Source organism: Actinopolyspora xinjiangensis, assembly GCF_900104475.1.
GTDB classification, from domain to species: Bacteria; Actinomycetota; Actinomycetes; order Mycobacteriales; family Pseudonocardiaceae; genus Actinopolyspora; species Actinopolyspora xinjiangensis.
Genome location: NZ_FNJR01000007.1, coordinates 114,947 through 172,617 on the forward strand (window position 1 = coordinate 114,947; position 57,671 = coordinate 172,617).

Here is a 57,671-nt window from a genome sequence, read left to right on the forward strand (position 1 = left end):
ACCACGTCGCCGGATTCGCAGTGTTTGCCCACGATGCGGGACAGCACACCGCTCCGCTCCCCGTTCCGGGAGACCAGTCGACAGTCGTAGGCCGCGTCGTAGAGCGAAGTGCGGATGTTGTCGCTCATGCCGCCGTCGACGCTCACGTAACGGCGGGACGCCCCGCCGTCGAGCTCGACGTCCTTGATGGTGCCCACCTCGTAGAGCGTGACCGTGCCGGGTCCCGCGATGGCGCGTCCCGGCTCGACCGCTATGCGGGGTGGGGTCAGTCCGGCGGCGGCGGACTCCTTGCGCACTGTCTCGTGGAGCCCGGCCGCCAGCGTCGCCGGTGGCAGCGGATCGTCCTCCCGAGTGTAGGCGATGCCCTGACCACCGCCGAGATCCACGGTTTCGAGCGAGGCCAGTGCCCGCTCGCCGTGCTCGGCGCGGAGCTCGGCCAGCAGCCCGATCACCCGGTGTGCCGCGAGCTCGAAACCGTCATCGTCGAAGATCTGCGAACCGATGTGGCTGTGCAGCCCCACCAGCAGCAGCGAGTCCGATTTCAGCACCCTGCGCGCCGCCTCGGCCGCGTCCCCGGCCGCCAGTGAGAAGCCGAACTTCTGGTCCTCGTGGGCCGTGGCGATGAACTCGTGGGTGTGGGCCTCCACTCCCACGGTGACCCGGATCATGACCCGCTGGCGCAGGCCGCGCTCAGCGGCGAGGTGCTCCAGCCTTGCGATCTCGTGGAAGGAGTCCAGCACGATCGAGCCGACGCCGGCGTCGAGCGAGGCCGCCAGCTCGGCGGTGGACTTGTTGTTGCCGTGCACCGTGATGCGTCCCGGCGGGAATTCCGCCCGCAGCGCCACCCCCAGTTCACCACCGCTGCAGACGTCCAGCCCGAGCCCCTCCTGGTCGATCCAGCGGGCCACCTCGGTGCACAGGAACGCCTTGGCCGCGTAGTGCACCGCGGCGGGGTCACCGAACGCCGCGGCGTAGTCCCGGCAGCGCGCGCGGAAGTCCGCCTCGTCGAGCACGAACAACGGTGTGCCGTACCGCTCGGCCAGCTCACGTACGTCGCAGCCCGCGATGCTGGTGACGCCGTCCTCACCACGTACCGCGTTGCGCGGCCAGACGTGCGGGTGCAGCAGGTTGGTCTCCTCCACCGAGGAGGGGGCCTGGCCCGAGGCGTCGGCGGCCACCGCGACGTCGGCGTGCCTCGGTCCGGCTGGATGGGCGCGCATCATGCGCCTCCTCTACATCTGTTCGGGAGCACTGACTCCGAGCAGGCTCAGACCGTTCGCCAGCACCTGCCGGGCCGCTTCGCAGAGGTGCAACCGGGCGACCGTCAGTGGTCCGGGCTGGTCGTCCCCCGGCTGGAGGACCCTGCAGGCGTCGTAGAAGCGGTGGTACGCGCTGGCGAGGTCCTCCAGGTAGCGCGCCACCCGGTGCGGTTCGCGCAGTTCGGCGGCCGAACGCACCACCCTGGGGAACTCGCCGAGCGTGCGGATCAGATCCCCCTCCCTGTCGTGCGTGAGCAGCGACAGGTCCGCGCCCGCCACGTCTCCCCTGTCGATCCCCAGCGAAAGCGCGTTGCGCTGCAACGAAGACAGCCTGGCGTGCGCGTACTGCACGTAGAAGACCGGGTTCTCGTTGGTGTGCCTGCTGATGAGGTCGAGGTCGATGTCGACGGCCGAGTCGACCGAGGAACGGATCAGGGAGTAGCGCGCCGCGTCCACGCCGACGGCCTCCACCAGGTCCTCCAGCGTGACGACGGTGCCCGCCCGCTTGCTCATCCGCACCGGTTCACCGTCGCGGACCAGGTTGACCAGCTGGCCGATGAGGACCTCCACCGACTGCGGATCCTGGCCCATCGCCGCCGCGGCCGCCTTCAACCGCGAGACGTAACCGTGGTGGTCCGCTCCGAGCATGTACAGGCACAACTGGAACCCGCGCTCGCTCTTGTCCCGCAGGTAGGCGATGTCACCGGCGATGTAGGCGGGGGCACCGTCGCTCTTGATGACGACCCTGTCCTTGTCGTCGCCGAACTCGGTGGAACGCAGCCACCAGGCACCCTCGGAGTGGTAGAGGTTTCCGGAGTCCTTGAGCCGCTGCACGCACTCGGCGACGGCGCCGGAGTTGTGCAGCGAGTCCTCGTGGAAGAAGACGTCGAAGTCGGTACCGAACTCGTGCAGGCTCCGCTTGATCTCGTCGAACATGAGTCCGACCCCCACGCGGCGGAACACCTCGTCGCGCTCCTCGGGGGGCAGCGCCAGCACGTCGTCGGACTGGCCGCGCACGACTTCCGAGGCGATCTCGGCGACGTACTCCCCGCCGTAGCCGTCCTCCGGGATCTCCTCACCCCGCGCGCTGGCGACCAGCGAGCGCACGAACCGGTCGATCTGCGCGCCCGCGTCGTTGAAGTAGTACTCCCTGGTGACCTCGGCCCCCTGCGCGGTGAGCACTCGTCCGAGCGCGTCACCGACGGCGGCCCAGCGACTCCCCCCCAGGTGGATGGGGCCGGTGGGGTTGGCCGAGACGAACTCCAGGTTCACCCGCAGCCCGCGGTAGATGTCCCCCGTGCCGAAGGTGGAGCCCTTGGTCAGCACGTCGCGCACGATGGCGGCCTGCGCGTCGGCGGCGAGCCGGAGGTTGAGGAAGCCCGGCCCGGCGACCTCGGCCGAGGTGATCTCGTCGCGTTGCGAGAGCGACTCGGCGAGCCAACCCGCCAGTTCCCGCGGGTTGAGCCCGGCCGGTTTGGCGACCTGCATGGCCAGGTTGGTCGCGTAGTCGCCGTGCTCGGGGTTGCGGGGACGTTCGACCGTGACCTTCTCCGGCAGCACCGAGGTGTCCACCCCTCGGGCGGACAGTACGTCGACAGCGGTTGTTCGGACGAGTTCGGCAAGCGCGGCTGGTGTCACCTGATGAAGTCTAAGAAAGCAATGCCGCTGGTTAACCAGCGGGTGGCGGGGAAGCCGCTCCCCGCCACGCGGACAACGGACTTCGTCTCACCATTTGAGAGAATGGCAACCGGTGGCGCGATCGCGCGGCTCGATCTGCAACGTGGCGTGCTCGATGTGGTAGCGCTCCGACAGCAGCCGCTGCGCGCTGGCCAGCACCTCGCAGTGATCGGCCTCGGAGGTGGTTGTGAGATGGGCCGAGGCCACCTCCATGCCGGAGGTCAACGTCCACACGTGCAGATCGTGCACTTCGGTGACCGGTTCGATCTCGGCGAGATCGCCGTGCATCCGCTCGACGTCCACCCCTTCGGGGGCCTGCTGCACCAGGATGCGCAACGCCTGACGCGCCAGCTTGTAGGTGCGGGGCAGCACGAACAGCCCCACGGCCACCGCCACGATCGGGTCCGCCAGTCCCCACCCGAAAGCCCAGGTGAGCACACCGCCGAGCAGCACGCCGACGGAACCGACGGTGTCGGCGAGCACCTCCAGATAGGCACCGCGCACGTTGAGGCTCTCGTCGGCGCCCCGCCGCAACAGGGCGAAGACCACGAGATTGGCCGCCAGTCCGGCCGCGGCGGTGAGCATCATCGGCACGCCCGGCACCTCAGGAGGCCGCGCGAGCCGCCCGATCGCCTCGTAGAGGATGTAGCCCGCCACGCCGAACAGCAGAACGGCGTTGGCCAGCGCGGCCAGCACCTCCACCCGGTAGAGCCCGAAGGTGCTCCTGGAGCCGGAGGCCCGTCGTGCGGCGGTGATCGCCGCCAGGGCCATCCCGATACCGAGGACGTCGGTGAGCATGTGGCCCGCATCGGAGAGCAGGGCCAGCGAGGACGTCAGGAAACCGACGACGACCTCGACGACGAGGAACGCCAGCAGGATCAGCAGGGACAGCGCGAGTCTGCGCACGTAGCGCCCCGAGGCACTGGCGGCCGCTTCACCGGCCCCGCCGTGTCCGTGACCGTGTCCCACCGATTCACCTCCCGAACGGCTTCCGTCGAACACATAGTGACATATGCATAAGTCGGCGCAACAGGAAACCCCGCCCGGAAAAGTGATGTCTCTCACGAAGACCGGCGGAGGGCACGGCGCCTCCCGGCAGGTACCCATTCCGAACGGTCGGCACTCCCGAAAGAGGAGGACGAACAGCCTGCCCTCCGGGCCGCCGCGATACAGCTCGAACCCCGACCAACAGCGCGAACCGGTTTCGCCCCCCCCCCCCATCCCGCGTCCGAGGTCACGGGGCAAGCGGAAAGCCCTACCCCGAAAGCGATCACCCCCGACGCACGTGGCGCTCACGGCATGGGTTAGGCTTTGAGAAGTTCAACAGCAAAGCCCTCGTAGCTCAGCGGATAGAGCACCGCCCTCCGGAGGCGGGTGTCGCAGGTTCGAGTCCTGCCGAGGGCACCGATACTGGGTCCTGATATATGCCCTGTGAGCCGCTCGTGCGGCCCACAGGGTTTTTTCGTGGTTACCCGACCAGTGGGCCGCGCCAGAGCTACGGCACCACCCCGGTCGACGGTTGAATCAGCGGTACAGGTCCCGCGTGAGCATCGACCAGGAGCGGTGCAGCTCCCGCTGCCAGTACGGCCAGCTGTGCGTTCCCCGATTGTAGAAGTGGGTGGTCACGGGAACCCCTTCCTCTCGCAGTGCGCGCACGAAGAACTTCGAGGTGTACAACGAGGCGGATTCGAGCACGTCGAGCTTCGGCCCGGGGTCCAGCGGACCGCTGAGACCGCTTCCGGCGGAAACGTAGAGATCCGTACCGCGCAGGGCCCCCACGTTGCTGTGGGGGTTGTGAGAGCGCCACAGCTCCCGGCTCACCCGGTCGTCCCCCCAGAGGGCCCGCCAGTCGTAGTACCCTTCGCGGATCAGGATGCCCTTGATGATCTCCGGCACGAACGGCCCCGTGGTGTGGAGCATGCCGCTGTAGGAGGCGGCCGCCCGGAACATGTCCGGGTGCCGGAACGCGTAGTGCATCGCTCCGAAACCACCGATGGAGATCCCGGCGACCGCTCTGCGGTGCCCCGCGCGGTAGTTGCGTTCCAGGATTTGGCGCACTTCGGTCAGGTGGAAGGTCTCCCAGTCCGGGACGGTGGCCAACCCGAAGTTCCGCCACTGGCTGTACATCCCGGCGGCACCGTCACTGGGCATCACCACCATGACGGGTTTGTCGGCGGTGAACCGCCGGACGTCGGTGAACTCGGTCCAGGAGCGGTAGTCGGCTGGCTCGCAGCAGCCGTGCAGCAGGTAGAGCACCGGCCAGTCCCGTGACTTCTGGGAGCGCCAGCCGCGTGGCAGCAGCACGCGCACCATCCCGATGTCGGCCAGCGACGGGGACTGGATCGCCAGATCCAGAGTTCGCTTCCCCAGCCACCTGCGCGACACGATCCGCGCGCCGTTGTCGGCGGGCTCCTCACCGCCTAAGTGACCACTCTCGCTCCAGAGCGGCGGTTCGGCGGAGAACAGCTCTGAATCGGGTCCGGTATCCCCGGAAGGCACCGCGACTCCGGTGCGGGTGGCGACGGGGACCTGCGCGAGCACGAGCACCAGCAGCACCGCGAGCAGACGCCCGCTACCGCGGACGGTTCTTCGTATCGACAAGAGCTCATCGCCTCGAATTCTTCACTCGACTCGTCGGTTCGGCCGAGGCAGCGGACCCGTCGAACGGAGCGGGCCGCAGCAACGGCCAGGCGAGCGACGCCGCGATCGCCTGCAGCAAGGCGGCGAGCAGAACAGCGTGGGTGTAACCGGAAGCCAGCGCCGAAGGCTCGGGAGAACCGGCGGCGAGCCGGTGCTGCTGGACGATGGAAACGACCAGACCGAGCACCGCCACCCCGAAAGCACTGGACAGTTCCCGCGCCGCCGTCAGCACCCCGGAAGCCGTTCCCGCGTCGTCCTCCCCGCTCTCGTCCAGCGCTCGGGAGGTGATGGGAGCCGTGAACGCCGATCCCAGCCCGACCACCAGCAGCACCGGCACCCGGGGCGCCACCGAGGCCACGGGATTGACGGCGGCCAACCCGAACAGTCCCAGCGCGACCACGCCCAGGCCGGATGCGACGACCCGGTGCGTTCCGAGCTTCCGGACGGCGGGCCCCACCAGAGGTGTCGCGATGATCACCCCCAGCGCGACCAGTACGAGCGGAAGACCCGCCGCACCGGGCCCGAGACCGAGGTAGTCCTGGTGCACCAGCGGGGTGAAGAAGACGACGCCGCTGATTCCCAGCCCCCACAGCAGCAACAGCACGTTGGCACCGAGGAACACTCGCTCGCGCAGCAGCCTCGGAGGGACCAGCGGTTCGCGAGCGCGGCGCTCACCGAACGCGAAACCGGTCAGGACCAGAGCCCCGAGCACTCCCAGCGGGACGGACCAGGACATCCCCGCCCCGGCTTCCGAGGCGGTCACCAGCGCCGCGGTCAGCAGCACCAGCCCGGTGGTCACGGCCAGCGCGGCCGGAACCCGCGGCTTCACGGCGGAAGGTCGCTCACCGCCTGAGGTGCCGACCGCGACGAGCACCACGGCCGGAACCACGAAGGGGAGGTTGCCGTAGAAGATCCAGCTCCAGTGCAGGTACTGCGAGACCACCCCGCCCAGCCACGGCCCGAGCGCCAGGGCGGCGGCCAGAGCGGCGGTCCAGGTGGCCGCGGCGGTGGCACGCCGCCCTCGTGGGAGTTCGGTACGCAGCAGCCGCAGCGTTCCCGGCACGATGAGGGCGGCCGCGACTCCCTGGGCGGCTCGCCCCAGCAACAGCGGCACGGCGCTCCCGGCCGCACCGCACACCACCGCTCCCGCCGCGAACAGGCCGAATCCCGCCAACAGCGCCCGGTCCCCGAGCCGGTCCAGCACGGTCCCCGCCACCAGCACCAGCCCGGCGTAGGGCAGCATGTAGGCGATACTCACCCACTGCAGCACCGCGAGCTCGATCCCCAGATCACGTCCCATGGACGGTGCGGCGGCCGCGACGACGGTGTTGTCCAGCGTGGTGACGAACCCGACGAACGCCACCACGGTCAGCACCACAGCGGGGGGCCGCCCCGAACGCGATCCGGCGGGAGCGATGTTCATGGCACGGGTGGAACCGATCCGGTCACGGATGTCGCCACCTCCGGTTCGTCGTCCCCTCGGGGATCGGTGTGAAACGGCCTGGAGTCTCTCCCCGGCGGGAAACCCGGTTCCTTCTCGGGAACCATCCGGCGCACGGTCCCCGCCCCACCGAGCGGCGGCGGGACCCCGGCGGAACACTTCTCGTCGGGTAGCACTCCGAGAATTCGCTCACCAGTTCCCGAGTCCCGCGAGGGGAAAAGCTACTGCGGAACAGGACCTCCGCACAAGCTGAAACCGCGCGGAACGGCCTCTTCCATAACCAGGTTGACAATTCCGTTCCACAATCGACTCACCGCGGTGCGTGAAACGGTGTTCGATTGGCAGGCGACTGCCATGGTGACACTCCGGATTTGTCCGCGTGGTGACAGAAAAACACCACGGCAACGCACGAGCACCCGCCTACACTCGTTCGGAGCATTGAATCGGATCGCTCCTGCTCGGACGCTGAATTCGCCGTTCGACGGATCAAACGACTCCACGAGACCGGCAGCCGGAAGGAATCGGGTGCCGCGTTCGGAGTCGGGATCGGAAATCGGCGACCACGAAACACCCCTGACGTCGGGCACGAAAGCGGTTCTCGTCACGCACGCGCTCGACGTCCGGGAATTCGAGAGGAGTCAGCATGAATCCATCGACGCGTTTGTTGCGCGGTCTGGTGGCGGGTGCGGGAGCCCTGGCACTGGCCACCGTCACCGGAATCGGGACGACGGGTGTGTCCCACGCGGACACCACCGCCGGTGAAACCGGCCCTCGGCAGGACGACTTCCTGACGGCGTTCGTCTACTCACAGCAGCACCCAAACACCGTACCGGCGGGAGCGAACGACTTCTCGTGCGAACCGGGCCCCGAACACCCGGACCCGGTCGTGCTGGTACACGGGACCTTCGAGAACCAGTACGACAACTGGGCGGAACTCTCCCCGGAACTCGCCGAGCGCGGCTACTGCGTGTTCTCGCTGAACTACGGCGGTGGCGAGGGAAGCGCCATCCGGGGAACCGGTGAGATCAGCCGGTCCGCGGCGGAGCTGGACGAGTTCGTCGACCGGGTGCTCACCGCCACCGGCGCGGACGAGGTGGACCTGGTCGGGCACTCGCAGGGCGGGATGATGCCCAGGTACTACATCGAGAACCTCGGCGGAGCCGCTGAGGTGGACTCGCTGGTGGCGCTGGCTCCGTCCAACCACGGCACCACGCTGTACGGGATCAACGAGCTGGCCGGCTTCCTGCCCGAGGGGAAGCCGCCGTGCGCCGCGTGCACCCAGCAGCTGGCCGGGTCGGACTTCCTCGCGGAGCTGAACTCGGACGGTGAGACGGTTCCCGGTGTGGACTACACCAACATCGCGACCAAGTTCGACGAGGTGGTTACTCCCTACACCTCGGCCTTCCTGGCCGAGGGGCCGAACGTGACCAACCTGGCGCTGCAGGACTTCTGCGCGATCAACCTCACCGAGCACATCGGCATCTCCTACGACGACACCGCGCAGCGGCTCGTGTTCAACGCCCTGAACCCGGCGGACGCGCGGCAACCCGGTTGCTGACCGGAGTCCCGCGACCGGGCCGGCGGGAGGACCAACGAGGCGGCTCCCGTCGGCCCCGACCGGTCTCGGACACGTCGGGCGAGGTCGGGGTCCGGTGCGGGCCGCTGTCACGGGTTCCCGGGTGAGAGCGGCCCCGAGGCCAACAGTTCCCGCAGTTCCGCGGCGGGCACAGCGGGTGCGAACAGCCATCCCTGGTAGGTGTGCACGCCGACACCGCGCAACGACTCGAACTGTTCCGCCGTTTCCACCCCCTCGGCGGTGCAGGTGCAGCCGATGGCCTTGGCCAGATCGACGATCGCCTTGGCCACCATGAGGTCCGCCCGGACGGTGACGACGTCGCGCACGAAACCACGATCGATCTTGATCACGTCGATGGGCAGCTCGCGCAGCCGGGCCAGGGAGGAGTAACCGGTGCCGAAGTCGTCCACGGCGAAGCGAAGACCGCGCTCGGTGAGCTCGTTCATGGTGTCCCTGCCCCGTTCGGAGAGGTTGATCAACGAGGTTTCCAGCAGTTCGACGACCACCCGGTTCTGCTGAAGGCCCGTTTCGGCCGAGGCGGCGTCGAGGGTGGCCACGAAGTCGGGATCTCCCGGGGAGAGTTCGGCCAGGTTGATCGAGACCGCAGCCTGTTTCCCGTCGGGCTTGACCGGCCAATCGGAGGTGTCGCGCATGGCGTTTCGCAACACGCAGCGGTCGAGTTCACCGAGCAGGTCGGCACGCTCGGCCACCGGCAGGAACACCTCGGGGCCGAGCAGTCCCCGCTCGGGGTGGTTCCAACGCACGAGCGCCTCGGCCGCGACGATCACCCCCGTGGCCCGCACTATCGGCTGGTAGTACAGGCTCAGCTGGTCGGACTCGATCGCGGTGCGCAGCTCGCTCTCCAACTCCACCTGGCGGTCCATCGCCGAGATGAGGGTGGGACCGGCCACCGCGATCCGTCTGCGCTCGTTCGACTTCGCCTCCATCACGGCGGCCCCGGCGGAACGCAGCAGATCGTCCGCGCCCGTGGTGTCGTCGCCCACCGCGATCCCGATGGAGGCCGAGACCTGGATAGGGGGATGCCCGCGCAGGTACACCGGGCGATGGAAGAGTTCGCCGACGATATCGGCTATCGCGTCGACACCACCGGTCTCCTCGGGGGCGGGGCAGACGATCAGGTACTCGTCGGCGGCCATCCGGGCGGCCAGCCACTCCCGGGGCAGATCACTGCGCATCCGTTTCGCCATCTCGATGAGCAGTTCGTCCCCCGCGCGCAGCCCCAGGGACTCGTTGATCCGCCGGAAGTTGGTGATGTCGCAGTACAGCATCGCCAGGCCCCGCATGTCGGCCCCGCTGAGCAGCTCGTGAACGGCTGTTCGGTTCGGCAAGCCGGTCAGGCTGTCATGCGTCGCCCAGTAGCGCCACTCCTCGGCACGCCGATGACGTTCAGTGACGTCCTGGAACACCGCCAACCAGAACGGCTCCCCGGTGTCGCGCAGCGATTTCGCGACGTGCAGCTCACAGATCACCCGCCGCCCGTCGGCACGGATCATGGACCACTCTCGGGGGGTGTCGTCCTCCGGGGGTTTCCCATCCCGGAACTCGCACAGCAGGGACTGCCTGTCCGGTTCGTCGGGATGGAGCATGTCGGCGATGTGCGCGCTCCGCATCTCGTCCTCGCCGTAACCGAACAGCTCCCGCAGCGCCGGGTTGGAGTCGAGCACACAGCCGTAGCGGTCGAACACACCGATACCGACGGGCGTGAGCCCGAACAGGTCGCGGAACCGCCGCAACGATCGTTCGAGCCGGGAGTGCGACTCGGTGTCGTCCCTGGTCACACGGGCGAATCCCTGCAGGGTTCCCGTGCTGGACCACAGCGCGATGGTGGTCACGTGCGCCCAGAACCTGGTGCCGTCCCTGCGCACCCGCCATCCCTCGTCGGTGTAGCTGCCGAGCCGAGCGGCCTGTTCGAGCAGCTGCGCCGGGTACCCGGCCGCGAGCTGCTCGGCGGTGTAGAACACCGAGATGTTGCGCCCGACGACCTCCGACGCGGCAGCACCGGTGATTCGTTCCGCTCCCGGGTTCCAGGTCGAGACGATCCCCTCGGGATCGAGGGTGTAGACCGCGTACTCCCACAGCGAGGCGCCGAACCTGCCGATCAGTTCCTCCGCGTCGGCCCGAAAACCGGGGCCGTTGTCCGCACCGCTCATCTCCAGCTCCGGTCACCGGGTCACGACGGCTTCCAGGGCCGAACCGGTTCGGAAAACCCCGGTTCCACCGCGCACGACCGCCACCCAACGGCAACCGGGGCTCGCGGAACCGCGGTTTCCGACCCACAGGCCCGTTCTCGAGTGTCCGCCCGCACCACGGACCGCGCACGGCATCCGGGAACGGAGCCCGCCTCCTCGTCGGGACGACCTGCGCGGATGTCGAACGTGAGCTGACGCCCCCTCATCCTGCTCGCTCACCGAACGAGGACGACGATGACGCTCCCCAGCGGTTCCGCCACCCGGTCACCTCGGCGCACCGGAGCGGCGAACCCCTACTCGCTGGAGATCCATTCGAAGCGCACCATGTGCGGGAAGTGGTCGGACAACGGCTCGCCCGCCTCGTCCAGGAACGCGGTGTGCTCGTTGCGGTAGTCACTCGCGGTCAGGTCGAGCCCACCACCGTCGCGGTACAGGATCTTGTCCACGACCTCGCAGGAGTCGCTCGGTGAGTCGGGGTCGCACTTCAGCGGTGCGGACCCCTCGGCGGGACGCTCCCCGTCCCGTTCGAGCCGGACCCAGGCGTCGGTGAGCCCGTTGTCCTCGACCAGCTCCCGGATGTTGTCGCCCTCCCTGGTGTAGCGGGTGTTGGTGTCTCCCATGACGACCACGGCCCTGCCCCGTGAGTTGCGCTGGATGTACTCGGAGAGCTGCGTGATGTTGGACCGGCGCGCCGCGAGGTCGCCGGGGTCGGTTCCCGCGTTGGCGTGCACGTTGTAGAGGTCGAACCCGGTTCCCCCGGCGAGCTCGATCCGGGCGTGGCTGAAGCCTTTGGGGGTCAGGCAGTCCGTGCCGTGGCAGTCGTCCCAGGTGACACGCCGAAAACCGGAGAACGGGGCCCTGGAGAGGGTGTTGAGCCCGTCGCCGAACAGGGCGGGGCCGCTCGTCTCGGTACGGTACTGGTGGTCGTCGTCGCCGTACAGCTCGTCGTGGTAGTTGAAGTCCTCCTGGACGTTGACGAGGTCGTAGTCGGGCAGTCGGCCGCTGATCAGCGGGGTGTTGGTGGCGGGGTCGCTGCCGGAGATGAAGTCGGGCAGCCCGGCCACGTTGTAGGTCAGCGCGGTGAGACTCCCGCTCGACGGGGGCTGTTCGGCCGCGTGCGCGACTCCGGATCCGGTGGCCAGCAGCACGGCCAGCGCGGCCGAGCCGAGAATGCTGCGTCGCGTCATGTCGAACACTCCAAGGGATTACTACCGTCCGTCATAAACGAAAACAATTCGCGTTGACGGTACGGCGGGTCCACTTCGGCCTCAACCGACGACAGGAGCACTCGACAGGGCCCGATGGAAGTATGCTCTGTGCCATGCCGAGCGAATCGCCCGACTTCCGCGCGTCCGACGCCGACAGGGAGAAGATCGCGACGCTGCTGCGGCAAGCGCAGCGGGAAGGCCGGCTGACGCTGGACGAGTTCGACGAACGAGTCGCCGGAGCCTACCGGGCACGTACCTACGGCGAGCTGACACCGCTGGTCGACGACCTCCCCGACGAGACCGGCGGAACCTCCGCGACGGGACCTCCCCGCTCCCCCGACTCGCGCACCGGCCGCGCGGCGCTGGGGATCATGAGCTACGCCGAACGGATCGGCCCCTGGCGAGTGCCACCCCGTTTCACCACGTTCGCCTTCTGGGGTGGCGGCAAGATAGACCTGCGGGACGCCTTCCTCGACGCCGCCGAGGTGGAGATCCACTGCTACGCCGTCATGGGCGGGATCGAGGTCGTCGTCTCCCCCGGGACCAGGGTCGAGGACCGCTGTACGGCGATCATGGGAGGCGTGGAGCGGGACGTGCGCGGTGCCGCCTCGCACGGTGAGTCCAAAGTAGTCATAACCGGCTTAGCGTTCTGGGGCGGGGTGTACATCCACAGCCAGGAACCCGACGGTAAGCACTGACGACCGTGGGCACTCGCGCTCGCCGCCCCCGCCGAGCCGACCCGGTACCCCCGGCTCACCACGGCCCGTCGGCGGGCGTGAGCTCCTCGACCGCGGGGTGCACCGCGCGGGCCTCGGCGAGCCGCCGCCGCGCGGTGACCGCGTCCGGAGCGAGCACCGTGGTCAACGAACCCCCACCCGCCAGCGGCAGCAGGGCCCAGTCCGGCTCCGAGCGCGGTAGTTCGGGGTCCCGCCCCCAGGCCACGACCTCGTTGGCCAGCACCCGGGCACCACCGAGGTGTCCGTGGCTGGCGCGCAACCGTTCCCCACCGGGTTCGAAGGTGTGGCGCAGCAAGGGTTCGCCCTCGCGCTCCAGGCTCGTACTCGTCACCAGCCCGCCCGGTGACTCCCCACTGCGCCCCAGCACCAGCGTCTCCCGGCAGCACGCCCGCGCCGACCGCGCCAACCGCACGACGAGTTCGGCGCGGTGCTCGGCCCGGGCGGTTATCACGGTCGGCTCCGGCAGATACTCGACGGTGCCGCCCTCCTCCACGTCGATGCTGATCGAGCTGCGACTTCCTCCGGGGCGATGCCCCGGCAGCGCGAGGGCGGCGGCGATACCGCGCAGCAGCAGGCGGGCCCCGGCCTCCACACGCACCCGCAGTGCGAGATCGTCACCGCCGAGCGGCGAGGTGGCCGACCCCACCAGGTGCACCACCGCCGGACCGGGAGCGCCGGTGCCACGGCGTCGCGGCACCAGCGTCAGCGGCGCCGCGGAACGCAGCCCGCGCACCACGGAACCACCGGTGCCGTCCAGCTCCACCGTCAACGAGGCGGCCGACCTCATCCGGCCGCCGGTCCGACGGCGGAGCGGTGGGCGGCCAGCTGTTGGCGCACCCAGTCGGCGGCCGCCGAGGCGGCCGGGTCGTCGGTCAGCGACTGGGCGAGCACGGGCAACTCACCACGCATTCGGTGCGCGTCGGCGAGCATGACCTCCATGTCGGCACCGACCCGTTCCGCCAGATCCACCTTGTTGATGACCAGCAGATCGGCGGTGGTCACCCCCGGGCCGCCCTTGCGGGGAACCTTGTCGCCTCCCGCCACGTCCACCACGAAGACCTGCACGTCGGCCAGTCCACGGCTGAACACGGCGGTCAGGTTGTCCCCACCGCTCTCCACCAGAACCAGATCCAGAGTGGAGTACCGCTCGCACAGCCGCTCCACCGCGTCCAGGTTCGCCGTGATGTCGTCCCTGATGGCGGTGTGCGGGCAGGCGCCGGTCTGCACCGCCTCGATGCGTTCGCGCTCCAGTACACCCGCCTGCCGCAGGAAGTCGGCGTCCTCGGTGGTGTAGATGTCGTTGGTGACCACGGCGAGTTCGAGTTCTTCCCCCAGCGTTCGGCACAGCGCCGCGGTCAGCGCGGTCTTGCCGCTGCCGACCGGTCCCCCGATACCGATCCGCAACGGCCTGCCGCCCACCCCCTCCGGCGGGAACGGATCGGGACCGGCCGCGGTGGGGTCGAAATCGACCGGATGGCGGTGACCGTCCGATCCGTGCACGTGGTCCCGGTGTTCAGCTTGCAAAGAGACGCACCTCTTCCCGGTGGTGTCGTTGGTGTTCCTGAGCGAGCAGATCGAGGGCGGGGGCGCTGGTACCGGGCAGGTCCTCCGGCGACTCACCCGCGCTGCGGGCCGCCGCCTCGGCGACGCCCTCGGCCTCGTGCTCCAGCGCGGCGACCGCCGCGTTGGCCGCGAAGGGGTCCAGCCCCAGCAACCGGACGGCGGCCGAGGCCGGACCGCTGACCGACAGGTAGGCGGTCACGAACGCGGCCTCGACCGGGGTTCCCGACGCGCCTGCCCCCAACAGCACACCCACCACGACGGGGTGATGCGGGCTGCCGGTGATTGTGAGCAGCTCGTCGAGCACCTCGGAAGGCCAGGCCGCCCGCCCCGCCCGGAACGTGCCGCGCCCCTGGGCGCGACTGGCCGCGCGCTGCGCGGGCGAGGGGGTGCGCGCGTCGAACTCGGCGTCCAACCGCGACCAGTGGTGCGGGTGGACGCGCCGGGCGGCCGCGTGGGCGGCCGCGGCCGCGAAGACCGCCGCCTGCGCACCCGCGCCGTGCAACCTGCCGTGGAGGAACTCGCGCAGCTGCCGGGGATCGGAGACCGCGCCCCGGTGCACCGCCTCCTCCAGGCCGCCGGAGTGCGCGTGACCACCGCCGGGGAACCGAGCGTCGGCGAGGGTGAGCACGGCCAGCGAGGCCGTCGTGGTCCGGAGTGCCATCAGAACAGGAAGTAGCGCTGTGCCATGGGGACTTCGGAGACCGGCTCGGGCTCGACGAGTTCACCGTCCACCCGCACCGCGAAGCTGTCCGGATCGACCCGGACGTCCGGGGTTGCCCCGTTGTGTCGCATGTTCTCCTTGGTCACCCCGCGCGTGTCGGAAACCCCGACGAGCTCACGTCGTAGCCCCAGCCGCTGATCCACCCCCGCTTCCAGGGTCTCGGGGGCCACGAAGGACACCGCTCCGGTTTCGGCCGCTCGCGGCTCGGCTCCGAACATCGAGCGGGAGAGCACCGGTTGCGGCGTCGGTATGGAGGCGTTGGCGTCCCCCATCGCCGCCCGAACCGCGAATCCGCTCTTGAGCACCATGTGCGGTCGTACTCCGAAGAACCTCGGCTCCCACAGCACGAGATCGGCGAGTTTTCCGACCTCGACGGAGCCGACGGAACCGTCGATGCCGTGGGCGATGGCCGGGTTGATGGTGTATTTGGCGACGTAGCGCCGGGCACGCAGGTTGTCCGCCGTGTCGTCGCCCGGCAGCGCTCCTCTGGCGCGCTTCATGACGTGCGCTGTCTGCCACGTACGCGTGACCACCTCACCGATCCGCCCCATGGCCTGGGCGTCCGAACCGATCATGGAGATCGCGCCGAGATCGTGCAGCACGTCCTCGGCCGCGATGGTGGTCGGGCGGATGCGGCTCTCCGCGAAGGCCAGGTCCTCCGGGACCGAGGGGTTCAGGTGATGGCAGACCATCAACATGTCCAGGTGCTCGTCGATGGTGTTGACCGTGTGCGGCCGCGTCGGGTTGGTCGAGGAGGGCAGTACGTGGGGGTGGCCGGCCACCTTGATGATGTCAGGTGCGTGCCCGCCGCCCGCGCCCTCGGCGTGGTAGGCGTTGATCGAACGCCCCGCGATGGCGTCCAGAGTGGATTCCAGGAAACCCGCCTCGTTGAGCGTGTCGGTGTGGATGGCCACCTGGACCCCGCTGCGGTCGGCGACGCGCAGCGCGGTGTCGATGGCCGCGGGTGTCGCGCCCCAGTCCTCGTGCAGCTTGAGCCCGCCCGCACCGGCGCGCAGCTGCTCGTCCAGCGCCTCCTCGCTCACCGTGTTCCCCTTGCCCAGCAGCAGGGTGTTGACCGGCGAATTCTCCAACGACAGCAGCATCCGGGCGAGGTTCCACTCACCCGGCGTGACCGTGGTGGCCTTGGAGCCCTCCGCCGGACCGGTACCGCCGCCGATGAGCGTGGTGACGCCGGAGGCCAGCGCGACGTCGATCTCCTGCGGACAGATGAAGTGCACGTGGCAGTCGATGCCGCCCGCGGTGAGAATCCTGCCGTTGCCCGCGACGATCTCGGTGGCGGGGCCTATCATCATGGCGGGATCGACCCCGGCCGCGGTGTCCGGGTTGCCGGCTTTTCCGATGCCGACGATCCGCCCGTCGCGGACCGCCACGTCGGCCTTGACCACGCCCCAGTGGTCGAGGATCACCGCTCCGGTGACGACCAGGTCGGGCGCCCCTTGCGCCCTGGTGGCCACCGACTGCCCCATGGACTCGCGCACGACCTTGCCGCCGCCGAACACGGCTTCCTCACCGGAGCCGTGCGGACCGGCGGCACGGTCCTCGGTGATCTCCACCAGCAGATCGGTGTCGGCGAGGCGGATGCGATCCCCCGTGGTGGGACCGAAGAGTTCCAGGTAGCGCTCCCGCCCGATCTCGTGAACACCGTTCGGCTCAGTCATCGCGGTCCTTTCCCGGTCTGTCCGGACCGTCGGCGTCGACCCGGTCGGCGTCGAGACTTCCGGAGTGTTCGGTGCGCAGTCCCGGTACGGTACGGGTACCGCCGATCGGGACGAGCTCGACCTCGCGTTCGATGCCCGGTTCGAAGCGAACCGCCGTGCCCGCAGCGATGTCCAGCCGGTGCCCCCAAGCGGCGTCCCGGTCGAACTCCAGGCCGGAGTTGGCCACGGCGAAGTGATAGTGCGAGCCGACCTGGACCGGGCGGTCGGCCCGGTTGAGCACGGTCAGCCGCACTCGCGGACGGCCGGGGTTGAGCGGCACGGCCTCGTGGGCGGGGATGATCTCTCCGGGATACACGCGGTCTCCTACTGGATCGGCGAGTGCACCGTGACGAGCTTGGTGCCGTCGGGGAACGTGGCCTCCACCTGGACGTCGTCGATCATCTCGGGGACGCCGTCCATGACCTGGTCCCTGGTGAGCACGTGGCGGCCGCTGGACATCAGCTCGGAAACGCTGCGGCCTTCCCGGGCCCCCTCGACCACGTGATCGGTTATCAACGCGATCGCCTCGGGGTGGTTCATCCTCAGCCCGCGCTCCAGCCTGCTGCGAGCGAGCTGGGCCGCGACGTAGACGAGCAGCTTGTCGCGTTCCTGAGGTGCCAGATGCATGCCATGTTTTTAGCATTGCGAATGATTTTTCGCATCAGCGCCACCGCGGAATTCATCATACCGAAACAGAATTACTCAAAACGTTCATATTCCGAAGAGGACGGCAAAACACCGAGACACCCCGCCTCGTCGCGTTCAACCGATCGGTTGACGAGACGGGGAACGAGGAGTTTCGTCACGAATCGGTGATTTCGAGCGTTCCGCGTGGTGCCCGGGCCTCCCCCGCGATGTCCACCGGCTCGGCGGGCACCGGACGCGCCGTGGGCAGCCAGTCGCGCGCGGTGCGCCAGGCCCAGTCGATCAGCGCCGCGGAGTACCCGAAGGAGTAGGGCGAAAGCCGGTCGACTCTCGGCGAGGGAAGGACGTAGAGCTCACACCGCGCCGCGTTGAGCTGCATGTCCAGCGTCGAGGCCGCGAACATCGCCGCGCTGAGCGCGGCACCGTTGATACCGCTGATCGATCTGGCCGGCCGTTTCGGCGGCGGCAGCACGCCGAACCGCGCCTGCTCGGCCTCCAGAGAGCGGGTCCCACTGCAGGGCAGCACGTACACGCGGTCAGCTCCCTGCTCCACCGCGCGGCTGATCGGCATGAACGCCGCCGGCCCGCCGTCCACGAGCGAGCGCCCGCCCAGCTCCACGGGTGGGAACACGCCGGGGATGGCACAGGATGCGACCAGCGCGGGCAGCGCCGGACCACTGTCCAGGAACACTGCCTCGCTGGTGTCCACATCGGTCGCGCTGACCGTGAGCGGTAACCGCGCCTGCTCCAGCCGTCGGAACGGCAGGGTGCGGTGCAGCCACGACGCCAGGCCACGGTTGCTCATCAGGTGGTTCGACAGCCCCAGCTTGCCCGCCAGGATCCGCAGCGGCTCGACGGGGAACACGTCACGGCGGCGCATGCCGCTCCACAGCTCGCGGAGCCGTTCGGCGCCGCGCGGGGTCGGATCCCCGGCCAGCCATGCCGAGTTCAGCGCGCCGGCCGAGGTCCCGACCAGCAGGTCCGGGGTGCTCCCCGCCTCGAACAACGCGCTGACCAGGCCCGCCTGCACCGCACCGAAGGTGGAACCGCCCGGCAGCACCCAGGCGGTGGTCCCGTTGGTCATACTTCCGCCACTCACGACCCCAAGATATCCGCACCCCGCCGGGGTCGCCGTGCCTCGCGGTCACGGATCACATTCTCGTGGGTGCCACGAGCGGGTGCGGCGGGAACCGACCACTCGCCAAACGCCCCTCATCCCGGTAGGTATACCCGGCCACCCGAGCACCCCCGGCACGATCCGCTCCGCCCGCCGCGCCGCGGGAGTCCGGTTCCGAGGCCGACTACTCCCCCGAACGTACCCTGTTGTACTTGGGAGCGCTCCCATAACATACTCACCGCCCTGTCGTACGGGGCGAGCACCGAACCGGGCCCGACCGCACCGGGCCCGCCAGAGCGGTCCGGGGCGGACCCCGCCGAAACCGTGGACACCGGTGTCCTCCCGAACCGCACGATCCGACGACGGAGAACGAGATGCGACGAAGAACCGGCACGGTACTCCTGTCACTCCTCCTGGGAGCGGCGACGCTGGGTTCACCGGCGGGCGCCGAACCCACCGGGAAGACCGGCTCCCCCACGGCGGGAACCGCCCGTCCCGACCTGACGGAACTGAACGTGACGGCCACCCGGGTGGACACCGACCGGCTGCGACGCCCCACCGACATCACGTCCGCCTCGGACGGCAGCGGCCGGATGCTCATAGCCGAGAAGCCCGGCACCGTACGCGCCTACGACCCCGACAGCGGCACCATGGGGCAGCCGCTGCTCGACATAACGAACCGGGTGGAAAACGCCGGTAACGAGCAGGGACTGCTCGGCATAGCCCCCTCCCCCGAGGACACCGGGGAAGACATCCTCTACGCCGCCTACACCCGGGCATCCGACGCCGCCGTGACCCTGTCACGGTTCTCGCTGGCGGCGGACGACCCGGCCGCCGGCGAGGAGGTCCTGCTCAGCCAGCCGCACTCCGAACACACCAACCACAACGGCGGCGACCTCGCCTTCGGACCCGACGGGTTCCTCTACATGGGAATCGGCGACGGCGGAGGCGCGGGAGACCCGCTGCGCAGTGGGCAGGACCTCAGCACCCTGCTGGGCAAGGTGCTGCGGATCGACGTCAGCAGGCAGTGCGGTGAGCAGCCGTACTGCGTCCCGCCGGACAACCCGTTCGCCTACACTCCCGGCGCACGCGGCGAAATCTGGAGCTACGGACTGCGCAATCCGTGGCGGTTCTCCTTCGACCCGGAGGGAAGATCGCTGTGGATCGCCGATGTGGGACAGGGGTCCCTCGAGGAGGTGAACCGAATCCCGCAAGGGGTTCGCGGTCAGAACTTCGGATGGTCCTGTATGGAGGGAACGGAGCGGTTCGCTCCGGACCGGTGTGAGCCGGCCGCCGACTACGTGGAGCCGGTGCTGACCTACCAGACCTCGGTGGAGGGCTGCGCCGTGATCGGCGGGCGCGTCTACCGGGGAGAGCGGTACTCGGACATCGCGGACGGCACCTACCTCGCGGCGGACTACTGCTCGGCCGGCGTGTGGGGCCTCCGCAGCGACGACGGTGGGCACACCTATCAGAGCGCCAAGCTCGGGGAACTACCCATCCAGGTGACCGCCTTCGGAGCGGACAGCTCCGGTGAGCTGTACGTGGTCAACGACCTGCCCGGCATGCTCTACCGGCTGTCCTTCTCCACCGACTCCTGAGACTCCGACACGGCTCGTGGACGGATAAGCACCGGCCGGGTGGAGACCTTCCACCCGGCCGGTTCATCCGCTCAGCGGAGCGAGCTCTCACCACGAGGAGCGCTGCACGGCCCTACCTCACCCGCATCGCCGCTTTCGGGGGAGTCGATTTCTCGCGGAATCGCCGCGCCGCTCCTCGGAACGGGACCACGCGGGTAAGCAGCGCATGGAACCCCGGTGCGTGAGTCGGATGCATTGCAAGGCCGGGCCGCTCGCCGCGTAGATCGCTACTCAAGAGCCGGCCCAACGCGGCAAGGCGCCGACTCACGTGACGGCTACCCGGCCACACGGGCAACTGCCACTACGGATTTTAGTTCGCGGGGTCGGCGTATATGACGCCTCGTCCGTTGGTTCCGAGGTACACCCGCCCGTACACGTCCGGGTCACCGGTGATGGCGTCACCGATGTTGCCGTACTGGTGCTGGTCGTCGTTGATGCGAGTCCAGCTCTGCCCGGCGTCGTCGGAGCGGAACACGCCGGTCACCCCGTCGATCGTGGCGATCGAGTACATGGCGGGGTAGTCACTTCCCGGCGCGGACTTGCCGAACCCGATGTTGTCGGAACCCGCCACTCCGGAGACCTCGCTGAAGGACTCCCCGGCGTCGGTCGAGTGCCACAACCCTCCCTCGCCGGTGAGCCAGATGTCACCGGAGCGCCCGGGCACGGCCTTGAAGTAACCGCTGCCCGAGGGGAGCCCGGAAGCCGGTGAGGCGGTGAAGCTGGCTCCGCCGTCGGTGCTGACGTAGAAGGTCCCCTGGTGGAAACCGTAGAACCTGTCCGGATCGACCCGGTCGGACTCCACGCGCGCGCCGCTGGGGATTCCCGTGGACGCCTGCCAACTCGCGCCCTGGTCGGTCGTGTAGTGCACGCCGGTGCCCTCGGGACTCCAGACGAATCCGCTGCCGTCCGCTGCCGCCGCGACGGTTCCGCCGCCGGTGACACCGGACGGTTCGGTGTTCTGGAACCAGCTCTTCCCGCCGTCGTAGGAGAACGCCACCCGACTGTCGTCGGGCCTGCTCGACTTGTCGAACTCGCCCACGCGCACCATCGTCCCCGGCGACATCCCGGCGTAGTCCATGCTGGTGGTGCTGGTGAAGACGGGGTTCTCGTACATCATGTCCGGCACCTCGTCCAGTCGTTCGTGCCGGAAACCGCCGATGTCACCGAGAGCGGAAAGCACCGGCGCACCGCCCGGCGGACTGATCAGGTCGAGTACGGCGGTCTCCTCCAGTCCGGCCACGCTGGGTTCGATGTCGATCTTGTTTCCCCGGTCCCACCGGGTGAGGTTGTCGGTGCCGTAGATGGTGGCCCCGGTGCCGTAGAGCATGTGGTCGGAGTCGAACGGGTCTATCGCCATCGCCTCGGTCATCCAGCCCAGCTTCGGCGAGGTCTCCGGCGGGACCGGCTGCTCGGTTCCGAAGGTCAGCCAGGGCACCGAGGAGACGTCCATCTCGTAGTTCAGTTCCCGCTCGGGGTAGGCACCCCAGTCCCAGATACGACTCCAGCTCTGGCCGCCGTCGGTGCTGCGGAAGAGGATCACGTCGGGCCACCACGAGATCTGGGTGGCGACCATGAGTGTGTCCGGGTTCTGCCGGTCGATGGTCAGCCCACTGTAGCCGTAGTCGTTGTCGGCACTGGTGGACGGCACCGGGCTGATCCGGGTCCACTCCCCGCTGTCGGTGTCGAGCTTCCACACGTCACCGGCGCTGCCGTCGTAGGGGCCGCCGGTGTCGCTGGTGGCCATGTACAGGTAGCCGTTCTCGCTGTCGACCACGGCCTGGTGCGCGAGATAACCGGTCGGCTGGTTCGGTACGCGTTCCCAGGTGGCCCCCGCGTCGGTGCTGCGGTAGATCGTGTTCTGCTTGTCCGCGACCCCGACGTAGATGTCGCTGGTGGGGCTGCCGCTGGTTCCGCTGCCACGGTCGAAGGTCACCCAGGTGACACCCTGGTTGTCCGAGTAGAAGCCGGTCGAATCAGTCGGGTCGGCGACGTAGTCGCCGGGATTGGGAAAGTTCTCCACCTCGGACCAGGTGGCCCCGTGGTCGGTGCTGCGCCACAGTCCGTTCCCACTCGGGGTCCCCAGGTAGAGCACGCTGTTGTCGTTGGGGTCGATCGCCAGCCGTTCCCCCATGCCGCGACCGGGCATGTTCCCGCCGAGCTTGAAGGGGAGCTCGCTGATCTTCCAGGTCTCGCCGCGATCCGTGGAACGCAGCACGGCCCCGTTGTTGGGGTCCCAGCTGTTGGTGTACATGCCGACGGCGGCGTAGACCCGGTCTGGGTCGACGGGGTCGGTGGCCACGCTCGCCACCCCGTTGTAGCCCCAGTTGTCCTGGCCGACCCAGTCCAACAGGGGCTTCCAGCGTCCGTCGGTGCCGGAGTCACGGCGGTAGACGCCGCCGATGTCTGTTCTGGCGTAGACCAGGCCCGGCTCGGTGCGGTTGAACACGATGCCGGGCACGAATCCGCCACCGCCGATCTCGGCGTTGCGCCAGTCGTAGTTCTCACTGTCGGCAGTGGTTCCGGTCGCGGTTCCGGCCTCCGCCGCCGAGGGGGTCGTGGTCGCCGGACTCGTCAGCGTCACGGCTGACAGCAGCGCGGCCGTGAGGAGCACGGGTAACCGTCTCCGCATGAGTCACCTCCGAGGTTTCGGGAGCGCTCCCAGAATCGAAGCGCTTCACCGCGCTGTCAACGAGGGACCTCGCGGAAACGCCGGAACGGACCAGTGTGGACTCCGGACGCGCGAGGCACCCGGCTCCCGCCTCGGAACCATCGGTGGCACGCGTTGACGTCGTCAACGGCTACGGCGTCGAACAGCACCTCCGGGGTTTCGCACTCGTTCGCGTGGACGCGGATCGCGGCGACGAGCCGCGAGTGCCGCCCGGGTGCGGCGGACGCCCGGGTAGGCGACGTATTCACGGGCGTACGCTCGGTGCCCAGGGACGGCATGTCCGTCATCGGGCCGGTCCCCGGAGACGAAGGCCCCTACGTGATCGCCCCCACAGCGCCGTGACTCTGGGCCCGGTGCTCGGCGAGATCGCGGCGCGGGAAGTGCTCGGCACCCGGCACCCGCTGGCCGAACCGTTCCGCCCGAACCGCTGCTGAACCGTCCGGCTCGGGAATCCTCGCCGAACCGGAGCCCGAATCGCGAGCCGAGACCTCCGCGAGGCCCTCGCGCGGCGAGCACCGGCCGGTGCTCCCATCACCCTGGCGGTGGGAGCACCGGGCTCGCCCACACGAGCACTCGACCGGCGGAACTCGATCACCCGGTCGGCGCGAGCTCCGATCCCGCCCGGAATTCGCCGACAGAGCTCCGTGGCAGCCGGTGAGGGCGGCATCCGATCAACCCTGCTCGGGCGACTCCATCCGCCCGTTGACGCGACGCGGGATCCCCAGCGGGTTCCCGTCGCGCAGCGCCTCGGGAAGCACCGCGCGCGGTGCGCTCTGGAACGACACCGGGCGCAGGAACCGGTCGATCGCGGCCGTTCCCACCGAGGTGTGCGTCGGGGCCGTGGTGGCCGGGTAGGGTCCGCCGTGCTGCATCCCGTGGCTGACGCTGACGCCGGTGGGCCAACCGTTCCAGACCAACCTGCCCGCGCGGGCGCGCAGCGTGCGGAACAGCGGCGCGACGACGCTCTCCTCCTCATTGCCGTGCACGGTGGCCGTCAGCTCCCCGGAGAAGACCCCCGCCGCCTCCAGCAGCTCATCGGTGTCGGAGTAACCCACCAGCAACGAGACCGGACCGAAGCACTCACCCGCCAGCTCCTGCCGGTTGTCCACGAGCTGGCGCGCCCCGGTGTAGAGCAGGCTCGGGCCCACCCCGTCCTCGGTGCGCCGCCCCGAGACCAGCGTCTCCACCGCCGGGTGGTTGCGCAGCGAACCCAGCGTGTCGTGGAAGGCGGTCTCGATCCCCTCGTTGAGCATGGGAGCCGGGGCGCGCTGCTCCACCTCCGGGATCAGCACGTCGCGGAACCGCTGCGCCGCGCTGGCCGGCACCAGCAGCAGGCCGGGCTTGGTGCAGAACTGTCCGACCCCCAGGGTGTAGGAATCCAGGTAGCCCCGGGCGATCTCCGCACCACGGCCCGCCGCCGCTTCCGGCGTCACGAAGGCGGGGTTGACGCTGCCCATCTCGGCGTAGAAGGGGATGGGGGACTCGCGGGAGGAGGCGAGGTCGAACAGCGCGCGTCCCCCGCTGTTGGAACCGGTGAAGGCACCGGCCCGGACCCGCTCGTCCAGCAGCGCGGCCCTGGCCGGTTCGTTCCCCTCCAGCAGCGCGAAGGTCCCGTCGGGCGCACCCGCCTCGGCCAGCGCGCCGGTGACGATCTCCGCCGTCCTGCGGGAGAGCTCGGGATGGCCCGGGTGTGCCTTGACCACCACCGGGCAACCGGCCGCCAGCGCCGAGGCGGTGTCGCCACCGGCCACGCTGAAGGCGAAGGGGAAGTTGCTCGCGGCGAACACCAGCACCGGACCGAGCGGCAGCAGCGTGCGACGCAGGTCGGGACGGGCGCCGGTCGGCCACTCCGGATCGGGGGAGTCGATCGTGGCCTTCAGGTGCGCGCCCTCCTCGACGGTCTCGGCGAACAACCGCAGCTGGAAGGTGGTGCGGACGAGCTCGCCGCGCAGCCTCCCCTCCGGGAGGTGGGACTCGCGCCGCGCCAGCGGCACCAGCTCCTCGGTGTGGGCGTCCAGCTCGGACGCTACGGCCCGCAGCAGGCCACCGATCTCGGCGGGGCTCGTCGCGGCGAGCCTCGTCGCGGCGGCGGTGGCGTTGTCGAGCACGGTTTCGAGCCCGTCACTCGTGGAAACGCTCTGGGACGGTGTCATGGGACTCACTTGCCTCCTCTCGTTGCGGTTCTTCCCGGGGGAGGCGGCGGAACAACGGATCCCGCGACTCCCACCGGGTTCGCTGCGGTGCCCGCCACGTCAGGCGGGCACCACCGGCACCTCGGCTCCCGGAACGTTCGATCACGGCCGCAGCAGGATCTTCACGTCCGAGCCCCGCCGCTGCCCCAGCAGCCGGAGGGCCTCGGAGGCCTCCTCCAGTTCCAGCTCGCGGGTGACGAGCAGCCCCGGATCCAGCACACCGCTGGTGAACGCCGACACGGCGTGGGCCCACGCCCGCGAGGGCGCCCCGAAAACGGTGTGCACCGTGACCTGCGAGAGCACCAGCCGAGCCGGATCGGGCGGCCGGGGATCGTCGGCGGCCACTCCGGTGAGGACCACGCGCCCGCCGGGGCGGACGAGTCTGGTGGCGAGGGCGGCTGTGCCCGGGGCACCCGCCGCCTCCAGCACCGCGTCGTAGCCACCGGCGAGGCGTTCGGCCTCCTCGGGCTCCCGGATATCGGTGGCGCCGCAGGCGGTCGCGATCTCGGCCCGTTCACCCGGCTCCACCACGGTCAGCTCGACGGGCGAGGACGCCGCGATCAGCTGGGTGGACAGCAACCCGAGACTGCCCCCGCCGACCACCGCGACGCGTTCGCCCGGGACCACCGCGAGCTTGAGGGTGGCCGCGGCCGCACACGCGGCCGGTTCCAGCACCGCCGCCCCGCGCGGATCGGCGTCGTCGGGCAGCGCGTGCAGCAACCTGGCGGGCAGGGTCAGGTAGTTCGACCAACCACCGGGACGGGTGAAGCCGGTTTCGTCGTACTGCGTGGCGCAGAGGTTGTTGTCACCCCTGCGGCAGGCGGGGCACACCCCGCAACCGCGGAACCCCTCCCCCACGACCAGCCGACCGCTGAGCTCCGCGGGCACGTCCGCGCCGACCTCGACGACCCTGCCGGACCACTCGTGCCCGGGAACCACCGGGTAGCTCACGAAGTCGGCGGGCCGGTTCCCGGTGAACACCTCCCGGTCGGACCCGCAGATCCCGCTGCGGGCGACCTCGACGAGGGCCTCCCCGGGACCGGGTTCGGTGGGTTCGGTCGGGACGGTGCGAATGCTGCCCGGCTCGTCGATGCGAACCGCCCTGGCATCGCTCACGAAGCACTCGCCCCCTTGGTGCCCCGGAACTGCCAGTCCTCCGCGTAGAGGTCGAACCTCGCGCCGCTGGCGGGGTACTCGCGCACGAAGTCGACGTCGAGCTCGACACCCAGCCCCGGAGCGGTCGGCAGCGCGAAGAAGCCGTCCTCCACCTCGGGCAGTCCGGGGGCCGCCTGCTTCACGTGGGAGTCGGCGAAGTCGTTGAAGTGCTCCTGGATCTTGAAGTTCTCGGTAACCGCGGCCAGGTGCAGGTTGGCCGCCGTGAGCACCGGGCCGCCCACGTTGTGCGGGGCCACCAGCACGTAGTGGGTCTCGGCCGTGGCGGCCACCTTGCGGGCCTCCAGCAGCCCCCCGAAGTGACCGATGTCCGGTTGGATGACGTCGGCGGCCTGCAGACCGAACAGCTCGCGGTACTCGATGCGGTCGTGGATGCGCTCACCGGTGGCCACCGGCAGCCTGGCCTCGCGCGAGACCTTGGCCAGCGCCTCGGGGTTCTCCGGCGGGACCGGTTCCTCGATCCAGCTGGGATCGAAGCGCTCCAGCTCACCGGCGATCCGGGTGGCCTCGGCCGGGGTGAACCGGCCGTGCATCTCGACCAGGATCTCCACGTCGGGTCCGACCGCGTCCCTGACCGCGGAGACGAGCTCCACCGAACGGCGCACCTCCGCCGGTTCCAGCTCCCAGCGGCCGGGGCCGAACGGGTCGAACTTGAGCGCCCGGTACCCCCGGTCGACCACCGCGCGGGCGGCCTCGTGGAACTGCTCCGGAGTGCGTTCCACCGTGTACCAGCCGTTGGCGTAGGCCTTCACGCTGTCCCGGACGTTTCCGCCCAGCAGCCGCCAGACGGGTTGGCCGAGCGCCTTGCCGACGATGTCCCAGCAGGCCATCTCCACGCAGGCGATCCCGGACATCACGACCTCACCGGCCCGGCCGTAGTCCCCGCGCTTCATGCGCCACACCAGCGCCTCGATGTTGAAGGGGTCGGCGCCGATCACGTGGTTGCGGGCGGCCTCGTTGAAGTAGCCGAGCAACGCCTCGGTGTGACCGAGCATCCGGGTCTCGCCCACTCCGACGATGCCGTCGTCGGTGTGCACCCGCAGATACGTCAGATCGCGCCAGGGGGTGCCGAGCACCAGGGGTTCGATTTTCGTGATCTTCATCGGTTTTCACCAGCCACATCGGTCGGAACGGCCAGATCGGCCACGGGCAGCTCGGAGGTCTCGGCTTCGGGCAGGTAGCGGTGCAGCATGTCCAGCCCGATGCGGGCGCGGCGGACGCGTTCCCTGCCGAGCCCCACCGCCGTGTCGGTGAGGTGGGTTCCGCTCGGATAGATGTTGGGGGCGTTGCGCAGCCCGAACTTGACGTACACCGGGGCGGCCACCCGCACGATCTCGGCGATCTCGTAGTGACGGACGAATCCGCCGAGGTCGTCGGGGGACTCGATGTAGACGTCGAGCGGAAGATCGGTGGCCGCGCGGATAGCGGCCAGCTGTGCCGGGGAGAGATCGGTGGGCACGTTGTAGGTGTCGGCGCCGAACTCCTCGGCGATGCGGATCGAGGCGGGGTTGGACAGGGCCATCTGGACGCTGATCTTGAAGCGCATGTCGGCGGGCAGCTCCCGCTGGGCGCGCATCCTGGCCGCGACGGACAACACCCCCAGGTCGGTGATCAGCACGCTGCGCACTCCGGCCGCCGCGCTTCTGCGGATGTCCTCGAGCACGTGGACCAGCTGCTCGGTGCCGCGTACCTGGGAGGCGACCGCTCCGCCGGTCGGCGACGAGCTCATCGCTCCGGTGTGCCAACCGGCTTGCGGGCGGGCGAACAGGCTCAACTCGACGTGGTTGCGGGCGGCCGTGCCCGCCATGCGCGCGAGCTCGTCGTCGGTGAGCAGCATCGCCCCGCTTCCCTGGGAGATCCGGTGCACCGGGACGTCCCGCTCGGCTGCCTCCGCGAGCACCGCGTCGAGTACCTCCGGTCCCTCGGTGCTCGGGATCTCGACCCGGTACCGCGCACCGTCCGGGAAACGCTTGGAACTCGCCGGAGGAGCCTCGGCGTCCCCGGTGGGCAGTCCTTGGGATCGCAAGAACGTTCGTGCTTCCAACGCCTACTCCGTTCGAAATATCGGACGTTGTTCGAACAACTTAGTCGCGAAGGTTCCGCGAGGTCAATAGGCGGCACCGGAGGCCGGCACCCACACCGTTCGGTACGCTGTTCGAAATACCGGTCAACACACCGATGGAGATCCGGCGCGACATCGGGGACCGGGCCGTGGCGCGTCCCGACCCGAGGACGGTAGGAGCTGATCCGGTGGCACGAGCAGTACCCGCACTGCAGCGGGCATTCGACATCCTGGAGCTCTTCCTGGACGAGCCGGAGCTCAGCGCTCCGGAGATCACCGGGAAGCTGGGACTGCCGCGCACCACGGTCCACGAACTGCTCAGCACGCTGGTCGAACGCGGCTACCTCGTCCCCTCCGGCCGGGGCAGCACGCGCTACCGGCTGGGGGTGCGGGGGTTCCAGCTCGGTTCGGCCTACGCCGACCGGCTCGACCTCGCCCGCGAGGGACAGCTCGTCGCGGAGGAAGTGGCCGCCGAGTGCAACGAGACCGTGCACATCGGCATCCGGGAAGGCACCGAGGTGCTCTACATCGCCAAGGTGGACAGCGGACACCCGGTCCGCATGGTCTCGGCCGTCGGGAGGCGGCTACCGGCCCACTGCACCGCGGTCGGCAAGGCCCTGCTCGCCTCGCTGTCCCGGCAGGAGCTCGACGAGCTCTACGGGGCGGAACCGCCGCGTCCGATGACGGACAACAGCATCACCGATCCGGCGAGGCTGCGCGAGGAACTCGACGGCGTCGCCGAGAACGGCCGGGCACGGGAGTACTGCGAGTCCAACGACGCCGTGGCCTGCGTGGCCGCTCCGGTCCGCGACCACTACGGAGAGGTGGTGGCCGCGATGAGCATCGCGGTTCCCATCCTGCGCTGGAGCGAACGGTCGGAGCGCGAACTCGCCGAGACCGTCGTCCGGGGTGCGACGAACCTCTCGGAACGTCTGGGCAACCGCGCCTGACGGCGCTTCTGCGCGCGGGCTCCGAGGACGGCGCTCATGGGCCCACCGGGCCCGCTGTGAACGGAAAACGGTGGCGGTCCCGCTCCGGGGACACCGCACGAACGGAACCTCCCGCCAGCGGCGAACCGCGTGACGGGAGGTTCCGAGGTACGAGCGTTCCCGACAGCGGGAAGCGGCGGACTCGCTCAGTCGCCCTCGTCCGTCGCCGTGGGGGTCTCCAACGGCCTCAGCCGTACCCAGAGCAGGAAGATCCCACCCACGAGCAACATCGACAGCCCCGTCCAGAGGTTGATGTTGACTCCCTGCGCCTTGTCCAGTCCCTCCTCGGTGGGAAAGAGCCCGGCCGATCCCACCAGCACGCCGTACACCAGGAACAGGCCACCTATCACCGTCCGCACGTCGAACAGCTTCGCCGATCTGTCCCGCCGCGCACTCGGCTGCTCGCTTTCCCGTTCACGCGACTCCGACATCGCTCACCTCCACCGAACCTGCTGTCCTTCTTGATGCAAAAACCTCAGTCCCCGCCCAACGGACAATGCTCACCGGCCGGCACCCGCGCCGTGGTGAACCGCGCCGGCTCGCGATCACACCCTGCGGCGTGCCCGCACGGAACTCTTACCGATCGGGCAGTTCCCGGTGCTCCGATCTTCCTAGGCGTGCGAGCACCGAGCCACCACTCACGCACCCGGCAAGGCCGCGGGTTCTCTCGTGGTGGTCTCGCGGGGAAGGCCCGACGTCGTGTAGTACCCACCCGATGTCGGGCCTCCCCGGATCGAGAGCCCACGAGAGGTTCCGCCAAGCGACCACCCCGGCGGCCCGGCCGCGAAAGTCCGTCCGAAACTATAAGGAGAAGGGGACGTAACAGAGCACGGCGAGCACGATCGCCCCCCAACCGAGCAACGCCGGTTTGCGGTACCAGGCCTCGTCACCCCGCTGCATCTCGCCCGAATCCGTGGCGTCGGCCTTCGTGTAGACCAGTCCGGCGAGTTCGGCGGCGGGTTTCGGCTTGGTGGCCAACGCGATCGGGACACTGACCACGAGGTCGGTCACGAGCGCGATGATGGCGGCGATCATGTTCACGCCCTGCGCGCTGTCCATGTCCACGATCCCGGCACGGTACATGCTGTAGAAGGCGATCGGAGCGAGCGTTCCGAGGAGCAGCCCCCAGAATCCCGCCTTGGCGGTCATGCGTTTCCAGAACAGTGCGAGAATGAACGTCGCGAACAGCGGGACGTTGAAAAAGGAGAACAACGTCTGCATGTAGTTCATGATGTTGCTGAAGGAAGCCGCGATGAACGCCGTTCCGATACCGACGAGCACACCTATGGCTGTGATGACACGACCGACCGTCAGGTAGTGCGAGTCGGGCATGTTCGGCTTTATGTAGGGGCTCCAGATGTCATTGGTGAACACGGTGTTGAAACTGGAGACGTTCGCCGCCATACCGGCCATGAACGAAGCCATCAGCCCCGTGACCGCCAAGCCCAGCACACCGTTCGGCAACAATTGCGCCATGAGCAGCGGAATGGCCGAATTGTAATCGTACTCACTGCCGGGCTGACCGATGTTGGGCTGCATGATCAGCGCGATCAGTCCGGGAAGAACCACGATCAGTGGAATGAACATCTTGGGGAACGCCGCGATCAGCGGAGTCCGCCGGGCCGCCGACAGGTTCTTGGCGGACAGCGAACGCTGCACCTCGGCGAAGTTCGTCGTCCAGTAGCCGAACGAGATGGCGAAACCGAGACCGAGCGAGATGGTGAGCCAGTTCGCTCCCAGCGGGTTGTCCTGCCCGAAGCCGGTGCCGCCCCAGGCAGTGAGGAACTGCGCCCCCTCGGCGGCGGTCACCTTGTCGATGACTCCACCGATGCCGCCGACCCGGATCAGCCCGAGCACGGTCAGTGGCACCAGCGCCGCCACGATGACGAAGAACTGCAGCACCTCGTTGTAGATGGCCGAGGTGAGTCCACCGACGGTGATGTAGATCAGCACGAACACACCGGCTATGACGATGGACAGCGGAATCGGCCACCCGAGCAGGGCCCGCAGCACGATGGCCAGCGCGTAGAGATTCACCCCGGCTATCAGTACCGAGGCGACCGCGAATATGACCGCGCTCAACAGGTGCGAGGAACTGCTGAATCGGCGCAGCAGGAATTCCGGGACGCTGCGCACCTTCGAGTTGTAGTAGAACGGCATCATGACCAGGCCGAGGAAGACCATGGCCGGAATCGCGCCGATCAGGTACCAGTGCACGGTGTAGGCGCCGTACTGCGCTCCGTTGGCGGCCATGCCGAGAATCTCGGTAGCTCCCAGATTCGCCGACACGAACGCCAACCCGGTCACCCATGCGGGTAGGGAACGCCCGGACAGGAAGAAGTCGAGCGTGGAGTGGACGCTGCGTTTCGCGGCGAACGCGATACCGAGCACGACCACGAAGTAGATGACAAGAATGAGGCTGTCCATCCAGTTCATGGACAGCCGTAGCCCATCGGCCAGAGTGTGCATTGTCGTCCGATCCTGTCGCCGTCCGCGAGTTGGCTCTCCAATCGCATGTCCGGAATACCGAACGTTGTTCGACAACGTACGACACGATCGGGTGACGGTCAACACATGAGTAGCCCGGGTTTTCCCTCGGACGGAGTACCGGCCCCACCGTCCACTCCGCTCGACAACACACGGCGAAGCCAACGACACAGTGCGTTCACACCAGACTCCCCAGTAGCTCCCACTGCCCGCTGGGAGCGCTCACAAAGCGTCGATCATCCGGAACCAACCGAACGGTCGCGGGGAATCGGAAACCAGCGCTGCTTCCGCCTCGACGACCGGGACGGATACAGGGGCGGAGCGCTCATGTGTCGGGGTTCGAGACGCGCGGTCCTACCGACCCCACGGGGACGGAAGTCAGAGATGACCCCGAACGGGGCAGCACTGTCCGCCCACCGAAGCGGCACTCGACGTGCTCCGCGTCATGTTTCCGCCTCGCCCGAGGGAAGCAACGGACATCCGGCCGGCCTGCTTCGGCGCGGCGATTCCGAAACAGCCGGTCTCGCGGATCGACCGCCGAGAGGCGTCCCGTGCGGTTTCCGCCGGGGACGACCTCGAACATTGTGGGACCGTCACCCGAGGTCGGGGCGCTCACGGCGGGAGCCGTGCGAGAGGTTCCACCGGACGAGTCACCGCGAAGGTCGGGCCCACGAACTCCTTCGAAGGCCCGACCCGGTTCTCACTCCCAAGGCAACGTCCCACCCGGCACGGGCGCGGCGGGATCGTAGGGCTTTCTGGTGAGGATGAAGGTGTTGAGGTCCAGGTACGGGGTGGTTCCGTCCTCGGCACGCAGGACCCGCAGCCGCTCACCGCGGTGGTACCCGTCCAGTCCGATCCAGTCGCCTTCCCCGTCCGGCCGGAAGCGCGACGCTCGCCCCGGCCCCTGCCAGGCCGAGAGGTCGAGCATTCCGTCGGGCAGCACCCGGAGCAGGTGCGGCACCGGCCCCCAGTACCACAGTCCGGTCAGCTCCAGCAGTTCCGCTGACACCTCTCCGTCGGGCGTCCACTCCGGAGGGATGCGGGGTTCGTGCTCGGCGAGGATGTCGAGCAGGTCGGTGGCGAGCGCGCCGCTCACCCCCGATGTGGTGTTGGCCAGGAACACCACGCCGGTGGACTCGGCGGGGTCGGCCAGCACGTTGGCCAGAAAGCCCGGCATGGAGCCACCGTGCCCGACGAGGGCGCGTCCGTCGTGCCGGGCCAGCTGCAGCCCCAGCCCCGCTCCTCTGGTCCACTGCGGACCGTCATCCACAGTGGCTGGTTGTCGCATCTCGTCGAGCGTGCCCGGGTGCAGCACCTCCCCGGTCTCGCCAGCGAGAAAACGCAGCCATCGGACCATGTCATCCACAGTGGACCACAGCTGGCCGGCCGGAGCCATCGCGGCGGCGTCGGCGAACGGCTCGGGCTGCAGCACGTCCGCCCAGGGGTGCACCGCCAGGCCTGGAGCGTACGGCGCCACGGGGCTCTCCGTGGTGCGACGCATCCCCAGCGGCTCCAGGATCTCCCCCCGGAGCACCGCCGCGAACTCCTTGCCGCGCACCCGCTCGATCAGCTGCCCCAACAACCCGAACGCGGTGTTGGAGTAGTGGAACACGTGCCGCGGTTCGGGACGCAGCTGGGCACTGTCCACCCCCGCGAGAAAGTCCTCGGCAACGTCGCCCTCGGTCCGCTCCCACCACTGCCCGGCAGGTTCGGAGCTGAGGCCGCTGCAGTGCGCGAGCAACTGCCAGACCTGCCGATCGTCGACCGCCGTTCCCGGCACGTGGTCACCGAACCGGTCGGACAACGACAGCAGCCCCTCGTCGCGCAGCCGCATCACCAGCACCGCCACGAAGGTCTTGGTGATGGAACCGATGCGGTACTGCGTGTCGGCCTCGGGGCGCCGGTCGTCCACCCGACCCCGGGAATCGACCCAGATCGTCTCACCGTCACGCACCAGCCCCGCGATGAGTGAGGGAACGCGATTCCTCGACTGTTCCAGAGCCAGCCGGCGCGACAGCGCGCGTCGAGTCGCCGGCAGAAGTTCACTCGCCATGAACCACATGCTTTCGCGGCGCCACCGGACTTGGCAAGTTCACCCCCCGCCTTGGACACGGTGTGACCGCTGATACACCGAGCGGCGAAACGGCAGCCGAGCGATGGTGTGAGCACCCCGCACGCGAGCCACGAGAGGCGGTCGGCACTTGCCAAACCGGACAGGGCGCGTGATCATACGAGCGCCGGTGGTTCAGCGGCGAGGGCGCACGACCCCGCCGGTGAGGCAAGAGGGAATCCGGTGCGAATCCGGAACTGCCCCGCAGCGGTGAGTGGGAACGAACGTCGTCACGGCCGCGGCCCCTCGAGGGTCCGCGAGCGGAGCACGGCACTGGGGTCCGACCCCCGGGAAGCCGACGACCAGTAGGAGAACCGGCGAGAGCCGGCCGGCCCACGAGTCCGAAGACCTGCCATCGGTGCGCACCGGAAGAGGTGCGCCGGTCCGGGGCCTCGAGGGAAGGTCGGCAGGACGGGCACGTCGCGAGCTCCCACGCGACCGTGGACACGTGTGCCTTCCGCTGCCTCGAGGCGCTCGGTCGACCATGTCGTCGAGCTCGCGAGGAGAGAGCTTTGACCAGCGAAATCGGATCCACCGTACTCGGCTATCCCCGTATCGGCCCCAGGAGGGAACTCAAGCGGGCCCTGGAGGCGTACTGGGCGGGCGACAGCGGTGAGGACCAGCTGCGCGAAACCGCCCGTTCGCTGCGCGTCCAGAGCTGGCGGGAACTGCACGGGGCGGGCCTGGGATCCGTTCCCAGCAACACGTTCTCCTACTACGATCAAGTCCTGGACACCGCGGTGACCTTCGGCGCCGTTCCGAAGCGCTACCGCGAGCTCGGATTGGGCCCGTTGGACACCTACTTCGCCATGGCACGCGGCGTGGAGTCCACGCCGCCGCTGGAGATGACGAAGTGGTTCGACACCAACTACCACTACCTCGTTCCCGAGATCGGCCCGGACACCGAGTTCGAACTCGCCGACCGCACCCCGGTGGAACGGTTCCTGGAGGCACGGGAACTCGGGATGACCACTCGTCCCGTACTGGTGGGACCGCTGACCTTCCTGCTGCTGTCCAAGAGCGCCGAGGGCGCGCCTTCCTCCTTCGCGCCGCTGCACCGGCTGGACGACCTGATCGAGGTCTACGCCGAGCTGCTGGCCGAACTCCACCGCGCCGGGGCGGAATGGGTGCAGCTGGACGAGCCCGCGTTCGCCGCCGACCGCGAGCCCGCGGAACTGGAGAAGCTGCGCGGGGCCTACCACCGGCTCGGTGAGCTCACCGCCCGGCCGAGGCTGTTCGTGCCCACCTACTTCGGCGATCCGGGCGAAGCGCTCGGCGTGCTGGCCGCCTCACCGGTCGAGGCGGTCGGGGTCGATCTCGTGGCGGGCTCGACCACGATGGAGGTGCTGTCCGGGCTGACCGGGCTGCGGGACAAGACATTGGTGGCCGGTCTGGTAGAAGGCCGCAACATCTGGCGGACCGACCTCGACGGCGCGCTGTCCAAAGCGGCCACACTGCTCGGTCTGGCCGGTGAGGTCTCGATCGGCACCTCGTGCTCGCTGCTGCACGTTCCCTACGACGTCGAGGCCGAGGAGGACATCGATCCGCAGGTCAAGTCCTGGCTGGCGTTCGCTCGGCAGAAGGTCGAGGAGGTCGTGCTGCTCGACCGTGCCCTGCACGAGGGACGCGAGGCGGTGCGTGACCAGCTGGACCGGGCACGCGCTCCGATCGAGGACCGACGAAACGCGGCCAGGCCGCACGACAGGGCGGTGCGTGACCGCACCTCGAAACTGCGGCCCGAGGACGCGGAACGCGGTGAGTACGGCAAGCGGCGTGCGGATCAGCAGCGAGCACTGGGACTCCCGCCACTGCCGACCACGACGATCGGCTCCTTTCCGCAGACCACGGACGTGCGCAAGGCGCGCGCCCAGCTGCGGGACGGCAGGATCGACGAGGCCACCTACAACACCAGGATGGTCGACGAGATCCGGCGCGTGATCACCATGCAGGAGGAGCTCGGCCTCGACGTGCTCGTGCACGGCGAGCCCGAGCGCAACGACATGGTGCAGTACTTCTCGGAGTACATGAACGGCTTCGTCAGCACGCTCAACGGCTGGGTGCAGTCCTACGGCTCGCGCTGCGTGCGCCCGCCGATCCTGTTCGGCGACGTCTCGCGGCCCGAACCCATCACGGTCGAGTGGACCAAGAAGGCCCAGAGCATGACCGACAAGCCGGTCAAGGGCATGCTCACCGGGCCGGTGACCATCCTGGCCTGGTCCTTCGTCCGGGACGACCAGCCGCTCGGCGAGACCGCCAACCAGGTGGCGCTGGCGATCCGCGACGAGGTGACCGACCTGGAGTCGGCCGGTATCGGCGTGGTGCAGGTCGACGAGCCCGCCCTGCGCGAGCTGCTGCCGCTGCGCTCCGAACTGCACGGGCAGTACCTGGAGTGGGCGGTGCGCTCGTTCCGGCTGGCCACCTCCGGGGTGACCGACGCCACGCAGATCCACACCCACCTGTGCTACTCCGAGTTCGGCGAGGTCATCAACGCGATCGTGGACCTCGACGCGGACGTGACGAGCCTGGAGGCCGCGCGCTCCCGGATGGAGGTGCTGGACGACCTCAACGAGGTCGGCTTCGCCAGGGGCGTCGGTCCGGGTGTCTACGACATCCACTCGCCGCGCGTGCCGGATTCCGCCGAGATCGAGAAGCTGCTCAGCGCGGCGCTGGAGGCGGTGCCCGCCGAGCGGCTGTGGGTCAACCCGGACTGCGGGCTCAAGACCCGTGGCTACGAGGAGGTGCGGACGGCCCTGGAGAACATGCGCGTGGCGACCGAGCGGGTGCGCGGCTCCTCGCGGAGCTGAGGGAACCCGTCCGGCTGTCGGCCCCACCGCCGCGGGGCGGTCACCAGCCATGAGCTCCCGCGACGAGACCGGACGCCCGGTTCGGGACGAGCGGGGCGGGCGAGCCGCCGCCCGGCAGGACGGTTCGCGTGGGAGCACCGCGCACGCGGCGGTGTGAGACGAGGGTGTCCCGGAGTTCCTCCGGAATTCCGGGACACCCCGTCGCCACCCGGACCACGCTCGGTTCGCCGTGCGCGCGGGCCCGATGGGAACACACACCCCGCCGGCGAGATCCGGGGAACACCGGAAATCACCCGCTGTGTGCGGGCGACGTCGGTTGGCAGAATATCCGGATGAACTCCGAGTACGACCGAGTGGATGTTCGCGGTGTGGTCGGCTTCGTGCTGATCGCCTACATACCGGCGTGGTTGCTGACCCTGCCGCTGTGGCTTTCCGGCAAGGGGCTGACCTCGGACTGGTATCCGGCGCTGCTGATCGCGATGATGTTCATGCCCGCCGTGGCGACGTTCGTGACCAACCGGTGGATCAGCCCGCGAGCGAGGATGCTCCGTGAGACGGGCGTCACTCACCCCAGCGGGGTGCGCGGCTGGTGGCGCCACGGCCTGCTCGCCTGGATCGGCGCCCCGGTGGCCATGCTGCTGGCGCTGGTGGTCGGCTGGGCGCTGACCGTCTACGACGCGCACTGGTTGGACTTCACCGGCCTGCCGGGACAGCTGCGGTTCTCGCTGACCGACCAGGCCCCGGACTCCGCGTTCACCGGCCTCGCGCTGGTGCTGGCGCAGGTGTTCGTGTTCGGCTGGCTCAACGTGATACCCGCCGCCGGGGAGGAATGGGGCTGGCGTGGCTACCTCACTCCCGCTCTTCTCCCGCTGGGACAACCCGCCGCGTTCCTGGTCACCGGAGTGCTGTGGGGGCTGTGGCACGCGCCGCTGCTGGTGCTCGGCTACAACTACCCCACCGTTCCGGTAGTGGCCGCCTTCATCATGATGGTCGTGTTCTGCGTGCTGGTCAGCGTGCTGCTCGGCTGGCTCAGGCTCGCCTCGCGCAGCGTGTGGCCGGCCGTGATCGCGCACGGCTTCCTCAACGCCGCGGCCGTGCTGCCCGGCGTGTTCAACGCCCCGGGGGATCCGGTTTCCAACGCCTCGGTCGGGCTGCTCGGCTGGACCGGCTGGATCGTGCTGGGGCTGCTGATCCTGCTGCTGATCGCGCTGCACCGGCTGCCGGTGAGCCTTCCCCGCGAGCAGCGGGTCGAGGAGGGCATCAGCAGCGGCGTCTCCCGGTTCCACCACCGCTGAGCCGCCGTGCTCGATCCGGCCGGGCTTCGGGGTCACCCCGGCACCACGGGGGCCGGGATGAGTGAACGAGTGGCGGCTGCGCCGACACCGGCGATGACACAACGGAAAAACCCGGCCCGGCCGGTCGCTCGGTGGTGCGACGGGCCGGGCCGTACTGCTCTTCGAGTGGCCACTGCCGGAAACTCCGGCTGCGCGGTCCCGGCCGTCCGCGAAGACTACCGACCGGCCTTCCCGCGAGGACGGTCCGACCTCGTGCGGAGTCTCATCCGACGCCGGGACCCGGTAAGAGGGCGGGAGACGCCGCCGGACGGGTTACCCGCGCGGCGGGGACCGGAACGAGCCCCGTCAGAACTCGGGGAGCTGCTTGACCGGGAGGCCCTCGTGCACCTTCTTCATGGCCGGATAGAACGTCCGCGCCGGGATGGTGCCACCGTAGAGGTTGCCGCCGGTGTCGCTGCACTGGTACGGCGGCGCGCTGCCGTTGACGCAGATGCCGTCGTAGGGCGGCCCGTCGGTGTAGGTCATCACGGCGCCCGCCATCTGCGGGGTGGCGCCGACCAGCACGGCGGACTGGTAGTACTGCGTGGTTCCCGTCTTGGCCATCAGCGGGCGGCTCCAGCCCGCCGCCTCGGCAGCGGCGTGCGAGGTGCCGCCCGCCTTGTGGTCGTCGGCCAGCCCCTGCGCGAGGCCGTGCGCGGTGCGCGGCGCGATCGCCCGCTCGCAGGGCTTCTCGTCGATCTCGACCGGCTCACCGTCGCGGTCGGTGATCGATTCGACCGGGGTGGGCGGGCACCACGTGCCGTCGCTGGCGATGGTGGCCATCACGTTGGACAGCTCCAGCACGCTCACCGGTGTGACGCCGAGCGTGAACGAGCCCTGCCTGCTCCGCTTGATGTCCTTCGCCTTGGTGATCTTCTTGTCCGTGTCGGATTCACCGTCGGCGTCCACCTTCCGACCGAGGCTGTCGCGCAGCCCCAGTTTCCGGGCCATGTCCACGGCGTTGTTCAGGCCGACCTGCTCCAGCAGCCACACGAAGCCGGTGTTGGGCGAGGTCGCCAGCGCGTCCCGCAGACTTCTGCGGCCGGAGGCGACGCCCTCGGCGTTGTGCACGGTCCACTTCTGGCCGTGGCCGAACTCGTACGTCGTGTACTCGGACGGAACCGGGATCGTGTCGTTCGGATTCCAGCCCTGCTGGATCGCGGCGGCGGCCGTGAAGATCTTGAACACCGACCCGGAACCGTAGGGAATCACCTCGGTGGTGATGTTGTAGGCCGTCTGGCCCTTGCTGGCGTCGTTGCCGTAGTCGCGGTTGGCGACCAGCGCGCGGACTTTGTGGCTGTTCTGGCCCGGCTCCACGATCGCCATCGGGTTGGCGATGTTGTCGGATTTCTTGGGCACCTGCGCCTCGGCCGCCTTCTTCGCGGCCTCGGTGGCCTCGCGATCCATCGTGGTGTGGATGGTGTAGCCGCCGCGCTCCAGCTCCTTGTCACTGAAGCCCGCCTCGTTGAGGTAGTCCCGCAGGTAGGAGCAGAAGAAGCCGTTGGTGGCGCTGCCGCCCGCGCTCACGCAGCTGCTCGGCGGACGTCCCAGCGGGGACAGCACCCCCAGAGGCTGCTTCTTGGCGCGGTCGGCGTCCTCCTCGGTAATCCGGAAGTTGTTGTTGGGCTCGGCCATCCGCTCGATGACCTCGTTGCGGCGGGCCTTGGCGGCGTCCGGGTTGGTGTTCGGGTTGAGCGCGCCGGGGGCGTTGACGATCGCCGCCAGCAGTGCCGCCTGCTGGATGTCGAGCTGGTCCGGACCGATGCCGAAGTAGGTCTGGGCGGCGGCGCCGACGCCGAAGGTCTGGTTGCCGAACGGCACCACGTTCAGGTAGGCGGTGAGGATCTCATCCTTGCTCATGGTGCGCTCCAGCTCCACGGCCAGTCGCGCCTCCCGCAGCTTGCGCGCGATGGTGGTCGCCTGCGCGTCGTGTCGCTCCATCTTGTTGTCGGCGGCCACGTGCACCAGGTAGTTCTTCACGTACTGCTGGGTGATCGTGGAGGCGCCCTCCTCCACCGAACCGCTGCTGATGTTGGTGGCCAGCGCACGCATGGTGCCCTGCCAGTCGACACCGTTGTGGTCCCAGAACCGCTTGTCCTCGATCGCGGTGATCGCCGCGCGCATCGTGTCGGCGATCCGGTCCGAGGAGGTCGGCACGCGGTAGTCCTCGTAGAAGTGGGCGATCGTATTCCCGTCGCGGTCGAGCACCTCGGTGGTCAACGGCATCCGCGCCTTCTCCAGCGAGTCCGACATCCTCGACATCGCCGAGGTCGTCTCGTTGACCATCGCACCGGCACCGATGGCTGCGGGCAGCATCAGGCTCGCCACCAGCACACCGGAGAGCACACAAAGACCGAAGAGTTTCAACAGCACGCCGCCGCGCCGCACGCCAGCCCCAATCACACTCGTGTCCACCGAGCAGAGCATCGACATCGGGCCCCGGAACATGCCGCGTTCCAACAGCGCTGGCAGACCTGGAACCCACGAGGGAAACGTGGCGCCGGGTCGGACCGGGCACCGCCCCGAGTCCCCCGTCGTCGCTCAACTACTTGATATCACACCGAGCGGTGCCGGTGACCGGCATCTGCGAGGAAAAAGCGGGTCACACCGGGAAAACCACCCGAATGTCCGCCTCCGGGTGAGTGATGTCACCGAAAAGCAACCCGCGGCCGCACGACGACGCTCGGTAGCGCGAAACGTCGCGGCACGGACCGCCGAACCTCCCACTCCGGTTCGGACGGGCTTCCCGTCCTCGAACCAGCGGCGGAAAACCGCACTACCGGAGCCGCACGTTCGAGAACACAATGGATAGCGGGATGGATACACTGGGCGAATGACCGATCCCTTCCTGGAGTCCATCGCCGCCGCACTGGCGGGGCAGGCCGCGGCGACACTCAGCAGTGCGGGAGCGAGCGCGCTGCGCAAGGTACGCGAACTCGTGCGCGGCAAGTCCGAAGCCGATCCGCGAACCGAGGCAGCGCTGGAAGCCGCCGAGGACCGCCCACCCGAGCACCCGAAGGTCACGGCGCTGGCCGAACGCCTGGAGCGGCTGGAGAGCGAGGACCCGGAGTTCGGCGAACGGCTGCGTGATGCGGGAGATCCCGTTCACCAGGAGCTGCGTGCCTCCGGGAACCGGACTGTCAACCAGTTCAACGGCAACGCCCACAACGTGGTGCAGGGCGAGCGTTTCGACCGGATCGAGTTCAACGGTTGATCGAAGTTTCCGACTGGCTGCCGTAGGTACGCGTGCGTCGGAACCGCTGGCGCGGCGCTCGCCGCGGCCAGGCGCGACATCGAGTAGCGACACACGACGTCGGCCTTCCTCACGAGAATCTCGCGCGAGAACCCGCTGCTGTGCCGACTACGTGAGCCGATGAGAGCGACACCGCGCCGAGTGCGCGGCGAGCTCGTGGGAAACCGGGGCGGGCGAGGATCAACGACGCCGGGAGTCGGCGGCGTTGAGTTCGGCCAGGTAGCGGTTGTACTCGGCGAGCTGCGGGTCCTCCTCCTCGGTGACCGAGGGGGCACGCTCCGGAACGGGGGAACGCCGGGGACGCCCGGAGGCGCCGCGACTGTCGGCATCGGCGGCGTCCCCCGCACCCGGCTGCGTGCACTCGGAGTCCCCGCCTGCCGGGCTCCTATCACCATCACCGGACAGCGCCGGGTCCATCACGGGTTCGGCGGCTTCCTCGCCATCGGTGCCGTTGGCCATCCGGGCCACCTGGTACCACAGGAAGAGAGCGAAAGCTCCGAACAACGGCCACTGCAGTGCGTAACCGAGGTTCTGGAAGCTCCCTCCGGCCTCGTGGGCGCGTTCCCACTGCCACCAGCCCAGCCAGCCGGAGGCCACGACGGCGGCGAGGAACACCAGGTGCAGCAGCACCCAGCTCGGCGTAAGCAGACGGCCCTTCACGCTCGCCATTGTAGGTTCGTGGCCCCCGTCCCGCCCCGACAGCCCTGGCCGAACGCTCGCCCATCCGACCGTGGCAGCGGGGGGCGTTACTGACTGCCGAGCTCCTGCAGCCTGCGCTGGGCCTCCTCCAACTCGCGCTGCAACTGCTCGACCCTGGCCCGCTGGTGTTCACGCTCGGCCTCCAGCAGCGGTTCCACCGCCTGCGCCACGTCCTCGTGCAGCGCCTTCGCGGCCTGCCCCACCGCCGAGGCCGGAACATCGGTCGGACGCAGTACCCGCTTCCTGCCGTTGCTGACCTCGACGCTCCATTGCCCGTCCTCACCGGCGGTGAGGATGATCGTCGCTCCCGAGGGGCGCCGGGAGGGGGCCTTGGCACCGTTGCCGTTCGACCGGGAGGAACTCGTGCGTTTGGTGCCGCTCGACTCGCTCTTGCCCGAAGACTTCGAGCCGGATCCCGACGATCCCGACCCCGACGGGGCGGTGGAACCGCCGAAGGAGGCCGTGCCGTTCGTACTCCCGACCGGCGCGGGCTCCTCCGCCCGACCCGTCGCACCACCCGAGGTCCGGGATGCGGCGGACTCGGTCGCGGTCGTCGCCGCCGAGCTCTTCCGGGTGGCGCCGCGACCGGCCTCCTTGCGCTTGGGAGCGGGCTTGTCCAGGGTCACCTCGACCGCCGAGAAGGAGAGCACGTCCTTGGAACCGGCAGGCTTGACCTGGAGGAACTCACCCTCGGCCGGCTCTTCCATGGCGACGACCTTGCCGGAACGCCCCGGATCGACGCCGACGGCCGAATCGGTGAACCACACGGTCGGTGTGGTTCCGTTGTCCAGTTCCTCGCGGAGACCGCGGATCTGCTCGGACGACAGCGCACGGGCCTCGGACATCTACTCCCCCGAGTGGACAACGGCAGCCGCCCGCCCCGCCGCTCGGCGTCTCGGAGGGTGCGTTCCCGCATCGGGTTCGGGAACCACTTCGACACGCGGCGGCCGGGAGCTTGCCGGAATGGGCTCACACGACTTGACCGCCGCAGCTTATCGAACGTCCGTGCGAATCCTCAACGCGCCCCGGAGCGCTGGAGCTCGTAGTCCCTCGGGTCGGCCTTGCGGGTCTGCCACCAGTAGTTCCAGGTGAATCCCGGCCACAGCGTCCGGTTCACCCCGTTGGCGTCCAGGTACCAGCTCTGACACCCCCCTTCCGACCACACCGCGCCGGAGAGGTGGGACTGTATCCGCTCGTTGAACTCGTCCTGCGCCGACTGGCGCACGTCGGCCTGGGTGAACTCGCCGCGCAGCAGCGGCCGCAGGATGCTGAGCACGTAGTTGATCTGCGACTCGATCATGAACACGACCGAGTTGTGCCCCAGTCCGGTGTTCGGCCCGAGCAGGAAGTACAGGTTGGGGAAGCCGGAGACGGCTATCCCCTTGTGCGCCTCCATGCCGTCCTTCCAGGCGTCCCGCAGTTTGCGGCCGCCCCTGCCGACGATCTCGAGGTGGTCGAACGCGTCGGTGACATGGAATCCGGTGCCGAAGATGATCGCGTCCACGGGATGTTCGACCCCGTCCCCGTCGACCACCGAGTTCTCTCGCACCTCGGTGACCCCGGTGGTATTCAGGTCCACATTGGACCGGTTCAGCGAGGGGTAGAAGTCGCTGGAGAGCAGGATTCGCTTGCACCCCATGGCGTAGTCCGGGGTGACGGCCTCGCGGACGCGCTCGTCGTGCACCTGCTTGCGGATGAAACGTTTGGCCAGCCACTGCGAGACTCGCTGCAACCTCGGGTCCCGCAGCACCGCCACCGAGCGGATCTCCAGCGTCATGTAGATGGCGAACCGCACGGCACGCTGCAGGAACGGCACGTACCGGAAGGCACGACGCAGCTTCGCCGGGATCGGCCGGTCCGGCTTGGGCTGGATCCACGGCGGCGTCCGCTGGAACAGGTTCAGCTTCGCCGCCCGCTCGGCGACCTTGGGCACGAACTGGATGGCACTGGCGCCGGTTCCCACCACCGCGACCCGCTTGCCGTCCAGGTCGTAGTCGTGATTCCACTCCGCCGAGTGAAAGGCCTCGCCCTGGAATCGCTCCAGCCCGGGAAGATCCGGGTAGTTCGGTATGTGCAGCGCCCCTACCCCGGAAACCAGCGCCCTGCCCACGTACTCGGTACCGTCGGCCGTGGAGACGTGCCAGCGGTGGGCGTGCTCGTCCCACTCCGCCCCGGTGAACTCGACGCCGTAGTGGATGTGCCGTTCCACGTCGTACTTCTCGGCACAGTGACGCAGATAGTGCTCGATCTCGCCCTGTTCCGCGAACATCCTCGACCAGTCGGGATTCTGCTCGAAGGAGAAGGAGTACATCAGCGAGGGGACGTCACAGGCACAGCCCGGATAGGTGTTGTCCCGCCAGGTTCCCCCCAGGTCCCACGACTTCTCCAGCAGGACGAAGTCCTCTATGCCCTCCATCTTCAGCCGGATGGCGGTGCCCAGCCCCGAGAAACCGCTGCCGATGATGACCACGGAGGTCTCGTGGCCCCGGCGTTCCCGCAGTCGATTGCCCATCCCCCGGTACCTCCCGAACGAAGCGGTGTGAGCTTACCAAGCAGTAGGTTACTATGAGTAGGTTACTTGCGGTAGGGTGGATTTCGTGGAGACCGCACAGCAGGCGAACCCGGGCCGCAAACGGATGTCGAGAGCCGAACGGGAACAGCAGATCCTGGGGATCGCGGAGGAGGTTTTCGCCGAACGTGGCTACCAGGGCACGGCCATGGACGACATCGCGCAACGCGTCGGCCTGTCCAAGCCGATGCTCTACGAGTACTTCGGCTCCAAGGAGGGTCTGCTGCTGGCCTGCCTCGAACGTGCCAAGCGCGAGCTGCTGGAGTGCACCTCGACGGCGGCTGCCAACGCCGAGACCCCCGAACAACTGCTGCACGACGCCCTGCTGGCCTTCTTCAGGTTCGGCGAGGACCACAAGCAGGCATGGGCCCTGCTGCGCAACGAGTCCGCCGTACCCGGTGTGGAGCTGGACACCGAGCTGGAGGGCATCCGAGGACAACAGGTCGGCTTCACCACGGACATGCTGCGCATGTCGCTCCCGGAGGCCGACGAGTACCGGCTGGAGGCCTTCGCCGAGGCCATCATCGGAGCCTGCGAACGGATGGCACTGTGGCGGGAGAACCACCCCGAGATCACCCCGGAGACGGTCACCGATCACCTGATGGCGCTCATCGGCCCCAGCCTCTCGGGGGAAGCGCGCGCTTCCCAAGCGCGACACTCACACGATCAGGGGTAGTAGGCGCACAGCACTCAAGATCCACTACTCCCCTTCCGATGCGATCGCGTAGGTCGATTGTCACGTGCGCGCGCGTCCACTGACAGGACGCCGCGCCCGGCGTGTCACGACCACGCCCGTGAACTCGGAATCAAGGAGTACTGATCTTGCGCCCCTGGACCACGCGCACGTTGAACGCTGTTGTTGTGGCCGCGGGGTTCGCCGCAGCCGGAACGGGAGCGGCAGCGGCCGACTCCCCCGAAGCAACGACGCCGGACCTCAACAAGCCGGACCTGTCACAGGTCCCCGATGAGATCGACTTCACCGTTCCGCTCGACACCTGCAAGAACCCGGGTGTCCCAGGACGGGAGAAGATGCCCTGCGCGGACACGACGCTGCGGACGAACACCCCGAACCTCGTCAAGGAGGTCGGCGCCGAGATCGCCAGGCTCGGGTACGGTGTCGGCAACGAGGTCCGCGATGGCGAACCGACACTGCAGTCCGGCGAGGCGACCAGGCTGCTCGGACATGTGGCTACCACCACCGCCAAGGCCGAACAGCTGACCAAGACCCGCCCGGAGGTCGGCGTCAACGTCAGGCCCGACCACACGGGCGTGCTGCGTCAGAACAGCGGGGAGACCGAGCTGCTCGACGCCGAGGTCGGCCCACGCGGCGAGAACCACGAAGGCGCGTCCGCACTGGACACCGCCGTGGACGCCACCGTCGCGCAGGGCTACGACAGCAAGCCGATGACCAATCCGGTCGGCACGCTGGGCAAGGTGGTCAGCAACAACCCGCTGCAGACGTCCGGCAAGCCGGTGGAGCTGCCCGAGGTGGAACACGTGGTGCCCGCCACGCAGGACGTCCCGACGGTTCGCCGGCTGGACGACGACCCGTCCGGCGCGGTGCGCGACGCCGCGACCGGTCTGGTGACCAACCCCTCGGAGACGCTCTCGATGGGCGAGGGAACCAGCCTCAACGAGGCCAAGACGTTGCCGGTGGGCGACGTCCTGAGCAGGGCGACGGGCCTGAAGTGACCGACGCTCGGGCGCGGGAACTCCGTTCCCGCGCCCGAGCGGCGCGGTCGAGCGAGTGAGCTCCCCACCAACCGATCCGAAAAAGCACCGGCGAATCACCCACTCGGACGAAGAATTCAGTCCACAGCCGTTGAAGTGGCGGGGCTCCGGTTCCCTCCGTGGTTCCGATGCCATTCGCCCGAAAAGCGGCTCGCGGTACGAGGAAAGTCGGAAACCGGACCGACGTTCGGTGTAGCACTTGTCACCGACATCTGGGACCGGTCCTTCACGGCAAAGCTTCACAGCCGCGTCTCCACCGCCAGTTCCAGCCCGACCGCCTGCTCCGAATCGACAAGAACTACTGCGTCGCAAGTCGATCGTGCGATACACCTCGGATGTGGCCGAAACGCACAACATATTCAACGGCAAGGCCGAACGGGTCGTGCAAGCAGGGCGGGTCGAAACCATGCATATGCATGTCTCATCCCCCGCTCCCGAGTCCCTGAGTGTCCTACCACCGGCTCCGAACACGTTCACCGGCCGTGTTCCGGAACTCGACGAGCTGGTGGGGAAACTGTCCACCACCGGCTCCCCCGAGAGGAACAGTGTAATCACCATCACCGGACCGCCGGGAGCGGGCAAAACCGCGCTGGCACTGACGGCGGCTCATCGAGCCGTGGAGGCAGGGCGGTTCCCGGGAGGGACGCTGTTCGCCGATCTGCACGGCTACGACTCCGATCAGCGTGCTGCTCCGGAGAACGTACTGAGCGGTTTCCTCCGTTCCATGGGAGTTCCTGGCGAACATCTGCCGCACGCCCTCGGCGAGCTGAGCGCGCTGTTTCGGAAACGACTCTCCAACTGCTCATCCACTTTGCTGGTGCTGGACAACGTATTCCACATCGAGCAGATCGAATCCTTGCTACCGCACCACACGGAGCACCGCATACTGATAACAACTCGCAACGAACTAGCTTTGCCCGAAGCACGGCGTCTGGTTCTCGGCACGCTCTCGCCAACCTCCTCCGTAGATCTGCTCAGCGATATCCTGCGAAAAACGAACAGGGATGACAACCGCATCCGTGAGACCGACAAACTTAAGGCACTGGCACGGAAGTGTGATCACCTCCCCCTCGCCCTCCGGATCCTGGCCGGAATCCTGGTGACCGAGCAGGACAGACCGCTGGACTCGGTGCTCGACTCCCTCAACCACGACGGCGACCGGCTCGATCAACTCGACCCGGGAACCGGATACAGCGTGCGGACCGCGCTGACGCTGTCCTACCGGTGCTTGGACGCCGAGGCGGCGAACGTATTCCGACTTCTCGCGCTGCATCCGGGCAACGAGTTCACCCACGACCAAGTAGCCACACTCGTAGGACGAACGTCGAACAAAACCGACATCCTGCTGTGGCGACTACGCAGGGCGCACCTACTACAGCCTGGCACTCATCCCGAGAACCACAGTTTCCACGACCTCACCCGCCTTTATGCGCGTGAACGCCTGGAAACCGACGAACCGGCCACGAACGCGCAGGAAGCGCTGGGCCGACTCCTCGAGTTCCACACAAGACAGGCGGACGCGGCAGCCTACCTCCTTTCGGAGGAAGCGGACGACTCTGTCGTGGAACGGGCTTTCGAAACCCCGGTGGAAGCGCTGGAGTGGGCCGGAGAGCAGTGTGAGACGCACGTAGCCCTCGTGTCACTGGCGGTGCGGCACGGACATCACGAGCGCGCGCACGAACTGGCGTGCGCCCTGGATCCCCTGATGTGCTTCCGGCACAGCTGGATCGAGCGAATGCACGTACTCCACTCGACCATCGAAGCGACTCAGCGATTGGGGGACAAGAAATCGGAGGTATTCGCCTTCCAAAAATTGGCGAACACTTACCGATGGCTAGCGGAACACGAAGAGTCATTGAATTGCCTGCAAATCACCGTTTCACTCGCAAAAGATATTTCCGAGCGCATACTGCCGGCGAAAGTAACCCTCGAACTCGGTGAAATACTACTCGAAACCGGCGACACCAAAAAAGCAGTTCGCATACACAAGAGGGCGGAAAAAATTTTCCGCCTGACAAACGAAGACAGTTTTCGTGTCGCGGCGCTGTGCGGGATCGGGGAATCCCAATACGCGATAAACGAAAACGAAAACTCCCGGAAAAATTTCCAAAAAGCGCTAAAACTTGCCGACAAAACAAACGACCGCCCGGGCAAACTCCGCGCTTCGAGTGGTTTGGGAAGCGTGTTCATCGCCGAAGGCGACCACGAAAACGCCGCCGAATACCTGACTCATGCCGTGAAACTGACTCGACCCGACAGCGATATCGAGAAAGCCGATATACTAGAACGTTCCGCTGACCTGAACATAGCATTCGGCGACCTCGACGAAGCCGTCAAATTCCTGAATAGGGCACTTGATCTATACTGCCACCTGGGAAAACACAATAATTTTTCCCTTGCCCTGGAAAAGTTGAGAACAATCCTGCCGCCAAACGAAAAAACCAACCTCGAAGAAACCGCGAAATTCACCGAGAACGCATTCACCGAAACATCGTCACCCTCTTATCGTGTACTATCCACTCCGCCCCCTTCCACATCTTCCCCGACACTTCCAAGGCTAAAATACGGTTACCTGGCCAGAACAGCGACACTGACAATCTGCTGGACTTGGTTGTTCGTCGACAGCATGGTCCAGAAAAAGCAACCGGATTGGCTCCCCAGCTGGTTCTGGCTGTTCTTGTTCGTCAACGAAATCCTAGTGGGAACATACTACATGTATGAACCGAAAAAACGATCAAAATTATTCGAAACAACCGAAAAAATATTCATTAAAATTGCCATGGTTCACAGCTTGATCACCCCTATTGGAGCAATACTGGCAACGTGGTTAACCTTTGGTCCGATCGCCGCGATCGCAGTGTCGACAATACTTGCCACAATTAACTTGACAGGATTGTCAAAATCAAAAAGAATAAATATATGACAAAAACCGACGAAGCGACACCGCGCCGCCGTTCTCAATTCTATTCTTTCTTTGTCCTCGATTCTGAATCGGGACCATGCTGCTTCCGACTCCTGCTGATCCGGCAAAACGACGGAGTCGATTGGGTGGGCCGCGTCCCCATCCAGGGAAACGACCCACCCACGTTTTGAGCCGCAGCGGTATCAGGCCGCAGCGGCGGTCACGATCTCCTCGTCGGGTTCCCCGACGTCGAAGACCTCACCGGACTCGGCCTTGGCCACCAGCGAGGCGGGCGGCTCGAACCGGCTGCCGTAGCGTTCGGCCAACTGCTTGGCACGCGCCACGAAACCGCGCAGCCCACCCGGATAGCCGTTCATGTACTGCACCACGCCCCCGGTCCCGGGCGGGAAGCCGATCCCGAAGATCGACCCGATGTTGGCGTCCGGCACCGAGTCGAGCACTCCCTCGTCCAGGCAGCGCACCGTCTCCAGCGCCTGCACGAACAGCAGGCGTTCCCGCAGGTCCTCGAACACCACCCGCTCCGGATCGAGACGGCCCGCACCGAAGTGCTCGGCCAGCCCCCGCCACAGCCCCAGACGCTTGCCGTCCTCGGAGTACTCGTAGAAGCCCGCACCGGAGGAACGCCCCTTGCGCCCGAACTCGTCGACCATCCGGTCCAGGATCGGGTCGGCGGGGTGGTCGTTCCAGCTGCCGCCCTGGGCCTCGACCGCCTTGCGCGTCTCCTCCCTGATCTTGCGGGGCAGCGTGAGGGTGAGCTCGTCGAACAGCTGCAGCACCGGAGCGGGGAAGCCCGCCTGCGAGGCGGCCTGCTCGATCGAGGGCGCCGCGACCCCCTCACCCAGCATCGCCACTCCCTCGTTGAGGAAGGTGCCGATCACCCGGCTGGTGAAGAAGCCCCTGCTGTCCCGCACCACGATCGGGGTCTTGCCGATCTGGCGAACGACGTCGAAGGCCCTGGCCAGCGCCCGGTCGCTGGTCCGCTCACCACGGATGATCTCGACGAGCGGCATCTTGTCCACCGGGGAGAAGAAGTGCAGCCCGATGAAGTCCTCCGGCCTGCTCGCGCCCTCGGCCAGGTCGGTGATCGGCAGCGTGGAGGTGTTCGAGGTGATCAGGGCGTCACCGGAGACGTACTGCTCGGCTTCGGCGTAGACCTGGTGCTTGACCTTCGGGTCCTCGAAGACCGCCTCGATGACCAGGTCGCACCCCTCCAGCTCCGCCGCCCGGTCGGTGGGGGTGATCCTGGCGAGCACGTCCTCGCGCTCCCGTTCGGAGATCCTGCCCTTGCCGAGCGCCTTGTCCAGCACCTGGGCGGAGTACTGCTTGCCCTGCTCGGCGGAGTCGGCGGAGACGTCCTTGAGCACGACCTCCATCCCCGCCTTGGCGCAGACGTGGGCGATGCCCGCTCCCATCATCCCGCCACCGAGCACGCCGACCTTTCCGGCCGACCACTCCGGCTGCCCGTCGGGCCTGCTGCCGCCGGAGTTGATGTGCTCCAGGTCGAAGAAGAAGGCCTTGCTCATGTTCTTCGAGGTCTGCCCGCACATCAGCTCGACGAAGTAGCGCCCCTCGATGGTGAAGGCGGTGTCCACGTCGACCTGGGCACCCTCCACCGCGGCGCAGAGGATGTTCTCGGGGGCGGGCAGGTCGGCACCCTTGAGCTGCTTGCGCAGGTTCGCGGGAAAGGCGGGCAGATTCGCCGCGAACTTCGGGTCGGAGGGGGTGCCACCCGGAATCCGGAAGCCCTTGCGGTCCCAGGGCTGGCTCGCCTCCGGATTCTCCTTGATCCAATCCCTGGCCGCTCGCATCATGACGTCCCGGTCCTCGACGATCTCGTCGATCAACCCCAGCTCACGGGCCTTCTCCGGACGCAGGCGCTGGCCCTGCGTGAGCACGCCGAGCAGCGCGTCGGCTATGCCGAGCATCCGCACGGTGCGGACGACACCGCCCCCGCCGGGCAACAACCCCAGGCTCACCTCGGGGAAGCCGAACCGGGCCTTGGGCGAGTCCAGCGCGACGCGGTGGTGACAGGCGAGAGCGATCTCCAGCCCGCCGCCGAGGGCGGTGCCGTTGAGGGCGGCGACGACCGGCACGCCGAGGGTCTCCAGCCTGCGGAGCTGCCGCTTGGCTGTGGTGCTGCTCTCGGCGGCGCGCGCCACGTTCTCGGGACGCGCCTTGATCAGCTCGCGCAGGTCGCCACCGGCGAAGAAGGTGCTCTTGGCCGAGGTGAGGACCACTCCGCTGATGTTCTCGCGCTCGTCCTCCAGCCGCTGCACGGTCTGCTCCATGGAGCGCAGGTAGCGCTCGTTCATGGTGTTGGCCTGCTGCTCGGGGTCGTCGAGGGTGAGGACGACTACCCCGTCGGCGTCTGGGCCCTCCCAGCGGATGGTGCTCTGTTCACTCATTGATCCGTCCTTGGACGCTGTTGTCGGAAGTCGGTCGAGCGGCCCGGGCGAATGGCCGCGGCATCGTCGGGGTCTCGGGATGGCCGTTTACTCGTCGACCCGTTCGACGATCGTCGCGATCCCCATTCCGCCGCCGATGCACAGCGTTGCCAGGCCGTAGCGCTGGCCCCGGCGCTCGAGCTCGTCGACGAGGGTGCCGAGGATCATCGCCCCGGTCGCGCCGAGCGGGTGCCCCATGGCGATGGCGCCGCCGTTGACGTTGACCTTCTCGTGCGGCACCCCGAAGTCCTTCATGAACTTCAGCGGCACGGCGGCGAACGCCTCGTTGATCTCCACGAGGTCGATGTCGGAGATGTCGAGCTCGGCCTTGCCGAGGGCCTTCCGAACCGCGGGTCCCGGCCCCGTGAGCATGATGGTCGGGTCGGCGCCGCTGAGCGCGGCGGAGACCACCCTGGCACGCGGACGCATCCCGTGGCGCTCGCCGAACCGCCGACCACCTATCAGGGTGAGCGCGGCGCCGTCCACGATGCCCGAGGAGTTGCCGGGCGTGTGCACGTGGTTGATGTTCTCGACCCAGTGGTACTTCTGCAGCGCGACGGCGTCGAAGCCGCCCATGTCACCGATACCGGCGAAGGAGGGTTCCAGACCGGACAGCGTCTCGGTGGTGGTGTTGGGGCGGACGTGCTCGTCGCGGTCCAGCACGGTCATACCGTTGCGGTCGGTCACGCCGATGACCGATTCGGAGAAGCGACCGTCGGCCCAGGCCTTGGCGGCACGGGTCTGCGACTCAGCGGCGAAGGCGTCGACGGCCTCGCGGTCGAATCCCTCCAGGGTGGCGATCAGATCGGCACCGATGCCCTGCGGCACGAAGGAGGTGTCCAGGTTGGTCTCCGGGTCCATCGCCCACGGCCCGCCGTCGGTGGCCATCGGCACCCGGGACATGGACTCGACGCCGCCCGCGAGCACGGCGTCCTCCCAGCCGGAGCGGACCTTCTGCGCGGCGGTGTTCACGGCTTCCAGCCCGGAGGCGCAGAACCGGTTGAGCTGCACGCCGCTGACGGTCTCGGGCAGCCCGGCCGCGAGCGCGGCTGCCTTGGCGATGTCGCCACCCTGATCGCCCACCGGGGTGACGACGCCGAGTACCAGGTCGTCGAGCGCGGCCGGGTCCATGTTCGGGTGGCGGCGGCGCAGCTCCTCGACCAGCCCGACGACGAGGCTGATCGGCTTGGTGCCGTGCAGCGCGCCGGACTTCTTGCCGCGACCGCGCGGGGTGCGGATCGCATCGTAGACAAAGGCCTCGGACATGTGTGGGGTGCCTCCTCGTTGCGGCGGTCCTCCATGAAGAGTGTGACACCAAGACTGTCACAGTCAATGGGCTACGATTCTCCCCGCCCCGAGGAGTGAAAACGGGTTTGGCCGGACGACACGGCCCTCCAGCGCGCTTCGATCCGAGACGTGGACCCGTCCGCACGATCGGCTCTCCGGTTCGACCATTCCTGACGGAACCGCGTCGTGCCTTCGCAGAACACGCGCAGGGGATCGTCGGGCACGGAGTGGGCCCGTGAGGATCCTACCGCCACCCGGATCCGGGTCATCCCGCTCGCCGACCGGCGGAACGGCGTGGAGATCGGCAGCGCACCGCGACGTGACGGCGAGCTCCGATCCGGTGGGCGTTACCTCCGGGTGCTCGCGTCCCACCACGAGGCCCCACCCACGTGCGGGACGCGACGCCGGCCGAAAGCCCCGTCCGGAGAACCGCTGTCAGCCGGTCTCACGGAGCAGCGACTCGGACGAACGACCACGAATCGCGGCGTCGAGCAGCTGCACGGTGTGGGCCATCGGCATCCGCGCTCCCCTGGCCCGCAACGCCCCTCGGATCTGCATCGAGCAACCGGGATTGGCGGTCACCAGCAGATCCGCCCCGGTGTCGAGCACGTTGTCCGCCTTGAGCTCGCCGAGCTCGGCCGCGGCGTTCGGCCGCAGCAGGTTGTACACCCCGGCCGAACCGCAGCAGATCTCGCCCCGGTTGATCTCGCGGAGCTCGATTCCCGGGATCGCCCGCAGCAGTTCGCGCGGTTGCGCGCGGATTCCCTGACCGTGGCTGAGGTGGCAGGCGTCGTGGTAGGCGACCCGCATCGGCAGCGGGGCGCGCCGAGCGACCGGTCCCAACTCGACGAGCACTTCGGACACGTCACGCACCCGCTCGGCGAACTCCGCCGCGCGGGAGGCGTACATCGGGTCCTCGGCGAGCAGCCGGGAGTAATCCTTCATCGCCGAGCCGCACCCGGCCGAATTGACCACCACGTAATCCACCCCGGCCGTGTCGAGGGCGTCCAGCGTGGCCCGCGCGAAGCGCTTCGCCTCCCGTTCACGTCCCGAGTGCTCGCTGAGCGCTCCGCAACACCCCTGCGCACGCGGAATCACCACCTCGCAGCCCTCGGCGGCGAGCACCCGCGCGGTGGCGGCGTTGACTTCCGGGAAGAAGACGTGCTGCACGCAACCGGTGAGCATGCCCACGACGGCCCTGCGCGTCCCCGCCGCCGGTACCCGTTCGGGCAGCGGAACCGAACGCCTCACGGGCGGCACGAGCGACTCCATCGTGCGCATCCCGGCGGGCAGCCTGTTCAGCAGGCCGGTGCGGCGCAGCAGCGCCCCTATACCGAGCCGCTGGTAGAGCGCGAGCGGGCCGCGCAGCGCTCGCAGCCTGCGCCGGTGGGGGAACAGCGCGAAGATCACCGCGCGCCACCAGCGCTGCCCCGGCTCACGGCGGTGGTTGCGCTCCACCTGCGCACGGGTCCGGCTCAGCAGCGTCCCGTACCGCACCCCCGAGGGGCAGGCGGTCACGCAGGCCATGCACCCCAGGCAGTTGTCGAAGTGCTCGACCATGCTCTCCGAGAGGGGTTCCCCGTCGAGCCCGGCCTCCATCAGGTGGATGCGGCCACGCGGGGAGTCCATCTCCTCGCCCCACAACTCGTAGGTGGGGCAGGTGGGCAGGCAGAATCCACAGTGCACGCAGTCGTCGATCAGCTCCCGTTCGGGCGGGTTGAACACGTCGAACGCGCCCTCCGCGCCGGAGCGCCCCGACTCCTCACTCATCACTGCCCCTCGGAAGTGTCTGGAGTTGTTCCGATGTTCACCGAACCGAGCGCCGGACCGAAGCTACGGACACACCGCCGAACATTTCGCGTACCGACATCCGGTCATCCCTTCTACTCGGCGCGACAGCGCCGAACCACCACTCACGCCGCTCGACCACCCGCGGGTTCTCTCGTGGTGCTCTCGCGAGGAAGGCCCGACGTTGTGTAGTACCTACCCGATGTCGGGCCTGGCCGCAGCGAGAGCCCGCGAGAGGTTCCGCCAAGCGACCACCTACGGCGACCGAGCCGACAGTGCGACATCAGAGACCTCCCACGAAACGCCCGGGCGCGAGCCGGTACTCCGGGTCGAACTGCTCCTTGACGCGGCGCATCAGGCCGAACACTCCCTCCTCCGGCATTTCCCAGGGATCGACCAGTTCCAGCACCGGGGTGGGAGCGCACAGCACCGTGGTGTGACCGTGCAGCGTCGTGGTCGCCGCCCGCAACCGCGAGACCGCGTCAGCCGTCCGAGCCGCTCCGGCGTTCGCGGGAACACCGCCGAACAGCACTCCGGCACCGGCCGAGCCGCGCACGGCCAGCGGAATCCCCGCTTCCGCTGCCGCCCGACCGGCGTCGTCGAGCAGCCGTGCGAGGTCGGCGGGCGCGGCGGCGAAGCGCAGGCCGGTGTCGCCCGTCAGGGGAGCGAACGGATGAGCGCCCCACCAGTCCGGTGCCGCGTGCCCGACCTCGGCGGTGACCCCGAACTCGGCTCCGAGGCGCTCGGCCAGCTCGTGCGCGCGCTGGTCGGTGGCTTTCGGCATCCCCTCCAGTTGCGCACTCACCTCGACGGGGGACTCGGGACTCGGCCGGTCTAGCTCGATTCCGGTGGGCACGGCCTGCGAGGCACGCAGCGACCGCACCGCCGCGCCCGCCGTCCCGGCGTCGGGCACGCGCAGCGTGACCCAGCGGTGCTCGGCGGCCAACGGGTGCAGCCGGAAGATCGTCTCGGTGATCACGCCCAGGGTTCCGTGGGAACCGGTGTAGAGCTTGCCCAGGTCGTAACCGGCGACGTTCTTGACGACTTTGCCCCCGGAGGCGGTGACCTCACCGTCGGCGCGGACCACCGTGATGCCGATGAGCAGGTCCCGGATCGTGCCGAACGCCTGGCGGCACGGCCCTGCCGAGGCGGTGGCCACGATCCCGCCGAGAGTGGCGCCGGGCAGCGGGTGGTCCACGGACAACCGCTGCCCCGCCTCGGCGACGGTTCGCCGGACACGGGACAACGTGGTGCCCGCCGTGGCCCGCAGCACCAGGTCACCGGAGGCGTGTTCGAGGACGCTCTCGGTTCCCGAGGTGTCGAGCACCAGGTCCACCCCGGTGGGAGCAGCGCCCCAGTCCAGCTTGCTCCCCCCGCCACGCGGCACGATCCGCAGCCGGTGCGCGGCGGCCACCCGTAGCACTTCCGAGGTCTGTTCCGTGCTGCCCACCCGCGCCACCCAACGCGGCCTGACCCCTCGCACGGCGTCGGACTCCGCGGCCTCGTGGAGTCCTTCTGGGCCCAGTACGTCCGACAGTTCGGTCTGTGCGGAATCCAGGGTGCGGGAGGTCATCAGAATTCGTCCGCCAATCCGGCCTCGGCGAGTGGGTGGGCGCCGCGCCGTGGCCCAGGCACCTCACCGCAGAGGCGGGGCGTGGGGAACACCTTGCCGGGATTGCACATCCCGGCGGGGTCGAAAGCGCAGCGCAAGTACTGCATGGTGTCCAGGTCCTGCGGGGTGAACATGCGCCCCATGTAGCGGACCTTGTCCGCGCCGACGCCGTGCTCACCGGTTATGGAGCCGCCGTGTTCGACGCACAGCTCCAGGATGGCGCCGGAGACCTCCTCCGCCCGTTCGGAGGCACCGGGCACCGAACCGTCGAACAGCACCAGCGGATGCAGGTTCCCGTCGCCCGCGTGGAAGACATTGGCCACCCGTACCCCGGACCGCGCGGACAGCTCCGCGATCCGGCGCAGCACTTCGGGAAGCGCGGTTCTGGGGATCACGCCGTCCTGCACGATGTAGTCGGGACTGATCCGTCCGACAGCGGCGAAGGCCGACTTGCGGCCCTTCCAGATCAGAGCTCGTTCCGCCTCGTCGGCCGCGCTCCGGATCTCGAAGGCGCCGTGCTCCTCGCAGTGCCGCCTGACCTCGGTGAAGGTGTGTGCCACCTCGGCCTCGGGGCCGTCCAGCTCCACGATGAGGACCGCTCCCGCACCCTCCGGGTAACCGCACCGGACGGCCTGTTCGGCGGCGGCGATGGAGAGCTGGTCCATCATCTCGATCGCCGCCGGGGTCACTCCGGCCGCGATGATGGCCGAGACGGCTTCCCCCGCCTCGTCCGTGGACGCGAATCCGGCCAGCAGCGTTCGCACGCTCTCGGGCTTGCGCAGCAGTCGCACGGTGATCGAGGTGACCACGCCGAGAGTGCCCTCGCTGCCGACGAAGGCCCCGAGCAGGTCGTAACCGGGGGCGTCCCTGGCCGGGCCGCCCAGTTCCACGGTCTCGCCGCCGGCGGTGACCACGGTCATCGACAGCACGTGGTTGGTGGTGAACCCGTACTTCAGACAGTGCGCTCCCCCGGAGTTCTCGGCCACGTTGCCGCCCACGGAGCAGACCTGCTGGCTGGAGGGGTCGGGAGCGAAGTAGTAACCGTGGGGAGCGGCGGCCCTGGTGACGTCGAGGTTGATCACCCCGGGTTCGACCACGGCCCGCTCGTTGTCGATGTCGATCTCCAGGATGCGCCGCATCCTGGAGGTCACCACCAACACACCGTCCGACCGGGGCAGGGCCCCCGCGGAGAGACCGGTTCCGGAGCCGCGCGCCACGAAGGGCACCCCGTGCTCGGAACAGCTCGCCACCGTCGCGGCCACCTGTTCGGCGTTCTCGGGCAGTACCACCACGGCGGGCACCGTGCGGTGGGAGGCGAGGCCGTCGCACTCGTAGGTGAGCAGCTTCTGCCGGTCGGTGATCACCGACCGCTCGGGCAGCGACGAGCGCAGTCG

41 protein-coding genes, 1 tRNA gene and 1 riboswitch (2 of these 43 running past the window's edge) are annotated in these 57,671 nt (G+C 68.5%); of the genes, 11 read left to right on the forward strand and 31 right to left on the reverse strand.

What is annotated here, in order from left to right:
- From lysA to BLQ75_RS12320, 3 genes are all read right to left on the reverse strand, one after another.
- Positions 1-1,220 carry the 5' portion of a diaminopimelate decarboxylase gene (lysA, locus tag BLQ75_RS12310; RefSeq protein WP_092602017.1) on the reverse strand. 199 nt of this gene lie to the left of the window's left edge, so 1,220 of the gene's 1,419 nt are visible here — the first part of the coding sequence; it begins with the start codon at positions 1,218-1,220; its stop codon lies beyond the left edge, outside the window.
- A 12-nt stretch (positions 1,221-1,232) separates the two neighbouring features.
- Positions 1,233-2,897, reverse strand: coding sequence for an arginine--tRNA ligase (gene argS, locus BLQ75_RS12315; protein WP_092601788.1), 1,665 nt, complete (start codon positions 2,895-2,897; stop codon positions 1,233-1,235).
- Between the two features lie 87 nt (positions 2,898-2,984).
- Positions 2,985-3,905 (reverse strand): cation diffusion facilitator family transporter, encoded by a 921-nt coding sequence (locus tag BLQ75_RS12320; protein WP_092602019.1) that lies wholly within the window; start codon positions 3,903-3,905, stop codon positions 2,985-2,987.
- 362 nt (positions 3,906-4,267) lie between these two features.
- Between BLQ75_RS12320 and BLQ75_RS12325 the strand changes: the two genes are divergently transcribed.
- A tRNA-Arg gene (locus BLQ75_RS12325) sits at positions 4,268-4,340 on the forward strand.
- A 120-nt stretch (positions 4,341-4,460) separates the two neighbouring features.
- Here BLQ75_RS12325 and BLQ75_RS12330 read toward each other — a convergent pair.
- Positions 4,461-5,537 carry an alpha/beta hydrolase gene (locus BLQ75_RS12330; RefSeq protein WP_211481332.1) on the reverse strand — a complete coding sequence of 359 codons (1,077 nt, stop codon included), beginning with the start codon at positions 5,535-5,537 and terminating at the stop codon, positions 4,461-4,463.
- A 4-nt stretch (positions 5,538-5,541) separates the two neighbouring features.
- Positions 5,542-6,999 carry an MFS transporter gene (locus BLQ75_RS12335; protein ID WP_211481333.1) on the reverse strand — a complete coding sequence of 486 codons (1,458 nt, stop codon included), beginning with the start codon at positions 6,997-6,999 and terminating at the stop codon, positions 5,542-5,544.
- A gap of 661 nt (positions 7,000-7,660) precedes the next feature.
- Here BLQ75_RS12335 and BLQ75_RS12340 point away from each other — a divergent pair.
- A complete protein-coding gene (locus BLQ75_RS12340) occupies positions 7,661-8,575 on the forward strand; it encodes an esterase/lipase family protein (RefSeq protein WP_092601790.1) in 915 nt (304 codons plus the stop codon).
- A gap of 107 nt (positions 8,576-8,682) precedes the next feature.
- On the opposite strand, the gene BLQ75_RS12345 is transcribed toward BLQ75_RS12340, so the two are convergent.
- The gene (locus BLQ75_RS12345; protein ID WP_092601792.1) at positions 8,683-10,764 is read right to left on the reverse strand and encodes a putative bifunctional diguanylate cyclase/phosphodiesterase; all 2,082 of its coding nucleotides are present in this window, start codon (positions 10,762-10,764) and stop codon (positions 8,683-8,685) included.
- 332 nt (positions 10,765-11,096) lie between these two features.
- The gene (locus BLQ75_RS12350; protein WP_092602025.1) at positions 11,097-11,990 is read right to left on the reverse strand and encodes an exonuclease/endonuclease/phosphatase family protein; all 894 of its coding nucleotides are present in this window, start codon (positions 11,988-11,990) and stop codon (positions 11,097-11,099) included.
- Positions 11,991-12,124: 134 nt separating this feature from the next.
- On the opposite strand from BLQ75_RS12350, the gene BLQ75_RS12355 reads away from it, so the two are divergent.
- Positions 12,125-12,709 carry a DUF1707 SHOCT-like domain-containing protein gene (locus tag BLQ75_RS12355; protein WP_170837453.1) on the forward strand — a complete coding sequence of 195 codons (585 nt, stop codon included), beginning with the start codon at positions 12,125-12,127 and terminating at the stop codon, positions 12,707-12,709.
- Between the two features lie 55 nt (positions 12,710-12,764).
- On the opposite strand, the gene BLQ75_RS12360 is transcribed toward BLQ75_RS12355, so the two are convergent.
- From BLQ75_RS12360 to BLQ75_RS12390, 7 genes are all read right to left on the reverse strand, one after another.
- A complete protein-coding gene (locus BLQ75_RS12360) occupies positions 12,765-13,535 on the reverse strand; it encodes an urease accessory protein UreD (RefSeq protein ID WP_092601796.1) in 771 nt (256 codons plus the stop codon).
- The gene (ureG, locus tag BLQ75_RS12365; RefSeq protein ID WP_170837454.1) at positions 13,532-14,272 is read right to left on the reverse strand and encodes an urease accessory protein UreG; all 741 of its coding nucleotides are present in this window, start codon (positions 14,270-14,272) and stop codon (positions 13,532-13,534) included. The genes BLQ75_RS12360 and ureG overlap by 4 nt, the downstream gene beginning before the upstream one ends.
- On the reverse strand, positions 14,262-14,972 hold the full coding sequence (locus BLQ75_RS12370) for an urease accessory protein UreF (protein ID WP_092601798.1): 711 nt from the start codon (positions 14,970-14,972) through the stop codon (positions 14,262-14,264). Before BLQ75_RS12370 ends, ureG begins: the two co-directional genes overlap by 11 nt.
- Positions 14,972-16,711: an urease subunit alpha gene (locus BLQ75_RS12375; RefSeq protein WP_092601800.1), complete on the reverse strand. Its 1,740-nt coding sequence runs from the start codon at positions 16,709-16,711 to the stop codon at positions 14,972-14,974. Before BLQ75_RS12375 ends, BLQ75_RS12370 begins: the two co-directional genes overlap by 1 nt.
- Positions 16,704-17,066, reverse strand: a complete 363-nt coding sequence (locus BLQ75_RS12380) for an urease subunit beta (protein ID WP_092601802.1) — start codon at positions 17,064-17,066, stop codon at positions 16,704-16,706. The genes BLQ75_RS12375 and BLQ75_RS12380 overlap by 8 nt, the downstream gene beginning before the upstream one ends.
- 8 nt (positions 17,067-17,074) lie before the next feature.
- Positions 17,075-17,377, reverse strand: coding sequence for an urease subunit gamma (locus BLQ75_RS12385; RefSeq protein WP_043576948.1), 303 nt, complete (start codon positions 17,375-17,377; stop codon positions 17,075-17,077).
- A gap of 175 nt (positions 17,378-17,552) precedes the next feature.
- Positions 17,553-18,494, reverse strand: coding sequence for a patatin-like phospholipase family protein (locus BLQ75_RS12390; protein WP_244515477.1), 942 nt, complete (start codon positions 18,492-18,494; stop codon positions 17,553-17,555).
- 392 nt (positions 18,495-18,886) lie between these two features.
- Between BLQ75_RS12390 and BLQ75_RS12395 the strand changes: the two genes are divergently transcribed.
- Positions 18,887-20,113: a PQQ-dependent sugar dehydrogenase gene (locus BLQ75_RS12395; RefSeq protein ID WP_092601806.1), complete on the forward strand. Its 1,227-nt coding sequence runs from the start codon at positions 18,887-18,889 to the stop codon at positions 20,111-20,113.
- A gap of 349 nt (positions 20,114-20,462) precedes the next feature.
- Here the strand turns inward: BLQ75_RS12395 and BLQ75_RS12400 are convergent, their stop codons facing one another.
- From BLQ75_RS12400 to BLQ75_RS12420, 5 genes are all read right to left on the reverse strand, one after another.
- Positions 20,463-22,781 carry a WD40/YVTN/BNR-like repeat-containing protein gene (locus BLQ75_RS12400; RefSeq protein ID WP_211481334.1) on the reverse strand — a complete coding sequence of 773 codons (2,319 nt, stop codon included), beginning with the start codon at positions 22,779-22,781 and terminating at the stop codon, positions 20,463-20,465.
- A 710-nt stretch (positions 22,782-23,491) separates the two neighbouring features.
- Positions 23,492-24,973: an aldehyde dehydrogenase (NADP(+)) gene (locus tag BLQ75_RS12405; RefSeq protein WP_092601808.1), complete on the reverse strand. Its 1,482-nt coding sequence runs from the start codon at positions 24,971-24,973 to the stop codon at positions 23,492-23,494.
- A 141-nt stretch (positions 24,974-25,114) separates the two neighbouring features.
- Positions 25,115-26,128 (reverse strand): zinc-dependent alcohol dehydrogenase, encoded by a 1,014-nt coding sequence (locus BLQ75_RS12410; protein WP_092601810.1) that lies wholly within the window; start codon positions 26,126-26,128, stop codon positions 25,115-25,117.
- Positions 26,125-27,288, reverse strand: a complete 1,164-nt coding sequence (locus tag BLQ75_RS12415; protein ID WP_043576933.1) for a mandelate racemase/muconate lactonizing enzyme family protein — start codon at positions 27,286-27,288, stop codon at positions 26,125-26,127. The genes BLQ75_RS12410 and BLQ75_RS12415 overlap by 4 nt, the downstream gene beginning before the upstream one ends.
- A complete protein-coding gene (locus BLQ75_RS12420; RefSeq protein WP_244515479.1) occupies positions 27,285-28,211 on the reverse strand; it encodes a U32 family peptidase in 927 nt (308 codons plus the stop codon). Before BLQ75_RS12420 ends, BLQ75_RS12415 begins: the two co-directional genes overlap by 4 nt.
- Positions 28,212-28,435: 224 nt before the next feature.
- Between BLQ75_RS12420 and BLQ75_RS12425 the strand changes: the two genes are divergently transcribed.
- Positions 28,436-29,197 carry an IclR family transcriptional regulator gene (locus BLQ75_RS12425; protein WP_092602029.1) on the forward strand — a complete coding sequence of 254 codons (762 nt, stop codon included), beginning with the start codon at positions 28,436-28,438 and terminating at the stop codon, positions 29,195-29,197.
- Between the two features lie 185 nt (positions 29,198-29,382).
- Here the strand turns inward: BLQ75_RS12425 and BLQ75_RS12430 are convergent, their stop codons facing one another.
- From BLQ75_RS12430 to BLQ75_RS12440, 3 genes are all read right to left on the reverse strand, one after another.
- Complete coding sequence (locus BLQ75_RS12430; protein WP_092601814.1) at positions 29,383-29,667, reverse strand: hypothetical protein; 285 nt, start codon at positions 29,665-29,667, stop codon at positions 29,383-29,385.
- Positions 29,668-30,037: 370 nt separating this feature from the next.
- Positions 30,038-31,705, reverse strand: a complete 1,668-nt coding sequence (locus tag BLQ75_RS12435; protein ID WP_092601816.1) for a sodium:solute symporter family protein — start codon at positions 31,703-31,705, stop codon at positions 30,038-30,040.
- A 718-nt stretch (positions 31,706-32,423) separates the two neighbouring features.
- Positions 32,424-33,776, reverse strand: coding sequence for a serine hydrolase domain-containing protein (locus BLQ75_RS12440; protein WP_092602031.1), 1,353 nt, complete (start codon positions 33,774-33,776; stop codon positions 32,424-32,426).
- A gap of 171 nt (positions 33,777-33,947) precedes the next feature.
- Positions 33,948-34,204: riboswitch (cobalamin riboswitch) on the forward strand.
- A 141-nt stretch (positions 34,205-34,345) separates the two neighbouring features.
- Between BLQ75_RS12440 and metE the strand changes: the two genes are divergently transcribed.
- Positions 34,346-36,637 (forward strand): 5-methyltetrahydropteroyltriglutamate--homocysteine S-methyltransferase, encoded by a 2,292-nt coding sequence (gene metE / locus BLQ75_RS12445; RefSeq protein ID WP_092601818.1) that lies wholly within the window; start codon positions 34,346-34,348, stop codon positions 36,635-36,637.
- Positions 36,638-36,969: 332 nt separating this feature from the next.
- Positions 36,970-37,932 (forward strand): CPBP family intramembrane glutamic endopeptidase, encoded by a 963-nt coding sequence (locus BLQ75_RS12450; RefSeq protein WP_170837455.1) that lies wholly within the window; start codon positions 36,970-36,972, stop codon positions 37,930-37,932.
- Between the two features lie 345 nt (positions 37,933-38,277).
- Here the strand turns inward: BLQ75_RS12450 and BLQ75_RS12455 are convergent, their stop codons facing one another.
- A complete protein-coding gene (locus BLQ75_RS12455; protein WP_244515481.1) occupies positions 38,278-40,374 on the reverse strand; it encodes a transglycosylase domain-containing protein in 2,097 nt (698 codons plus the stop codon).
- A 430-nt stretch (positions 40,375-40,804) separates the two neighbouring features.
- On the opposite strand from BLQ75_RS12455, the gene BLQ75_RS12460 reads away from it, so the two are divergent.
- Positions 40,805-41,185 carry a hypothetical protein gene (locus BLQ75_RS12460; protein ID WP_092601820.1) on the forward strand — a complete coding sequence of 127 codons (381 nt, stop codon included), beginning with the start codon at positions 40,805-40,807 and terminating at the stop codon, positions 41,183-41,185.
- A gap of 219 nt (positions 41,186-41,404) precedes the next feature.
- Here BLQ75_RS12460 and BLQ75_RS12465 read toward each other — a convergent pair whose 3' ends face one another.
- The 3 genes from BLQ75_RS12465 to BLQ75_RS12475 all read right to left on the reverse strand — a co-directional run bounded on the left by BLQ75_RS12465 (position 41,405) and on the right by BLQ75_RS12475 (position 44,435).
- Positions 41,405-41,884, reverse strand: a complete 480-nt coding sequence (locus tag BLQ75_RS12465) for a hypothetical protein (protein WP_092602037.1) — start codon at positions 41,882-41,884, stop codon at positions 41,405-41,407.
- Positions 41,885-41,970: 86 nt separating this feature from the next.
- Complete coding sequence (locus BLQ75_RS12470; protein WP_092601822.1) at positions 41,971-42,768, reverse strand: DUF6319 family protein; 798 nt, start codon at positions 42,766-42,768, stop codon at positions 41,971-41,973.
- A gap of 170 nt (positions 42,769-42,938) precedes the next feature.
- Positions 42,939-44,435, reverse strand: coding sequence for a flavin-containing monooxygenase (locus tag BLQ75_RS12475; RefSeq protein WP_092601824.1), 1,497 nt, complete (start codon positions 44,433-44,435; stop codon positions 42,939-42,941).
- A gap of 85 nt (positions 44,436-44,520) precedes the next feature.
- Between BLQ75_RS12475 and BLQ75_RS12480 the strand changes: the two genes are divergently transcribed.
- From BLQ75_RS12480 to BLQ75_RS12490, 3 genes are all read left to right on the forward strand, one after another.
- Positions 44,521-45,168, forward strand: coding sequence for a TetR/AcrR family transcriptional regulator (locus tag BLQ75_RS12480; RefSeq protein ID WP_244515482.1), 648 nt, complete (start codon positions 44,521-44,523; stop codon positions 45,166-45,168).
- A gap of 146 nt (positions 45,169-45,314) precedes the next feature.
- Positions 45,315-46,184, forward strand: a complete 870-nt coding sequence (locus BLQ75_RS12485) for a hypothetical protein (RefSeq protein WP_092601826.1) — start codon at positions 45,315-45,317, stop codon at positions 46,182-46,184.
- A gap of 376 nt (positions 46,185-46,560) precedes the next feature.
- On the forward strand, positions 46,561-49,146 hold the full coding sequence (locus BLQ75_RS12490; RefSeq protein ID WP_092601827.1) for a tetratricopeptide repeat protein: 2,586 nt from the start codon (positions 46,561-46,563) through the stop codon (positions 49,144-49,146).
- Between the two features lie 182 nt (positions 49,147-49,328).
- On the opposite strand, the gene BLQ75_RS12495 is transcribed toward BLQ75_RS12490, so the two are convergent.
- The 5 genes from BLQ75_RS12495 to BLQ75_RS12515 form a co-directional block, all read right to left on the reverse strand.
- Positions 49,329-51,551: a 3-hydroxyacyl-CoA dehydrogenase NAD-binding domain-containing protein gene (locus BLQ75_RS12495; RefSeq protein ID WP_092601829.1), complete on the reverse strand. Its 2,223-nt coding sequence runs from the start codon at positions 51,549-51,551 to the stop codon at positions 49,329-49,331.
- An 87-nt stretch (positions 51,552-51,638) separates the two neighbouring features.
- A complete protein-coding gene (locus BLQ75_RS12500; RefSeq protein ID WP_092601831.1) occupies positions 51,639-52,856 on the reverse strand; it encodes an acetyl-CoA C-acetyltransferase in 1,218 nt (405 codons plus the stop codon).
- A gap of 456 nt (positions 52,857-53,312) precedes the next feature.
- Positions 53,313-54,647, reverse strand: a complete 1,335-nt coding sequence (locus tag BLQ75_RS12505; RefSeq protein WP_092601833.1) for a (Fe-S)-binding protein — start codon at positions 54,645-54,647, stop codon at positions 53,313-53,315.
- A gap of 301 nt (positions 54,648-54,948) precedes the next feature.
- On the reverse strand, positions 54,949-56,238 hold the full coding sequence (locus BLQ75_RS12510; RefSeq protein WP_092601835.1) for an FAD-binding oxidoreductase: 1,290 nt from the start codon (positions 56,236-56,238) through the stop codon (positions 54,949-54,951).
- On the reverse strand, positions 56,238-57,671 hold the 3' portion of the coding sequence (locus BLQ75_RS12515) for an FAD-linked oxidase C-terminal domain-containing protein (RefSeq protein ID WP_092601837.1). 90 nt of this gene lie beyond the right edge of the window; 1,434 of the gene's 1,524 nt are visible here — the last part of the coding sequence; its start codon lies off the right edge, out of view — the gene reads right to left on this strand; it ends in the stop codon at positions 56,238-56,240. Before BLQ75_RS12515 ends, BLQ75_RS12510 begins: the two co-directional genes overlap by 1 nt.

Excerpts from the sequence above, each read along its gene's own strand:
- BLQ75_RS12335 (WP_211481333.1), bottom strand. The coding sequence starts at position 6,999 with ATGAACATCGCTCCCGCCGGATCGCGTTCGGGGCGGCCCCCCGCTGTG.
- BLQ75_RS12340 (WP_092601790.1), top strand. The coding sequence starts at position 7,661 with ATGAATCCATCGACGCGTTTGTTGCGCGGTCTGGTGGCGGGTGCGGGA.
- BLQ75_RS12345 (WP_092601792.1), bottom strand. The coding sequence starts at position 10,764 with ATGAGCGGTGCGGACAACGGCCCCGGTTTTCGGGCCGACGCGGAGGAA.
- BLQ75_RS12350 (WP_092602025.1), bottom strand. The coding sequence starts at position 11,990 with ATGACGCGACGCAGCATTCTCGGCTCGGCCGCGCTGGCCGTGCTGCTG.
- BLQ75_RS12355 (WP_170837453.1), top strand. The coding sequence starts at position 12,125 with ATGCCGAGCGAATCGCCCGACTTCCGCGCGTCCGACGCCGACAGGGAG.
- BLQ75_RS12360 (WP_092601796.1), bottom strand. The coding sequence starts at position 13,535 with ATGAGGTCGGCCGCCTCGTTGACGGTGGAGCTGGACGGCACCGGTGGT.
- BLQ75_RS12370 (WP_092601798.1), bottom strand. The coding sequence starts at position 14,972 with ATGGCACTCCGGACCACGACGGCCTCGCTGGCCGTGCTCACCCTCGCC.
- BLQ75_RS12375 (WP_092601800.1), bottom strand. The coding sequence starts at position 16,711 with ATGACTGAGCCGAACGGTGTTCACGAGATCGGGCGGGAGCGCTACCTG.
- BLQ75_RS12385 (WP_043576948.1), bottom strand. The coding sequence starts at position 17,377 with ATGCATCTGGCACCTCAGGAACGCGACAAGCTGCTCGTCTACGTCGCG.
- BLQ75_RS12395 (WP_092601806.1), top strand. The coding sequence starts at position 18,887 with ATGCGACGAAGAACCGGCACGGTACTCCTGTCACTCCTCCTGGGAGCG.
- BLQ75_RS12400 (WP_211481334.1), bottom strand. The coding sequence starts at position 22,781 with ATGCGGAGACGGTTACCCGTGCTCCTCACGGCCGCGCTGCTGTCAGCC.
- BLQ75_RS12405 (WP_092601808.1), bottom strand. The coding sequence starts at position 24,973 with ATGACACCGTCCCAGAGCGTTTCCACGAGTGACGGGCTCGAAACCGTG.
- BLQ75_RS12415 (WP_043576933.1), bottom strand. The coding sequence starts at position 27,288 with ATGAAGATCACGAAAATCGAACCCCTGGTGCTCGGCACCCCCTGGCGC.
- BLQ75_RS12430 (WP_092601814.1), bottom strand. The coding sequence starts at position 29,667 with ATGTCGGAGTCGCGTGAACGGGAAAGCGAGCAGCCGAGTGCGCGGCGG.
- BLQ75_RS12435 (WP_092601816.1), bottom strand. The coding sequence starts at position 31,705 with ATGCACACTCTGGCCGATGGGCTACGGCTGTCCATGAACTGGATGGAC.
- BLQ75_RS12440 (WP_092602031.1), bottom strand. The coding sequence starts at position 33,776 with ATGGCGAGTGAACTTCTGCCGGCGACTCGACGCGCGCTGTCGCGCCGG.
- BLQ75_RS12450 (WP_170837455.1), top strand. The coding sequence starts at position 36,970 with ATGAACTCCGAGTACGACCGAGTGGATGTTCGCGGTGTGGTCGGCTTC.
- BLQ75_RS12460 (WP_092601820.1), top strand. The coding sequence starts at position 40,805 with ATGACCGATCCCTTCCTGGAGTCCATCGCCGCCGCACTGGCGGGGCAG.
- BLQ75_RS12470 (WP_092601822.1), bottom strand. The coding sequence starts at position 42,768 with ATGTCCGAGGCCCGTGCGCTGTCGTCCGAGCAGATCCGCGGTCTCCGC.
- BLQ75_RS12475 (WP_092601824.1), bottom strand. The coding sequence starts at position 44,435 with ATGGGCAATCGACTGCGGGAACGCCGGGGCCACGAGACCTCCGTGGTC.
- BLQ75_RS12495 (WP_092601829.1), bottom strand. The coding sequence starts at position 51,551 with ATGAGTGAACAGAGCACCATCCGCTGGGAGGGCCCAGACGCCGACGGG.
- BLQ75_RS12500 (WP_092601831.1), bottom strand. The coding sequence starts at position 52,856 with ATGTCCGAGGCCTTTGTCTACGATGCGATCCGCACCCCGCGCGGTCGC.
- BLQ75_RS12505 (WP_092601833.1), bottom strand. The coding sequence starts at position 54,647 with ATGAGTGAGGAGTCGGGGCGCTCCGGCGCGGAGGGCGCGTTCGACGTG.
- BLQ75_RS12510 (WP_092601835.1), bottom strand. The coding sequence starts at position 56,238 with ATGACCTCCCGCACCCTGGATTCCGCACAGACCGAACTGTCGGACGTA.